Raw genomic sequence first — 55808 nt, forward strand, 5'->3', positions numbered from 1 at the left:
TCGGCACGGTCGGTACCGTTGGCACGGTAGGCTCCGGCTGAGCAGGCTGCTCTACGCCAGGTTTAACTTCTTCTACCGGGGCAGGCTGTTCACCGCGATTAATACACCCGGTCAGGATCAGCGCCACCGCAGTGACGGCCAGATAACGATGAAGTCCCCTAATCAAAATTCGCTCCTTACAGAGAGAGAAAGACGTACTTTTTTGGCTCCCGGCCAGGCTGCGGTTGATTCAATACGCTGCGAAGACTGCCCCGGGAGGGTAACGGTACGCACTTGTTCAAGCGGATGGATTTCCAGCCCTTTTTTGTCGTACCAGTAGAAACGGTAATACAGCGTGACCGGCTTATGCTGCTCATTATACAGCGATGATTCGGCCACTGTGGCACCGTTCTGCTGAGAGATATCCGGTTTTTCCGCGCTAATCCCGGCCGCCAGCACCGCAGATTCCATGACCAGGGTTTGGTCGTTGTTCACCGGAATGGCGGGGCTAGAGCTACAGCCCGCCACCAGCAGCAGCGCTAACAGACTCAGGGAAAAGCGCGACATAGGATCAGTCCTTATGCGCCAGCATTGGGCCAAGCGGACGGCCACCCAGCAGGTGCATGTGAATATGGTACACCTCTTGCCCACCGTGTCGGTTGCAGTTCATGATCAGGCGGTAGCCGTCAGCGGCAATCCCTTCCTGTTCTGCAATTTTAGCTGCAACGGTCATCATCCGCCCCAGCGCAAGCTCGTGTTCAGCTTTAACGTCATTGGCCGTTGGGATAAGCACGTTTGGAATGATGAGGATGTGGGTGGGTGCCTGAGGGGAAATATCACGAAACGCGGTGACCAGTTCGTCCTGGTAAACCACATCCGCCGGAATTTCACGACGAATAATTTTACTGAAAATAGTTTCTTCGGCCATGAGCTGTTCCTTGAATGAGAAAACGGTGTTGGGAGTATGAGCGAGGCGCTCACTTGACTCAACCTTCTGCGCGCTTTTCTTTCGTTAAGTGCTGGCCTTTAAAACAAATTCGTCTTTTTTCAGTAACAAAAAAGGAGGCTTTCGCCTCCCTTTAGACTTCTGATAAACCGCCGTCGAGAGAAGAAATACCAGACGACGCGTCGAAAAACCGGAAAATCAATGCGTTGATTTTCGGCTGATAACCACAAAGAGGGAAAAACCACGCTTTTTCCCCTCTTTGTCTGCAACAAAAAAGGGAGGCTTTCGCCTCCCTTATCGCTCCCCGAACAAACTTAGTTGTTACGGATCCACTCATCCATTTCGGTTTTCAGGTTATCGGACTTGGTGCCGAAAATAGCCTGAACGCCGGAACCTGCGACAACCACACCTGCTGCACCCAGTTTTTTCAGGCCAGCCTGGTCAACTTTAGCCACGTCGGCCACGCTAACGCGCAGACGGGTGATACAAGCGTCGAGGTTAGTGATGTTTTCTTTCCCGCCGAAAGCGCTAACCAGAGCAGGTGCCATTTCGCTGGTTACGCCAGCGGTGGTTTCTGCGGTGGCGTCTTCACGACCCGGGGTTTTCAGATCCAGTGCCTTAATCAGTACGCGGAAGATGGTGTAGTACACGATCGCGTAGCAGATACCGACAATTGGGAACAGCCACAGTTTGCTGCTGTTACCGCTCAGCACGATGAAGTCAATCAGACCGTGAGAGAAGGACGTCCCGTCACGCATACCCAGCAGGATACAGATAGGGAATGCCAGACCCGCCAGAATCGCGTGAATCACGTACAGAATCGGGGCCACGAACATGAAGGAGAATTCGATTGGCTCGGTGATCCCGGTCAGGAACGAAGTCAGCGCTGCGGAGATCATGATCCCGCCCACTTTTGCACGGTTCTCTGGTTTAGCAGAGTGCCAGATAGCAATGGCCGCAGCCGGCAGGCCGTACATTTTGAACAGGAAGCCACCGGACAGTTTGCCCGCAGTTGGGTCACCTGCCATGTAGCGAGGGATGTCGCCGTGGAACACCTGGCCCGCAGCGTTGGTGTATTCACCGATTTGCATCTGGAATGGAACGTTCCAGATATGGTGCAGACCAAACGGTACCAGGCAGCGCTCGATGAAGCCATAGATACCGAAGGCAACAACCGGGTTCTGGTATGCTGCCCACTGAGAGAAGGTCTGGATAGCCGTACCGATTGGTGGCCAGATGAAGGACAGCACTACGCCGGTGAAGATAGCCGCCAGACCGGAGATAATCGGTACAAAGCGTTTACCGGCGAAGAAGCCCAGATACTCAGGCAGCTTGATGCGGTAGAAACGGTTGAACATGTATGCCGCAATTGCACCGGAGATAATACCGCCAAGCACGCCGGTATCCGCCAGGTGTTTAGCTGCAATTTCTTCCGCAGGCAGGTGCAGGACCAGAGGCGCGACCACGGCCATGGTTTTCACCATGATGCCATAGGCAACAACCGACGCCAGGGCAGATACGCCATCGTTGTTAGTGAAGCCCAGTGCCACACCGATAGCGAAGATAAGCGGCATGTTGGCGAAGACTGAACCGCCCGCTTCCGCCATAACGTGAGAGACAACGACCGGCAGCCAGCTGAAGTTTGCAGACCCGACGCCCAGCAGGATACCTGCGATAGGCAGTACGGAGACTGGCAGCATCAGCGATTTACCCACCTTTTGCAGGTTAGCAAATGCATTCTTAAACATAATAGAGAGTGCTCCTGAGTATTTGTGCTTTTTTTGTACGCATTTACGCATCGAACCGGGGGGAGAACCGGTTCATAAACAGGACATCTAAGTGTCCTTTTATTTATTACGCAGAGTAAAATAAATAACGAAAACTTTGTTTGACGGCTATCACGTTTCTCAGCCGATCGCGCGAAAAACTTTCATTAATTTACATAACACGCTTACAAATGGTTCAAAACGAGCGTGCACCGCTCATTTTATGGCGGTGCACTTTACTCGCTTAGGCTATTAATTACGAGCTTTAAAATAACTATGAATTTCAGAGAGATTGCAGGCGGGATAAGGGGACGTGGAACAAATCAGCAAAGTTCTGCGTGGTGGCAACAGCCAGTTCTTCCAGCGAAACGCCCTTCAGTACGGCCATATATTCGGCAACATCACGCGTCATAGCAGGCTGGTTTTCTTTCCCGCGATGTGGCACTGGTGCAAGATACGGGGAGTCCGTTTCCACCAGCATTCTGTCCAGCGGGACATAACGCGCGGCGTCACGCAGCTGCTCGGCATTCCGGAAGGTCACTATCCCGGAAAAAGAGATATAAAATCCCATATCAAGCAGTTTACCCGCAGTTTCTCTGTCTTCCGTGAAACAGTGTAGTACCCCGCCGCACTCTGTCACTTTTTCTTCCTGCAGAATGCTCAGCGTATCGGCGCGGGCATCACGGGTGTGGACGATCACCGGCTTGTTCAGCTCTCGGCCAATACGGATATGATTCCGGAAAGATTCCTGCTGACGCGGTTTTGTTTCCGGCGTATAGAAGTAATCCAGCCCGGTTTCCCCCATTGCGATAACGCCAGGTTCGGCGGCCAGGCGGCGCAGCTCTTCAACGTCGTACTCTTCGTCCTGGTTCAGCGGATGTACGCCACATGAGAAGGCCACGTTGTTACGCTCCCCGACCAGCTCACGCATTCCCCGATAACCGTCAAGGGTAGTCGCCACAGCCAGGCAAAACTTCACGTCCCTGGCGGCCGCTTTTTCCAGAACGTCATCAACGTTTTTGTGCAGGGATTGATAATCCAGGCCATCGAGATGGCAGTGTGAGTCGACCAGAAACATAGTAATACTCTTAGAGATGATGTGAGTGAAGCAGTGCGCCGGGCTGAGCCAGACGCTCCCACGTAAGAAGACTTTCCGTGAGCAGGAGCTCACGGTTAACACCTACCACGTTAAGCAAGGCATCGCGGCAGGTAAACCAGTGGTGAAGCAGGCTTTGCAGCACGGCCGGGGAATAACGTCCGCCGAGGCTTGCCACCAGCGGCTGCATATCCGCGTTGGTGAGCCACGCCCCTGCCCCCTGCTGCCACTTGAGGGCATCAACCAGCAGCGCGCAAAGCCAGTGGACGCGGCGGGCAGCGTCCTCATGGTTTAATGCCGGCAAAAGCGCCAGCAAGTTGTTCGCTTCCCCAGCCTGAGTGAGCTTCTCGCAAAGCTGCTGTCGGGCCTTCCACTGTTCGGGCTGCAAAAGCGCCAGCGCGGCGGCAGGAGCCCCGGAGCTAAGCCGCAGCGAGGCCTGAAGCTCTTCCGCAGAGGCCGTTGTCTCGCGGCCCAGCCATGCCAGAGCAAAACGCTCATCCGGGGGCGCAAGGTGCCAATAAAGGCAACGGCTGCGCAGCGTTGCGGGCAGATGCGCGGGTTCGCGGCTGCTCAGAAAGAACCAGGTATTTCCTGGCGGCTCTTCCAGCGTTTTCAGCAACGCGTTCGCCGCGGCCTCGGTCAGCAGATCGGCATCTTTCAGCCAGACGACTTTCGCCCCGCCCTGCTGGGCATGGCCATAAAGCTTCTCGGTGATGTCACGCACGGCATCAATCCCGAGGCTGGATTTGCCTTTTTCTACTTCAAGGGAGTAACTGTCAGGGTGCGTACCCGCCTGCATCAGCTGGCAGCTATGGCAATGGCCGCAGCTTTTATTACCTTCCGGGCTTTGGCACATCAGCCAGCGGCACAGGGCGTAGATTAACGCGTCGTCCCCAAGGCCCGGCAGCGCGTGAACCAGCAGCGCATGATGCCCACGCCCGGCCTGATACTGGCCGATAAGCTGCTCAAACGCGCCGCGAAGCCACGGATACCATTTCACTATTGCTGCTCCCGGAACCAGGTCAGCACGGCTTCACGCACGGCCAGCGAGACGTCATCCAGCGGCTGCGTTGCGTCGATGGTTTTAATGCGGCTGTCGCGACCTGCCAGTTCCAGATAACGCGCACGTGTGCGGTTAAAGAAGTCGACAGATTCCTGCTCAATGCGGTCAAGTTCACCCCGGGCGCGGGCGCGGGTCAGCCCCACTTCAGGCGTCACGTCGAGATAAATCGTCAGGTCAGGATAAAAATCGCCCAGCACGGTGTTGCGCAGCGCCATCAATAACTGCTGGTCAATCTGACGCCCGCCGCCCTGATAGGCCTGGGTGGAGAGATCGTGGCGATCGCCGATGACCCAGCTACCACGCGCCAGGGCCGGTTTGATCACCGTTTCTACCAGTTGGATGCGCGCCGCGTAGAACATCAGCACTTCGGCTTTATCGGTCACCTTCTCATCACCGATCCCGGCATTGTTGAGCGTTAACTCACGCAGGCGCTCGGCAAGCGGCGTGCCACCGGGTTCACGCGTGAAGGTCAGCTCGCTGATACCCAGCTCTTTTAAGGTCGCCACGACCACGTTATGGGCGTTGGTTTTCCCGGCGCCTTCCAGGCCTTCAATGACGATAAATTTACTGTCCATTTTTATCCTTAAGAGCTTTGATATAGACCTGCACCGCCTTGTTATGGCTGGCGAGGTTGGTGCTAAAGGTATGGCCACCCTTACCGTCAGCAACAAAATAGAGATACGGCGTTTTTGCCGGGCGCGCCGCCGCTTGCAGAGACGCTTCGCTCGGCACCGCAATCGGGCCCGGCGGCAGGCCGCTAATCATATAGGTGTTATACGGCGTGGGAGTCTCGAGATCTTTGCGCGTTAGCTTACCATTATAGCTGTCGCCCATCCCGTAGATAACGGTGGGGTCGGTTTGCAGGCGCATGCCAATACGCAGGCGGTTAATAAACACCGAGGCCACCTGGTCACGCTCGGCCGCGACCGCGGTCTCTTTCTCGATGATCGAGGCCATGGTCACCAGGTCGTTTTCGGTTTTATAGGGCAAGCCATCAACTTTGCTTTCCCAGGCCTGCGCCACGGCTTTAACCATTTTTTGATGCACGCGCTTAAGCAAAGCAACATCCGTGGTGTGGGCGGTGTACATCCAGGTGTCCGGGTAGAACCAGCCCTCGACCCATTCAGGGTGCTCAAATTTCAGCGTCTCAGCCACGGTCGCATAGCTGTCGTCTTTTAGCGTGTGCTGGATGTATGGGGCATCTCGCAGCTGCTCGAGTAAATCGCTCAGGCGCATACCTTCCACAAAACGCAGCGGGAACTGCGCCTCTTTCCCACTGGCCAGCAGGCGGAGCATATCGGTGACCGTCATCCCTGGCGTGAGGCGGTATGTGCCAGCCTTAAATTTGGCCAGCTCCGGCTCGACGCGCAGCAGCCACTGGAAAACACGCGGGCGTGTAATCAGTTTCTCTTCATAAAGCTGAGTGCCCAGAGCTAAACGTCCGGTGCCCTGCTTCAGGGTGAAAATGGTTTCCTGTTTGATCGGCAACGGCGCTTTTGCCAGCTGGCGGACCTTCCACATGCCTGCACCGGCGGCGATGCCAAGCACAATCAGCAAAACCAGAAAGAAACGAAACATTTTTTTCATCGGTAATCGGTTACTCACAAAGTGGGGCTAAAAAACAGTAAAGTTCACGCGATGTGTAGTCCCAGTCCTGGGCCTGGTTCACCGGTACAACCGGCATTAGCGCATTGCAAACGATCGCTTCATCCGCATCGGCCAGGGTTTCCAGACCTTCGCTGACCTCATGCAGTCGCCAGGACGAATCCGTCAGGCACGCAATAATGTGCTGGCGCATCGTGCCATTCACGCCCGCACCGTTAATACACGGCGTATAAACGTCGTAGCCTTTGCGCCAGAATAAATTAGCCGCACAGCATTCCACCAGGCTCCCCTGACTGTCAAGAACCAGCGCCTCCTGGGCCGCCGTCTGTTCAAGATGCGTACGAATAAGAACCTGTTCAAGCCGGTTAAGATGTTTAATGCCTGCCAGCGCAGGATTGATGCCTAATTTTACCGGGCTGAGCGCGAGCCTAATCCCCTGCTCGCGCCAGGCGGGATAAAAGTCAGGGTAAGGCGACAGAGAGAGCATTCGCGTAGGCTGTGTGCAGTTCGATGCGCTGTAACCGCGCCCGCCCGCCCCGCGAGAAATAATCACCTTGAGCACGGCTTTGGTTTCTGAGGCCGCCAGCATGTCCATCTCATCACTGAGCATGGCCCAGTCAACCGGCCCTATCATCAGCGCTTCGCAGGCCTGCTGCAGGCGGCGAAGATGATCTGCCTGAAAGCGAACTCCACCATCAATAACACGGGCGGTAGTAAAGCAGCCGTCGCCAAACTGAATCGCCCGGTCGTTTGCCGGCAGCGTTTCCTGCCACTGACCATTAATAAGATACATAGGGATTCCTCAGGATACGGAGACACAAGGTTGCCAGAGGGATTTACGGGCGACAAGAGGGGAATTCTGAACAGCAAAAGGGCCCGCAAGCGGGCCCTTTCAGAAACGGTTAGATCTTCTTGAAGATCAACGAACCGTTGGTACCACCGAAACCGAAGGAGTTACACAGGGTGTACTCCAGGCCGCTTACCTGACGAGCTTCGTGTGGCACGAAGTCCAGGTCACAGCCAACATCCGGGTTATCAAGGTTGATGGTTGGTGGCACGGCCTGATCGCGCAGCGCAAGGATGGAATAGATAGACTCTACCGCACCCGCCGCACCTAACAGGTGGCCCGTCATCGATTTAGTTGAGCTCACCATCACACGGCTTGCATCGGCACCAAAGATAGACTTAACCGCCTGCGTTTCAGCTTTATCACCTGCCGGTGTAGAGGTACCGTGGGCGTTGACGTAGCCAACCTGCCCTGCAGAAATCCCTGCATCGCGCAGTGCGTTTTCCATCGCCAGCGCAGCACCTGCACCGTTTTCTGGTGGAGAAGTCATGTGGTACGCATCGCTGCTCATACCAAAGCCAACAACTTCTGCATAAATTTTCGCACCGCGTTTTTTAGCGTGTTCGTACTCTTCCAGTACGATGACGCCTGCGCCGTCACCCAGTACGAAGCCGTCACGATCTTTATCCCACGGGCGGCTTGCCGCCTGCGGGTTGTCGTTACGGGTAGACAGTGCACGCGCCGCGCCAAAGCCACCTACGCCCAGTGGGCTACTGGCTTTTTCGGCACCACCTGCCAGCATTGCGTCTGCATCACCATAGGCAATGATACGTGCCGCATGGCCGATGTTGTGTACGCCAGAGGTACAAGCCGTGGCGATGGAAATGCTCGGACCACGCAGACCCAACATGATGGTCAGGTGACCTGCCACCATGTTAACGATGGTCGAAGGCACGAAGAACGGGCTGATCTTACGAGGGCCACCGTTGACTAACGCAGAGTGGTTCTCTTCAATAAGCGTCAGGCCACCGATACCAGAGCCGATTGCAGCGCCAATGCGGGCCGCGTTTTCTTCCGTTACTTCGAGGCCAGAATCCTGCATGGCCTGAATGCCAGCAACAATTCCATATTGAATGAATTCATCCATCTTGCGCTGATCTTTGCGCGAGATGATGTCTTCACAGTTAAAATCCTTTACTAAGCCAGCAAATTTCGTTGCATAGGCGCTAGTATCGAAATGGTCGATCAGGCTGATGCCACTCTGACCGGCAAGGAGAGCTTTCCAGGTAGACTCTACGGTATTGCCGACAGGAGACAACATGCCCAGTCCGGTCACAACTACACGACGCTTAGACACGTTTGTCCTCCAGGGAGGGAAAAAATACTAGTGGGACAATTCAGATAAAACTCAGGCGGTCGAATGACCGCCTGGAGATGTTCACTTACGCCTGGTGGCCGTTGATGTAATCAATGGCAGCCTGAACGGTGGTGATTTTCTCAGCTTCTTCGTCCGGAATCTCAGTATCAAACTCTTCTTCCAGAGCCATTACCAGCTCAACGGTGTCAAGAGAATCAGCGCCCAGGTCCTCAACGAAGGAAGCGGTGTTCACTACTTCTTCTTGCTTAACGCCCAGTTGTTCGCCAATGATTTTCTTAACGCGTTCTTCGATAGTGCTCATACTCTTAAATTTCCTATCAAAACTCGCTTTCGCGATGGTTTTCGTAGTGTATAAAATGTTGAAAAAGATGCAACCAAATCCCGGCTGGTCAAACCACGATTTTACGCTATTTTGCGGGCATTCGCCCAAATAACGCAAATATTTTTCACCGTGATTAAACCATATACATTCCGCCGTTGACGTGCAGGGTCTCACCAGAGATGTACCCAGCTTCGTCAGAGGCTAAAAATGCTACTGCACTGGCGATTTCATTTGCGTCGCCTAAGCGACCCGCAGGAACCTGCGCCAGAATACCCGCACGCTGTTCATCAGAGAGCGCACGCGTCATGTCCGTTTCAATAAAGCCCGGAGCAACAACGTTCACAGTAATACCGCGAGACGCGACTTCGCGCGCCAGCGATTTACTGAAGCCAATCAAACCAGCCTTCGCCGCAGCGTAGTTAGCCTGACCAGCATTTCCCATGGTACCAACCACAGAACCGATAGTGATAATACGCCCATGACGCTTTTTCATCATAGCGCGCATTACCGCTTTTGACAGACGGAAAACAGATGACAGGTTAGTTTCGACAATGTCGTTCCACTCGTCTTCTTTCATGCGCATCAGCAGGTTATCGCGAGTGATACCGGCGTTGTTCACCAGAATGTCTACTTCACCAAACTCTTTGCGGATGCTGTCCAGCACGGCTTCAATGGAAGCCGGGTCGGTCACGTTCAGCATGAAGCCTTTGCCGTTTTCGCCCAGATAATCGCTGATGGCCTGCGCGCCGCTTTCGCTGGTCGCAGTCCCGATAACTTTTGCCCCGCGAGCCACTAAGGTCTCGGCGATAGCGCGGCCGATACCGCGGCTAGCGCCGGTAACCAGCGCAATTTTTCCTTCAAAACTCATGGTTTTCCTCGTTTTATTGTTCAAGCGCCGCTGACAGCGTTGCAGGCTCATTAATGGCCGTTGCCGTCATGGTGTCAACAATACGTTTGGTCAGCCCGGTCAATACTTTACCTGGGCCGACTTCCAGCAGTTGGGAAACGCCCTGCGCCGCCATAAATTCCACGGATTTAGTCCATTGAACCGGGCTATAGAGCTGACGTACCAGCGCGCTACGGATAGCTTCCGCCGCAGTTTCACACTTCACGTCAACGTTGTTCACAACCGGAATTACCGGTGCGTTAAAGGTGATGTTTTCCAGCGCTACCGCCAGCTTATCCGCCGCAGGCTTCATCAGTGCGCAGTGGGACGGCACGCTAACCGGCAATGGCAGAGCACGCTTTGCGCCCGCTGCTTTACAGGCAGCGCCTGCACGCTCAACGGCTTCTTTGTTACCGGCAATTACGACCTGACCCGGAGAGTTAAAGTTCACCGGAGAAACCACCTGCCCCTGTGCTGACTCTTCACAGGCTTTGGCAATAGAAGCATCGTCCAGACCGATAATGGCAGACATCGCGCCAGTCCCTTCCGGAACGGCATCCTGCATCAGCTTGCCGCGCAGCTCAACCAGGCGAACAGCATCGGCGAAATCAATTACGCCAGCACACACCAGCGCGGAATACTCGCCCAGGCTGTGGCCTGCTAACAGCGCAGGCGCTTTACCGCCCTGCTGCTGCCAAACGCGCCACAAAGCAACAGAAGCCGTCAACAGGGCCGGCTGAGTCTGCCAGGTTTTGTTCAGCTCTTCCGCTGGCCCTTGCTGGGTCAGCGCCCACAGGTCATAGCCCAGCGCGTCAGAGGCTTCGCGGAACGTGGCTTCAATCACCGGATAGCTTGCCGCGAGATCGGCCAGCATGCCAACGGACTGGGAACCCTGTCCCGGAAACACCATAGCAAATTGCGTCATGTCGAAAATTCCTTTAATCAAAAACGAACCAGTGCAGAGCCCCAGGTGAAACCGCCCCCGAACGCTTCCAGCAGCACCAGCTGACCGCGTTTAATACGGCCATCGCGTACCGCTTCATCCAGCGCAGCCGGGACGGATGCAGCAGAGGTATTGCCATGACGATCCAGGGTCACGACGACATTATCCATCGGCATACCGAGCTTCTTCGCGGTCGCGCTGATGATGCGCAGGTTAGCCTGATGCGGTACCAGCCAGTCGAGCGCGGTGCGATCGAGGTTATTCGCAGCCAGGGTTTCGTCGACGATATGAGCCAGTTCGGTCACCGCAACTTTAAACACTTCGTTCCCGGCCATCGTCAGGTGAACTGAATTCTCAGGATTCACGCGATCGACGTTCGGCAGCGTCAGCAGGTCACCGTAGCTACCGTCTGCGTGCAGATGGGTAGAAATGATACCAGGCTCTTCAGACGCCCCTAGCACAACGGCGCCCGCGCCGTCGCCAAAAATAATAATGGTACTGCGATCTTCAGGATCGCAGGTACGAGCCAGAACATCGGCCCCGATAACCAGCGCATTTTTCACTGCGCCAGATTTCACGTACTGATCGGCAATGCTTAACGCGTAGGTAAAGCCTGCGCATGCCGCCGCCACATCAAACGCCGGACAGCCTTTAATTCCCAGCATCGCCTGAATCTGACAGGCTGCGCTTGGGAAAGCGTGCGTGGAAGAGGTTGTCGCTACAACAATCAGGCCGATGTCATTTTTATCAATGCCGGCCATGTCCAGTGCATGAAGCGCGGCTTCATAACCCATGGTTGAAACGGTTTCATTCGGGCCCGCAATACGACGCTCGCGAATACCAGTCCGGGTGACAATCCACTCGTCGGTCGTATCAACCATTTTTTCCAGGTCAGCGTTAGTACGCACTTGCTCAGGCAGGAAGCTGCCGGTACCAATAATCTTCGTATGCATTTACGCTCAGTCACTCTTGGGTAATACAGATTCCAGGCGGGCAGCAATTCTGGTGGGAACTTGCCGCCGCACCGCCTGCACTGCCTGTTCAATCGCGACAGCAAACGCTCGCTGATTGGCCGCACCGTGGCTCTTAATCACCGTGCCGCGCAATCCTAACAGACAGGCGCCATTATACTGGTCGGGGTTGAGGTGACCGAATCGCCTTATCAGACGCTTTTGTAGCCACTTCTTCAATATTATCAGCCACCACGACCTTTTTTTTCCTTCCCCCTGCGATTTGAGCAGTGAAAGGAACATCCTGACAACACCTTCCATCGTCTTGAGTGTGACGTTGCCGACAAAACCGTCACAGACCAGAACGTCCGTCTTGCCGGTGAGCAATTCGTTGGCCTCAAGGTATCCAATATAGTGCAATGAAGGCATTGTTTTTAATAATGCAGAGGCGTCGCGGATACTGTCCAGCCCCTTCGTCTCTTCTTCGCCGATATTCAGCAGCGCAACGCGCGGGCGAGAAATACCCAATACTTCTTCGGCCATCACGGAACCCATAATGGCAAACTGCACCAGCATCGTGCTGTCGCAGTCAACGTTGGCGCCGAGATCAAGCACCACCGTTTTACCTTTTTGCTGATGAGGTAATACCGTCATCAGCGCCGGACGCTCTATTCCGTCTATCGGCTTGAGCAGTAACTTCGCAAGCCCCATCAGCGCACCGGTATTCCCGGCACTGACGCAAGCCTCTGCCCGCCCTTCTTTAACCAACTCCAGCGCAACGCGCATTGACGATCCTCGGCTGGCACGGATCGCCTGAGAAGGTCTGGCATCACTGGCAATAACCGATTCCGCAGGAATAATCTGCAGACGTGAGCGTTGCTCGAAATCAGCTTTGGCAAGTAATGGCGTGATTGCGTCGGGATTGCCGACTAAAAGAAGATTAAGCGAAGAGTTAGAGTCCAGTGCCTGCAAAGCTGCAGGCACTGTCACGGAAGGACCGAAGTCCCCACCCATGGCATCTAACGCTAGGGTTAGACGTCTCAAGGTTGCGCCAGATTACTTAGCGATAACCTTGCGGCCGCGGTAGAAACCGTCGGCAGTGATGTGGTGACGCAGATGAGTTTCGCCAGAAACTTTGTCCACGGACAGGGTGGCGGTGGTCAGCGCGTCATGGGAACGACGCATGCCACGTTTGGAACGGGTTGGTTTATTCTGTTGTACGGCCATGGACCTTACTCCTCAATTACTTACGCTTTAAACTGGCTAATACGGCAAATGGGTTTGGTTTTTCCGCCTCTGGAGGCAGTTCGCCAAAGACCATGTCCGCCTCGGACACTTCACAGTGTTCAGAATCATGCACCGGAACTACAGGCAGGGAGAGGATAACTTCATCTTCCACCAGCGCCCGCAGATCGATTTCACCGAATTCGTTAACCTCAATCGGCTCATACGCTTCCGGGAGTGCTTCAGCCTGTTCGTCAGAGCGGACCGGACTGAAACAATACGTTGTGTGAACATGATGCACAAACGGTTTCCCGCAACGCTGGCATTCGAGCGTTACCGTCACCTTTGCATCGCCGGTCAAGACCGAGAGGCGCTGGTTATCGATAGCGAATCTCATGGAGCATTCTACATCAGTATCCACACTGACTACAGACTCGGCGATACGCTCAACCTGATCGGAAGCATACACTCCTTCGTAATCAAGGCGTTTTTGAGCCGTACGAACCGGATCAAGAGTCAGGGGTAATTTTACCTTTTGCATAGGGCGCGCATATTAACTTTGTAACGTCATAGAGTCAAAGAAAAAGGCCTGGAAACAGCGCCTTTTGCCATTTCTACCCTAAATAGTTTAAGTTGCAGGCAGACGCCCAGCTCAGCTAAGTGAGTACAGGTAACGCCCCTGCGGCTTAAAATATGACGGGTATATTCGCACACATTGCGGTGGCACAGTTTAAAATGCCTTCATCCAATTCGCTATCTTTAATGAAAAAAATATGAAACCGATTGTTCTGGCTTCCACCTCCCCCTTTCGCCACAGCCTGCTTGAAAAGCTCGGCATGCCTTTCATCACTGCGTCACCAGAGGTCGATGAGACGCCATACCAGGGAGAAGATGCACGCCATTTAGTGACCCGTCTCGCCCAGGCCAAAGCGCAGGCATTAAAGGAACGCTTCCCGCACCACCTTATTATCGGTTCCGATCAGGTTTGTGTTCTGAATAACCACATAACGGGAAAACCACACACGGAAGAGAATGCCGTACAGCAGCTGTTGCTGGCCCGGGGCACTATCGTGACCTTTTATACCGGGCTGGCTCTGTATAATTCTGCCAACGGGCAGCTACAAACGCTGTGCGAGCCTTTTGATGTTCATTTTCGTCATTTGACGGAGGATGAAATTCGCCGCTACGTGCAAAAAGAGCAGCCACTCAACTGTGCCGGGAGTTTTAAAAGCGAAGGATTGGGCATCACGCTGTTCGAAAGGCTTGAGGGGAAAGATCCCAATACCTTAATCGGGCTGCCGCTCATCAGCCTGTGCGAAATGCTGCGCAACGAAGACTGTAACCCGCTGTTGGCGTAATAAAAAATGCTCCGTCAAAGCGGAGCATTTTTCTTTATTTAGCGTTGCGTAAAACCTGCAGGCAGCGCTTTAACTGATCGTCCAGCGGCGCTTCAATGCGAATCACCTCCCCGGTATTCGGGTGGGTAAACTTCAGCGCGGCAGCGTGGAGGAACAGACGGTTGAGCCCGGTGCCCGCAAGCTGCTTATCAAACTCGCGGTCACCGTAACGATCGTCAAAGGCGATCGGATGGCCCGCGTGGAGAGTATGCACACGAATTTGATGCGTGCGCCCGGTAACCGGACTGCAGCGAACCAGCGTCGCAAATTCGTAGCGCTCTTCCACCTTGAAGCGAGTCTCAGAAGGCTTGCCTTCACTATTCACTCTCACGATGCGCTCCCCGCTTTGCAGGATATTTTTCAACAGCGGCGCCTGTACGACTTTTACGTGCGACTGCCATTGCCCGCGCACCAGCGCAAGGTAATCCTTCTGCATGCCTTTATCGCGCAGTTGTTCATGAAGCGAGCGCAGCGCAGAGCGTTTTTTAGCGACCAGCAGAACGCCGGACGTATCGCGGTCAAGGCGATGCACAAGCTCAAGAAAGCGCGCTTCCGGGCGCAGGGCGCGCAGCCCTTCAATCACCCCGAAGCTCAGGCCGCTACCGCCGTGTACCGCAGTACCAGAAGGCTTGTTTAGCACCAGAATGTGGTCGTCTTCATAAAGAATGACATCGGTCAGCGCAGCGACTTTTTGCAAATGCGGAGAAACGGCTTCTTCCTCACGCTCGGCAACGCGCACCGGCGGAATGCGCACTTCATCGCCTGCTTCAAGTTTGTACTCTGGCTTGATGCGTTTTTTATTTACCCGCACTTCACCTTTGCGCACGATGCGATAAATCATGCTTTTTGGCACGCCTTTCAGGCGGGCGAGCAAAAAGTTGTCGATACGCTGCCCGGCCTCATCGGCGGAAATTGCAACGATTTTTACTGATGGAGTCTCTGTTTTCATGGTCGGCGATTCTAAATAGCCCTGGCGCATAGCGCCACTCATTTTTATGTGCTTAACTGACAATCTGTTCTGTTTTAAACCGTCCAGACCGCCTTTTTTCATCCCCTTTGTGGCGAGGTTAAAATAGCGGTTAAAAAACTGTAAGAAACAGGACGCTAATAGCAAAAGTCATCTTGCTATAACAAGGTTAGCAGTGGAATAATGTTGCGGTTTTCCGTGTTGAATCTTGTTAGAACAAGAAAGTTTGCGGAATACCCATTTTGCCTGAACGTCCATCCACGCAGCAATGGCGTAAGACGTATTGTACTTTCAGGCAGTTAGCGGGCTGCGGGTTGCAGCCTGACCGGTAATATGGAATCAACTCTTAAGAAATATTCTAAGGTTATTCCCACGATAATTGCGCTGTATTTCCGTATGAAATACAGGCAACCGACACTTTGCGCCTCTCAGCAAACGACAACCGTGAGGTTGGCGACACGCGTTTAGTCACGAGGCCATCGGTTCACTCCCGGTTAGCGTCACCATGCCCGCAGCTCTGTCGCCAATGTAAGAATAATGAGTAAGTTACGATGAAAAGAATGTTAATTAACGCAACTCAGCAAGAAGAGTTGCGTGTCGCCCTTGTAGATGGGCAACGTCTGTACGATCTGGATATTGAAAGCCCAGGGCACGAACAGAAAAAAGCAAACATCTATAAAGGCAAAATCACCCGTATTGAACCAAGTCTGGAAGCGGCGTTTGTTGATTATGGCGCAGAAAGACACGGTTTCCTCCCTCTGAAAGAGATCGCTCGCGAATACTTCCCTTCGAACTACGCTTCCCACGGTCGTCCGAACATTAAAGATGTTCTGCGCGAAGGCCAGGAAGTGATCGTCCAGATTGATAAAGAAGAACGCGGTAACAAAGGCGCAGCCTTAACCACCTTTATCAGCCTTGCAGGCAGCTATCTGGTTCTGATGCCAAATAACCCTCGCGCCGGCGGCATTTCTCGTCGTATCGAAGGTGATGACCGTACCGAATTAAAAGAAGCGCTTTCTTCCCTTGAACTGCCGGACGGTATGGGTCTTATCGTACGTACCGCGGGTGTGGGCAAATCTGCAGAAGCGCTGCAGTGGGATCTGAGCTTCCGCCTGAAGCACTGGGAAGCCATTCAGAAAGCCGCTGAAAACCGCCCTGCTCCTTTCCTGATTCACCAGGAGAGCAACGTTATTGTTCGCGCCTTCCGCGACTACCTGCGCCAGGACATCGGTGAAATCCTGATCGACAACCCGAAAGTGCTTGAGCTGGCTCGCCAGCACATCGCCGCCCTGGGCCGCCCGGATTTCAGCAGCAAAATTAAGCTCTACACCGGTGAAATTCCGCTGTTCAGCCACTACCAGATTGAGTCGCAGATTGAGTCCGCCTTCCAGCGTGAAGTCCGTCTGCCGTCCGGCGGTTCTATCGTTATTGATACTACCGAGGCCTTGACCGCCATCGACATCAACTCCGCGCGTGCAACCCGCGGCGGCGATATCGAAGAAACCGCTTTCAACACTAACCTTGAAGCGGCCGATGAAATTGCCCGTCAGCTGCGCCTGCGTGACCTCGGCGGCCTGATCGTTATCGACTTCATCGACATGACGCCGGTTCGCCACCAGCGCGCGGTTGAAAACCGCCTGCGTGAAGCCGTGCGTCAAGACAGAGCCCGCATCCAGATCAGCCATATCTCACGTTTCGGCCTGCTGGAAATGTCGCGTCAGCGTCTGAGCCCTTCTCTTGGCGAGTCCAGCCACCACGTCTGCCCTCGCTGTAGCGGTACCGGCACCATTCGCGATAACGAATCCCTGTCGCTCTCCATTCTGCGTCTGATTGAAGAAGAAGCGCTGAAGGAGAACACCAAAGAAGTTCACGCCATTGTTCCTGTGCCAATCGCCTCTTACCTGCTGAACGAAAAACGTGATGCGGTAAGCGCCATTGAAAAACGCCAGGGCGGCGTGCGCGCGATTATCGTGCCAAACGATCAGATGGAAACCCCGCACTACTCCGTACTGCGCGTGCGTAAAGGCGAAGAAACCCAGACGCTGAGCTACATGCTGCCTAAGCTGCATGAAGAAGAGATGGCGGTGCCGTCTGACGAAGAGTACACCGAGCGTAAGCGCCCTGAGCAGCCTGCACTGGCCACCTTTGTCATGCCAGAGGTGCCACCTGCGCCACAGGAAACCACGGCGGAGAAATCTGCTGTTGTCGCCGCAAAACCAGCCGCTCAGCCAAAAGCTGATGCCGCTGCACAGCCGGGCCTGGTTAGCCGCTTCTTCTCTGCACTGAAAAAACTCTTCGCCGGCGACACCTCTGCCGCTGAAGTGAAAGAAGTGAAGGAAGAGAAAGCGACCGACTCTGAAAATCCGCGTCAGGATCGTCGTAACAATAACCGCCGTCAGAACAACCGCCGCGATCGTGGCGATCGTAATGACCGTGGGGACCGTAACAACCGCGATCGCGACAACCGTGATAATCGCAACAACCGCGATGACCGCAACAATGAAGCCCGTGAAGCTCGCGAACCGCGTGAAGGTCGTGACGACAATCGTCGCAACCGTCGTAACGGTCAACAGCAAAATGCGGAAGTCCGTGAATCACGCCAGAACGTTGTTGCTGCCGTTGACGATGCTGAAAAACAGCAGAAGTCCCGTGACGAGCAACAGCCACGTCGCGAGCGTAACCGCCGTCGCTCTGATGAAAAACGTCAGGCGCAGCAGGAAGTCAAAGCCCTGCAGCAGGACAATGTTGTCGAGCAGGATGCCGAGCAGGAAGAACGCACTCAGGTTATGCAGCGCCGTAAACCGCGCCAGCTGAACCAGAAAGTTCGCTTTGAATCTGCCGATGCTCCTGCAGTAGAAGAAACTCAGGTTGTGCAGGCCAGCACCGAGCAGGCACCGATTGCACTGCCTGCGGTTGTAGAAGCTCCAGTAAATGCAGAACAGCAGGATGAAAACGGTGAAAACCGCGATACTGCCGGTATGCCGCGTCGTTCACGTCGCTCTCCTCGTCACCTGCGTGTCAGCGGCCAGCGCCGTCGTCGCTATCGTGATGAGCGTTACCCGGCGGTATCCCCGATGCCACTGGCAGCAGCATGCGCCTCTCCAGAGCTGGCATCCGGGAAAGTGTTCATCACCTACCCTGTTGCCCGTCCACACGATCAGCTTGCTCAGGAAGAGGCGTTCCAGGCTCACGAAGACGTTCAGCACGTTAACGTCGCTGAGGCTGCAGCAGTAGAAGCCCGTGTTGAAGACGTCATGGTCATCGAGCCGGTGAAAGCGGTGGAAACCGTTATTGAACCTGCCGTGGTGGAAACAGCTCATCCAGAAGTGATTGAAGCACCGGTGGCTGAACAGCTGCAGCCGGTTGCCGAAGTGGATGAAGCGCCTGTCGCAGAGATCGTGGCACAGGTTTCGCCTGCAGAGGAAGAAACTGCTCAGGCGATCGCAGAAGTCAGCGAACCAGCGCCGGTAGCTGCAGAAGCTCCAGCGATTGAAGAGGCTCCAGCGGTTGAAGAAGCGCCGGTTGCAGTAGTTGAAGAAGTAAAACCTGTTGTGGAAGCAGCGCCTGTGATTGAAGCAACGCCTGTGACGCCAGAGGTTAACACCGAATCTTCTGCTGCCGCTAAGCACGCTACAGCGCCAATGACCCGCGCTCCGGCTCCGGAATATACGCCTGAAGCACCGCGCTCTAGCGACTGGGTTCGCCCGGACTTCGGCTTCAGCGGGAAAGGCTCTGCCGGCGGGCACAGCGCCAGCCATCAGGCTACGGCGCCAGCCACTCGCCCACAAAGCGTGGAGTAATCTTCAGCGCTATGTCAAAAGCCGGTCACCTGACCGGCTTTTTTATTTCCTCAACCCGATCAATGAGCAAGAAAATTGCCAGCCAATAAGATGTATTTAAAATGCACTTTATGATAAACACTGTAGCTAATTGTATGATGTAATGCTTGCAGAACTTATTGAGGAGAAACGCACCATGCTCCCTGTACCGCAGAACTGCATTCACACCCGCTCTTCTCCCTTCTGGGATAAAAACTCCGCCCCCGCGGGCCTGTTTCAGCGACATCTCGATAAAGGCACGCGCCCCGGCGTGTACCCTCGCCTGAGCGTCATGCAAGGAAAGGTTCGCTACCTGGGCTATGCCGATGCCACTTCGCCAGAGCCAGAAACAGAACTGATTGTTGAGGCAGGTCACTTCGGCGTATTCCCGCCAGAGAAATGGCATCACCTCGAGCTGCTCACCGACGACGCCGTCTTTAACATCGACTTTTTTGTCGCCCCGGAAGTGCTCCGCTCCATGTCATGACAGAAGGAATCTAATTATGCTGACTATTCCCAAAAACTATCTACATACCCGCGCCACGCCGTTCTGGACTAAAGAGACCGCCCCTGCCGCTTTATTTACCCATCACAATACCAAAGCGGGCGTCTTTGGCCGCCTCTCAGTGATGCAGGGCGCAGTGAAATATTTTGGTTTTCCCGACGCCGATTCAACAACACCCGACGTGGAAATCGTTATTGAGGCAGGCACCTTTGCAATTTCTCCGCCGCAGAAGTGGCACCGCATTGAGCTTCTGACCGACGACACTTATTTCAATATCGACTTCTTCGCCTCTCCTGAAGCAAAACTGGAAGGCAACGGCCTGGGTAAAGTGGTTAACAGCCAGAGGTAATCATGATGGGCAAAGCAACTTATACCGTCAGCGTCACCAACAACAGCAACGGCGTCTCGGTCGATTACGAGACCGAAACGCCAATGACGCTGCTGATCCCGGACGTCGCCGCCGAAGTGGTCAAAGAGCTGGTCAACACCGTCCGCGCTTATGACACTGAAGATGAACACGAAGTTTGCGGCTGGTGAAATGCACAAAAAAAAGCCCGCTCCGGGGTGCGGAAGCGGGCATATAAAGCGCGTTCAGTTTCATAACGCGCCCAAAACGTTGAAGGCTATCGGCTGTTAAGCTGGAACAGTGACATGCCTTGCAAATCAGTGAAAACTTTATAAGAGGCCTGAAGCGCAGCCTGCTGCTGAACATAGTTAGAGACGGTTGCCGTCCAGTCGGCGCCGACCAGCTGACTCATTTGGTCAGTTTGCGCCAGCGCTCTTTCATTACCGAGGTCATCCAGTTTGCTCAGCTCATTAAGCTGGGTACCTAACTCAGCGCGCACGGTAGACACATTGCTCAGGGCATTGCTCAGCCCACGGTTTGTTTTCGCGACGGCCGCATCAAGGGCTTTCTTACCTGCATCGTCCAACCCGGCCGTTGGCGTTTTCAAGGCTGCGATAGCAGAGTCCAGCATATTAAAGATGTTGGTCTCGCTCGGCGAGCCATCGGGCTCCGGCGTGGCGTTACTGGAGATGCGATTGAAAACATCATTGCCGGTATGCCCAATTGTCATGGTTCGGGAGGTATCAACCTGTTGGGTAATTGGAAGCGTTCCTCCCTGATAGGTGATGCTACCTGCCCCGCCGGTAAACGGTGCTGCTTCAGTTTTATAACCAGCAAAAATAAAACGACCGTTCCCGTCGGTACTGTTCGCCAGGTTCAGTATTTGGTTGCGAATACCTTCGAGATCGGTTGCCAGCGAGGCACGGTCGTCATCACTCAACGTTCCGCTGCTGGCAGCATAAACAACTTTCTCCTGAGCACTTTGAATTGAAGAGACCGTTTGCTGCAAAACGCTCTCTTCCAGCGAAACCTTCTGCGTCGCAAAGGTACGCGCCAGTTTGTACTGGTCGTTCATCGACTGAGCCTGGGAAAGCACCACCGCCTGAGACGCTGCAACAGGATCATCTGATGGCCGGTTAACTCGGTTACCGGTGCTCATCTGCTCGCCATAACTCAGCCATAAACTCTGCGCGTCGCTAATGCCGCGCATGTTCTGGTCATATAACATTTGGGTACTAATACGCATGACGCTGGCTCCCGTTAGCGAATGTTCAGCAACGCATCAAACAGCGATGATGCAGTCTGAAGGACCTGGGCGTTAGCCATATAATACTGCTGGTAACGCTGCAGGTTGCCATACTCTTCATCGAGGCTAACCCCCGAGATAGATTGCTGCTGCTTGGTGAGCTGCGTCACCACATTCCCCTGAGTCGTACTAGTCACTTTCAGGCTTGCCGTTTTGTTACCCACGTCGCTGACCAGAGTGGCATACGCATCGTTGAACGACTTGTTGCCTTCGACCTGCTTAGAGTTCTGCAGATCCAACATGGCCTGAGCGTTACGGTTATCGCTCTTGCCGGCGGTAGGATCGCTTGCCAGCGCCAGTTTCGACTCATCTTTCACGGCCAGGCTCATGTTCACTACCGCGTCGGATACCGGTTTAACGGTGAAGCTCTCGTTGTTGGCAGGCGTGCCGCTCACGCCAACTTTCAGCCCGTCAAAGTTCAGGCTGACGTTGCCGCTTGCGTCCGTTGTCGCACCGGGATTAATGTTGGCGTTGTCCGACAGACGGGTCACTTTCCAGTTTCCGCCCACAAACTCAACCTTATAATCACTGGCCTGAATCTGCTTGCTGTCGGTGGTGGTCGCGGTCAGCTGCGTGCCGCTGGTATTGCGGCTGTTGCTCAGGACTGTTGGGCCACCGACGGTAAACAGGTTGGTACCTTTGTCGCCGTTGGCATCATAGCCCTGGGTGTGCTGGCTGTTCATGGCCGTCGCAAAGGCCTGAGCCATCTGGCCCAGACGGTTACGAGCGCTGTCCAAATCCTGAGTACGGAAGGTAAACAGCCCACCCAGAGAACCTGTATTCAGCTGGCTTTCTGGAATTTCCACTTTACCGGCAATCGGATCGACAAAAGCGACTGTCGTACGGGAAGGATCGGCGCTGGAGTTAACCGCCGCCAGTTGGTTAGCCGTGTCGCCCTGCACCAGGCTAATACCATTGCCGATAGATACGTTGTACGTACCACCATCCTGCACGCTGACGTCTACGCCAACAATTTGGTTGAGCTGGCTAACCAGCTGATCGCGCTGATCCAGCAGGTCATTTGGCGCTGAACCCGCGCCCACACCTTTCAGGCGTGAGATCTGGTCGTTCAGATTCGCAATTTGCTTAGCGTAGGTGTTGATTTGGTCCACGCTGCTGCTGATCGACAGGTTAACCTGCTTGTCCTGATCGCGCAGGTACTGGTCGGTGACCTTAAACTGGTTTACCAGACCATCCGCTTTGCCCAGCAGCGCCTGACGAGCCGCAGGATCCTGAGCATTACTGGTCAGCGTCTGCAGGCCGGAGAAGAAATCCTGCATGGTTTTTGACAGCGAGTTGGTCGTCCCGGACAGTATGTTGTCGATTTTTGACATCTGCTGATACTGGGTTGTCAGCCCGCTGCTTTGCGTCTGGGCCGCACGCAGCTGGTTAGTGATAAAGGAGTCGTACTCACGCTGCACGCCGTTAACATACACGCCATTGCCAATATAGCCGCCCCCGGTCAGGGTGCTTTTGGACTGGGACAGAATCGTCGTCTGGCGGGTATAACCGCTTACGTTATAGTTCGAAATGTTATTGCCGACGGTGCTTAATGCCGCCTGGGCAGCACTCAGGCCACTCATGGCGCTGTTAATCAGGCTATTGGACATGAAGGTTCCTTGATAGCGTGTGGTCAAAGGTTCTGCTACCTATTATCGGCAGCAGGCCACGGGACTTGAGTCTCTTCAGAACAAATTCGACAAATCAGTGCTGTAGGCTTTGGAAACCTTGTCGCTCATGGCTTTCAGCTGCTGGATCATGCCGGTCAACTTACGTGCGTAGTTTGGATCCGTGGCGTAACCGGCGTTTTGCAGCGCCTGAGCACCCTGCTCTGCTGAAGACGCATTTGTCACGGCAGCATAGCGCGGGTTTTTCGTCAGCAAGCCAACGTAGTCAGAAAGCGCTTCCAGGTAAGAGCTGTAAACGCGGAACTTCGCTTTCACCTTCTTCGCCTCACCGTTTTCAAATTCGGTGGTGGTGATTTCCGTGGTCGCTCCTTTCCAGCCCGGCGTTGCCTTAACCCCGAACAGGTTGAAGCTCGGTTCACCTTTTTCGGTGCGGATCTGACGCTGGCCCCAGCCGGACTCGAGCGCGGCCTGCGCCAGAATCAGGTGGTGCGGAATGCCGCTGGCCTCACTGGCCAGACGCGCCGGCAGCGAGAGCTGTGCCAGGAAGTCTTTGCTGTCTCCGCTCATCGGCTCTTCGTTAGAAGGCGCGCGAGGCACGGCCTGACGCACCATTTGCGTTAGCGTCTGGTTCTGGTAGCTGGTGACCGTTTGCGGGTCGAGTTTCATCGGTACCTGACCTGCCGTTTCCGATGGCTCGACCTGCTCGTTACTCATTTGCTTAACCATCGCATCCGCCAGCCCCAGCCCTTTCGCACTCAGCTGTTGGGCTATCTGCTGGTCATACATGCTGGTGTACATCCGCGTGGACTCGCTGCTGAACAGACCGTCTTTCGGCAGCGCCTCACGCATGCTTTTCAGCATCATCTGCACGAACATCCCTTCCACCTGATGAGCCACCTCTTTCAGGTTGCCCTTAGGATCTTGTCCGGCCTTCGCCTTTAAATCATTGAGCGAGTTGGCGTCAAACGCGGCATTGGCAAGTGAACGGGCGTCAGTCAGCATTAGATGATTTCCAGTTTTGCACGCAGGCAGCCTGCGCTTTGCATGGATTGCAGGATAGACATCAGATCGATAGGCGTGGCCCCCAGCGCATTTAACGCACGGACGACATTATTCAGGTTGGCGCTGGAATTAACGCGCTGTACCGAGCCACCGCTCTGACGCAGGTCGATCTGCGTTTGCGGCGTCACCACGGTCTGGCCGCCGCCAAATGGCGTATTAGGCTGGCTGACCTGATTCTGACGATTTACGGTCACCGACAGGTTCCCCTGCGCAACGGCGCAGTTATCCAGAGTCACTTCGCGGTTCATCACCACGGAACCCGTGCGAGAGTTGATCACCACGCGCGCATCCTGCACCGGCATACTCACTTCAAGGTTTTGGATATCTGCCAGCAGACGAACCTGAGAGCTACCGCCGCTTGGCACGCGGATCTGGATCGTACGGCCATCCAGCGCAGTTGCGCTGCCGAAGCCACGGGAGCGGTTAATGGTGTCGGTGATCCGCTGGGCCAGGCTGAAGTCATCATCGTTAAGCTGCAGGTTGAGGGTGTTGCCGTTGCCGAAAGTCCCGGCCAGTTCACGCTCTACAACCGCGCCGCCGGTGATACGCCCGCCGTTAAGCTGGTTCACCTGCACGCTGCTGCCACCGGCAGCAGCGCCCGCACCGCCCACCAGCACGTTACCCTGCGCCAGGGCATAAACCTGATTATCCACGCCTTTGAGCGGCGTCATTAAGAGAGTCCCGCCGCGCAGGCTCTTCGCATTACCCATGGACGAAACAACAACATCAATGTTTTGCCCTGCTCGCGCGAACGCCGGGTATTTTGCCGTCACCATCACCGCTGCCACGTTTTTCAGCTGCATATTGGTGCCGGTCGGCACGGTAATACCCAGCTGGGAAAGCATGTTGTTCAGGCTTTGGGTGGTAAACGGCGTTTGCGTCGTCTGGTCACCGGTGCCGTCCAGCCCAACCACCAGGCCATAGCCAATCAGGGAGTTTTCACGCACGCCCTGCACGGTGGTCAGATCGCGAATGCGGTCAGCTGATGCATAAGCCGCTGTCAGCAGCACAACCAACCCGAATAAATATTTCACCATGGTACCCTCGCTTACATCGGCGATACGTTAAGGAAGAAGCGCTGCAGCCAGCCCATATTCTGCGCTTCATTAATGTAGCCGTTACCGACATACTCAATTCGGGCATCCGCCACTTGGGTCGACGCAACGGTGTTGCTGCCGCTGATGGTGCGCGGGTTCACTACGCCAGAGAAGCGGATAAACTCCGTCCCCTGGTTGATGGCAATCTGTTTCTCACCTACGACGTGCAGGTTTCCGTTGGCCAGCACCTGATCGACCGTCACCGTCAGCGTGCCGCTGAAGGTGTTGCTGGCGTTGGCGCCGCCTTTACCGTTAAAGCCATTGCTGCCGGAAGCGCTCAGGTCAGCTTTCCCTCCTCCCAATAGCCCCGAAGCAAAAGTCGGGACCGTGTCGAAGCCGAGGGCCGATTTTCCATCGCGGCTGGCGTTCGCCGAGGAGCTCTTACTGGCGCTGACGTTTTCCTGAAGCTGGATGGTCAGAGTGTCGCCGATATTACGTGGACGACGGTCTTCAAACAGCGGCTGATAACCGTAGTTCATCGGCTGTGCGGTCTGGAATATTGATCCGTTAATCGTTGGCGAAGGACCAGGCACCGGCTGCGCGGTCGTGGCCCCTTCAACCAGTGGTTTACTAGGCACTAAGGCGCAGCCGCTTACGGCAAACACCAGACTCAGGAGAACAGGACGGAGCACCATTGGGTTTTGCATTGCTTTCATCTTCAGGTCACGGCAGCCGACGCGCTTTCACGCGTCGGCAAACGCCTTACATTTGCGTCAGTTTTTGCAGCATCTGGTCGGTGGTGCTGACCGCTTTGCTGTTGATTTCGTAAGCGCGCTGAACCTGGATCATGTTTACCAGCTCTTCAGCAACGTTTACGTTTGAGGTCTCAACATAGCCCTGATAGAGCAGACCTGCGCCGTTCAATCCCGGCGTGGAATCGTTTGGCGCACCGGATGCCTGCGTTTCGGTGTAAAGGTTTTCACCAATACTTTCCAGGCCGGTGTCGTTCATAAAGGTCGTCAGGTTCAGCTGCCCTACCTGCACCGGCGCGGTCTGCCCTTGCAGAGTCGCGCTCACCACACCGTCACGGCCGATAGTCAGGCTCAGCGCGTTTGCCGGCACGGTAATCGCAGGCTGCACCTGGAAACCGCCCGCCGTCACCAGCTGTCCATTTTGGTCAACCTGGAAAGAACCGTCGCGCGTATAGGCGGCGGTACCGTCCGGCAGCAGAACCTGGAAGAAACCTTCGCCTTTGATGGCCACATCTTTGCTGTTGTCCGTTTTAGACAGGTTGCCCTGGCTGTGCAGACGCTCGGTGGCCACCGGACGAACGCCGGTCCCGATCTGTAAACCAGACGGCAGCGTCGTCTGCTCAGAAGACTGAGCCCCCGGCTGGCGAATGGTTTGATAAAGCAAATCTTCAAACACGGCGCGTTGACGCTTGAAACCATTGGTGGAGACGTTTGCCAGGTTGTTGGCAATCACATCCATATTGGTTTGCTGTGCATCAAGGCCCGTTTTGGCGATCCATAAAGAATTGATCATGTTTGAATCCTGTAATAAGTAAGCCGGGCGTTAGGTCATTTGCAGCAGCGTGTTAGCGCGCTGTTCGTTTTCATCAACGTTGGCGATAACTTTCATCTGCATCTCAAAACGACGGGCGTTGGCGATCATATCCGCCATCGCCTCTGCCGGTTTGACGTTGCTGCCTTCCAGTACGCCGGACATCACCTTAATCGTTGGGTCGGCCTGCGCGATGGCACCGCGTGTCGCCTGGGCGGCGGGGTTCAAACGAAACAGCCCGTCATCACCGCGCACCACCTCCTGCTGTGTGGCTTTCACCAGCTTCAGTCGGCCAATCGGCGCCACGGTATTTGGCGGGTCGCCCGGGTTCAGCGCGGAGATAGTTCCGTCCGCGGCGATGGTAAGCTGCGAACCTTCCGGCACCGCAATCGGGCCACCTTCACCGATAACGGGCCGGCCACCAATGGTCAACTGACCGGCAGGGCTGACCTGAATGTTACCGTTGCGGGTATAGCCTTCTCCGCCGTCCTGCGTCTGCACCGCCAGCCAGCCATCCTGCTGCAAAGCAACGTCCATCGGGCGCGAGGTGTAGTCCAGCTGACCAGGCGTCATATCAGCCCCTGGCGTTGAGGCAATCACCAGGGTACGAGTTGGCAGAGAAAGCCCTTCCACCGGGACAGCACGCAAAGCATTAAGCTGCGCGCGGAAGCCCGGTGTGGAAGCGTTCGCCATGTTGCTCGCCGTGACTGACTGTTGATTCAGCGTCTGGCTGGCAGCGCCCATGGCGGTGTAGATTGCATGATCCATTAAGCCGTCCCTTCAGGCGCTTAGCGCAGGTTAACCAGGGTGTTGAGGATCTGGTCCTGGGTTTTGATGGTCTGCGCGTTCGACTGATAGTTACGCTGCGCGACGATCATGTTGACCAGTTCTTTACTCAGATCCACGTTCGAAGACTCCAGCGCGCCGCTGGTCAGGGTTCCGAAGTTACCGGTGCCCGCCAGGCCCAGCAACGCAACACCGGAAGAGTTGCTTGCGGTCCAGACGTTATCGCCCTGGGACTGCAAACCTTCAGGGTTCGCAAAGTTGGACAGCACGATTTGCCCCAGAAGCTGGGTCTGCTCGTTGGAGTAGTTCCCGACCACGGTGCCATCGTCGTTAATCTGATAAGACGTCAGGTCACCCGGCTTGTAGCCGTTCTGGTTGGTCGCCACGATGTTGTTAGACCCGGTGTTCTGCTGCATGGAGTTCTGGAAGCTCAGCGCGAAGGTCGCAGGTGTCGCGCCGTTGGTGACGCCGGTGGTCACGTTGATGCTGGTTGGCAGCGTGTTCGGGTTTGGAATCGGATCGGCAGCATTGGCAGTAATCCCCTGCAGGTTGCCGTTATTGTCGAAACGCATAAACCCGGCGGACGTTGCCGTAGAACCCGCTACGGAAGAGTCTTTGGTGTAAACCTGCCAGGCGTTATCCGCGCTCTTAACGTAGTAAACATCCATACCATGGGCGTTACCCTGGCTGTCATAAACGGTGACCGTGCCCTTCTTGTTGTAGCTGTTCGCATTGGTAGGGTCGAACGGCGTTACGGTCGGGGTCTTATCGGTAGAGTTCAGGTTGATCTGCTGGGACGCAGTGGTGGTGGTCTTCGCCGGCATCAGCGTGTTCGGGATCGACAAGCCTACCGGGTTGGCGCCCTGTTGGATGGTTGGTGGCGTGCCGGTTGCCGGGTAACCTGTCAGCTGCAGGCCCTGCATGTTCACCAGGTTACGGTTTTCATCCAGCTTGAACTGGCCGTTACGGCTATAGAACACCGAGCCTGAGCTGTCTACCAGGCGGAAGAAGCCGTTCTGGCTGATAGCGACGTCCAGGCCACGACCGGTCCCGGTGGTAGTCCCGTCGCCAAAGTTCTGGGTCACGCCCGCGACTTTAACGCCCAGACCCACTTTAGAGCCTGCGAACATATCGGCAAAAGAGACCGAACCTGATTTAAAACCGTAGGTGGCGGAGTTGGCAATGTTGTTACCAATCACGTCCAGGTTGGTGGCCGCAGCATTTAAGCCGCTGACCGCTTGAGAAAACGCCATGTCTTACTCCTGCTTAGGTTATAGGCTTAAATAATTTGCCTGATTGCATCGAGGGTCGTAGAACCGTAGGTCCCGAGATCCAGTTTGAGGCCATCTTTGCCGTTGATAACACCGCTCACCATAGCGAAGCCCAGCGGCTGAGCCACCAGCTGTGTCCCGCCATTCGTGGCATTGATCGCCACGGTATAAGAGCCGTCCGGCACGTTGGTGCCGTCGTTGGCGCTGCCGTCCCAGGTAAAGGTATGCACTCCGGCACTCAGTCCACCAATCTCGATAGTACGCACCACTTTGCCGTCTTTATCGGAGATGGTGGCCGTGACTTTGTCCGCCGCCTGCTGCAGCTCGACGCCAAACGGCGTGGTGCTGATGGTGTTGGTTTTTGAATCGGTCCCCGCCAGGATTTTGTTGCCCGGGATCATGACGCCATGGCCAATCAGGGCGCTGGCCTGCAGAGACTGGTTCTGGTTGATCTGGCCGGAAACGGAACCCAGCGTGGTGTTAAGTTTTTCGATGCCGCTAACGGTACTGATCTGCGCCAGCTGCGTGGTCAGTTCGTTGTTCTGCATCGGGTTGGTCGGATCCTGGTTTTTTAACTGCGCCACCAGCAGGGTCAGAAAACTCCCCTGCAGGTCTGCGGCGCTGTTGCCGGTCAGGCTGTTTTTCGATGCACCAGCCGTAGGATCAACATTGTTAGTCGGATCGTTCACTTTGACTGCAATGGACATATAGGCTCCTGTTACTGACCGAGAGTGAGCGTTTTCATCATCATGCCCTTCACGGTGTTGAGCACTTCGACGTTGGCCTGATAGCTACGGGAGGCGGACATGCTGTTGACCATCTCCCCGACCACATCAACGTTTGGCATACGCACGTAGCCGCGCGCGTCCGCAAGCGGGTTGCCCGGCTGGAAAACCAGCTTGTCCGGCGCATCGCTCTCAATCACTTTGGTCACTTTAACGCCACCGGTGGCCGCGCCAGGGGCTGCATCCACCTGGAAAACGACCTGTTTTGCGCGGTAAGGCTGACCGTCTGGTCCGGTGACGCTGTCGGCGTTGGCGAGGTTACTTGCCGCCACGTTCATGCGTTTGGACTGGGCCGTCATAGCCGAACCGGCGATATCGAAAATATTGAGTAAGGCCATCGATTATCCCTGTAGCACCGACATCATGCTTTTGATTTGCCCGCCAAGCACCGTGAGGTTTGTTTGGTAATTCAGGCTGTTATCGGCAAACTGCGTACGTTCACGGTCCATATCGACGGTGTTACCGTCCATGGCGGGCTGGTCAGGTACGCGGTAAAGGAGATCGAGCGACGGAGTGGAGTGGGTTTCTGCCGGGATATGGCGTGCCGAAGTGAGCGCCAGAGACATGCCGCCTCCTTCAACGCGTCCGCGCTCCATCACTTTTTTCATTTCACTGGCAAAGTCGATATCGCGCGCCTGAAAGCCCGGCGTGTCGGCATTGGCGATATTCGCGGCCAGAATCTCTTGGCGCTGAGCACGCAAATTAAGCGCTTCTTGCTGAAATCGCAGTGCGGCGTCCAGTTTATCGAGCATGCTTCCTCCATGGTCCATAGAATTAGGAATCGTCCGAAAGCTTAAATCCCCTTACGCGTACGCGATGGGTGGAATAAACGCAAAATACGTCGCTATTTATCGCCTTGATCAAAACGGCTCGCGGTTAAAATCACCGCAATCTGAATACGGAGAAGCGCGATGAGAAGTCTGAAAATCTTGAGCGGTATAGCCAGTTTGCTGTTCGGTCAGTTGGCTATGGCGAGCGCACTCGATCAGCCGCTGACTGAGTATTTTCAACAGCGACTGGCGGGGATCAGCGATGACGTCAGCGTCAAGGTGAAAACGCCAGAGGCTCAGCTTCCAGCCTGCCCTCAGCCAGAATTCTCAACGCCCGGCAATGCCAAACTGTGGGGCAACGTTAGCGTCATGGCCCGCTGCGGCAGCGACAAACGGTTTATTCAGGTTCAGGTGATTGCCACGGGCCAGTATGTGGTTGCCAGCCGCCCCATCGCCCGTGGTGCAAGGATCGATGCCAGTAGCGTGCAGTTAACCCAGGGGCGCCTTGACCAACTGCCGCCACGGACTATGCTGGATCTCGGCCAGGCGACGGACGCCGTTTCGCTTCGGGATATAGCCCCCGGGCAGCCGGTGATTCAGACGATGGTACGCCAGGCCTGGCGAGTAAAAGCCGGTCAGCAGGTTCAGGTGATTGCCTCCGGCGAAGGCTTTAGCGTCAACGGAGAAGGCAAAGCGCTTAATAACGCCGCCGTCGCGCAAAATGCCCGCGTTCGCATGTCCTCAGGGCAGGTAGTGAGCGGGACGGTGGATGCTGATGGGAATATTCTGATTAATCTATAATCTTTTTAAAGATTCCGCGGCGACTGCCGATAGTACTATCAACAAATGATACTGACTGGCTCTTACGCCGCGAGCCCCTCGATGAGGAGAGAACAATGAGCATTGATCGCACGTCGCCACTGAAACCGGTAAGCACTGTTCAAGCACGTGAAACCAGCGATCCACAGACGCTGAAAAGCCGTCTTGAAAAATCCACTACCGCCAACAGCACCAGCGTAAAGCTGAGTGATGCGCAGGCCAAACTGATGCAGCCCGGCACCGGCGATATCAACATGGAACGCGTTGAAGCGCTGAAGACGGCTATTCGTAACGGCGACCTGAAGATGGATACCGGCAAGATCGCCGACGCGCTGATCCAGGAAGCCCAAAGCTATTTGTCGAGTAAATAACGGTGAGTCGTCTGTTAGAAGTGCTGGACCAAATGACCGCGGTGCTGAATTCACTGAAAGAGGTGATGGACGCTGAACAGCTGCAGCTTTCCGCAGGCCAGATAAACAGCAATGCGCTGCAACGTATAACTGAAGATAAAAGCTCGCTGCTGGCTACGCTAGATTACCTGGAGCAACAGCGTCGCGCGGAACAAAACGCCGGGGCGGTCACCAGCCTGGATGTTAGCCAGCGCTGGCAGACGATCACGCAAAAAACCCTGCACCTGCGGGACATTAATCAGCATAACGGTTGGTTGCTGGAAGACCAGATGGCCCGCAATGAGCAGGCTATTGCCGTGTTAAAACCGCATCAGGCACCGGACTTCTATGGCGCCGATGGGCAGGCAACGGCGCAGGGCAGCCGCGGCGGCAAAAAAATCACTATCTGATTCTCCTCGCCAATGAAAACAGCTGGTCAACGCTCTCCTTGACCAGCTGCTTGCTTATTTCAGCGATTTCAAGACTTTTACCGTCGCCTCAATATCAATCTCATCCTCTGAGAACAGGTGTGTTTCGCCCTGGAAGGTGGTCACGGCCAGTTTTTTCACGGTGCGCATTTCCCCTTCTTTTTTCTCTGCCTTCGGACGAATGCTGTTCATCAGCAACCCAACCGACAGCACCGCATTTTCTTTATCAATCTTCCCGTCCGCGGGCTCTTCTTCGCTGTACACCACGAAAGATTTGATCGAGGTGATTTTAAGCCGCTCGCCCGCAATAAACAGATGCTTACTCTCCGGCTCCACTTTCACGGCAAACGCCGACAGCCCTTTATTATTGGTCCCCGGCTCGAAGGTCACCGACGCGTCTTTTTTGATAAGCTCGGGGTTGGCGACTTTAATCACGTGGAAATAACGGTTTTCACCGTTTTCATCTTTGATAAATCCGAAGCCCTTCTCTTCGAACCAGGTTGTGATTATTCCTCTCATCGCTCTGTCACCTAATTAACCTTTCAACATATAAAGAATAGGGCGGCGTGACGAAACCGTCATCCACCCAGAAAAAATCAAATTGTGCGGCGGGCGAAATCTTTCAACCTGAAGCCCAACAGCAACAATGTCGCAAAATAAGCAACGATGCCGGCCACCACCACCGCCATCAGCCGCAGCAGGCGATAAGGCATGTTGCCCAGATCCCACGCAGGCATAACGTACATTATCCCAATCAGTACCGCAGACATCACCAACACGGCGGCGACCAGGCGCAGCAGAAATGCCGTCCAGCCGGGCTGTGGCTGGAAGATATCCTGCTTACGCAGCTGCCAGTAAAGCAGCGAGGCGTTAATACAGGCCCCCAAACCAATCGACAGAGAAAGTCCGGCATGTTTCAGCGGGCCGATAAACGCGAGGTTCATTAGCTGCGTCAAAATCAGCGTCACGATAGCGATTTTAACCGGGGTTTTAATGTCCTGCCGGGAATAGAAGCCTGGCGCCAGAACCTTAACCACGATAAGCCCCATCAGGCCGACCGAATATGCCACCAGCGCCCGCTGGGTCATCAGGGCATCGAAAGCTGAGAACTTACCGTACTGGAACAAAGAGACGGTCAGCGGTTTTGCCAGAATTCCCAGCGCCACCGCGCTTGGGAGCGCCAGCAGGAAGCAAAGGCGCAGCCCCCAGTCCATCAGGCGGGAATATTCATCGTGGTTGCCGGTGGCAAAACTCTTCGCCAGCGACGGCAGCAGAATAGTGCCTAACGCCACGCCTAAAACCCCAGACGGAAACTCCATCAGGCGGTCGGCATAATACATCCAGGAAACCGAACCGGACACCAGGAACGAAGCAAAGATGGTGTTGATGATCAGTGAAATCTGGCTGACGGAAACGCCGAGAATAGCCGGCCCCATCTGTTTGATAACCCGCATTGCGCCAGCATCCTTAAAGCTGATACGCGGCAGCACCAGCATGCCAATTTTCTTCAGGTGCGGCAGCTGATAGGCCAGCTGTAATACGCCCCCTACCGTTACCGCCCAGGCCAGTGCCAGAATCGGTGGATTAAAGTGCGGGGCGGCAAACAGCGCGAAGCCAATCATGCTGAGATTAAGGAACGTCGGGGCAAACGCTGGCACAGAGAAACGGTTCCAGGTATTGAGAATTGCCCCCACCAGCGACGCCAGCGAAATCAGTAAAATGTACGGGAAGGTAATGCGCAGCAGGCTCGACGTTAGCGCAAATTTATCCGCCGTGTCGGCAAAACCCGGCGCAGTGACAAGAATAACCCAGGGCGCCGCAAGCATCCCGAGGACGGTGACCAGCGCCAGCGCCAGCGTCAGCAGCCCGGAAACGTATGAGACAAAGACGCGCGTGGCATCTTCGCCCTGCTTACTTTTGTATTCGGCCAGAATGGGCACAAACGCCTGGGAGAAAGCGCCTTCGGCAAAGATTCGGCGCAGCAGGTTCGGCAGCTTAAAGGCAACAAAGAAGGCATCCGTCGCCATCCCTGCCCCAAATACCCTTGCCACAATGGCGTCGCGCGCGAAACCAAGCACGCGTGAAAACATGGTCATCGAGCTGACGGCTGCCAGCGATTTTAATAGGTTCATTTATTCTGTTATTCCACAAACATGAACGCCTGCAATGCAGGCGTACATGGATGATGACAAGTCGGCATAGTCTACCGATACGGCGCTGAATTGCTACCGCGATATGTTACAGCTTATTCGCTAATTGCCTCGCGCCAGAGCTTCTCGACAACACGCTGCGCCAGCAGCGCCTGCTCGCCGGAGGTTTCCGGGACAGTTTGGTTCGCCACGCAGTCGATAAAGTGACGCGCACAGCCCGCAAAGCCGCGCTGTTCCAGCGTGGTTTGCCAGCCGGGAATAGGCTGTTCCACCACACCGGCGCCGCATTCTTCGCGCCACTGACGCATGTCGGTTACCTCATACAGCCCGCCGTCAGTCACCGCCTGCACCCACTCTCGCTGGCTTCCGGCGCGGCGATGCATACTGGTGGTCACGCTCAGGTTGCCCTGGCTGAAATGGTGTTCGGCGTACAGCATTTGCCCTGATTCATTGGTTTGCAACGTCCCGCTTTGCAGCTGGGCACTGCCGCCGCCAAGCCAGAGCGCGGTATCCACGACGTGAAGATAGTCATCAAGCAGCGTGAAGCGCAGATCCCCCGGGCCGACGCTGTCGCTGCGGTGTTTGTCCATCCGCAAGGATGCCCCGGCAGACAGCTTTGCCTTTAACTGCTGGTAACGCGGGGCAAAACGGCGGTTAAAGCCCACCATCAGGGTCCGTTTTTTGCGCTCTGCAAGCTCCACCAGCTTTTCGGCGTCAGCCAGATTTTCCGCCAGCGGCTTATCCACGCAGACGCTGACGCCCGCATTGAGCAGATCATTCACCACCGCGTAGTGGGAGCTGGTGGCGCTATGCACAAAAACAGCATCGCACTGCGCCGCCAGATTGCTGAGCGAATCAATATACGGAATACGCCAGGTTTCACACACCGGCAGCGCTTTCGCTTTGGACGGTGAAAATGCGCCCACCAGCGACCAGTCATCGGATGCCCCCAGAACCGGAAGCCATGCTTTCTGCGCGATCCCGCCCAGCCCCACGACGCCAATACGTAATTTCGTCATCCTTAATCTCCCAAATGCGCCAATAAGGAATCCAGACGCTGTTTAAGTTCGGCGACTTCAGTTTCCAGCGCGTCCACTCGCGCGCTGAGATCGTCTGCAACCGGGCTGATACTTTGTTCCGGGGACACTGACGCCTCAACCTCACCGCTGAAAAGATGCATATAGCGGCTTTCTCGTTTACCCGGATCACGTGGCAGACGCACGACAAACGGCCCATCTTCACGGCCAGCCAGCCCTTCCAGCGTCGCTTCTACCTGCGCCATATCGGTGAACTCAAACATTCTCCCGGCGCGGCTGCGCAGCTCACCCGGCGTTTGCGCGCCGCGCAGCAGCAAAGTCGTAACCACAGCCACTTCCGCTGGCGCTAGCTTTAAATGACCAAACTCGGAGTTGCAAAAACGCTGCTCGTATTTCGTCACGCGGTTGCCAAACCCGCTGACGGTTCGCAAATAATGGCCTTTGACCAGCCCGTCCAGCGAGTCCTGGACTTCATGCTCTTTCAGCTCCATCACCGGTTCACGGTTTGTTTTCTGATTACAGGCGGTCACCACGCCGTTGACGGACATCGGATATTGCTCTGGCGTAGTGAGCTGTTTTTCCAGCAGGCTGCCGATAACGCGGGCTTCAATCGCCGTTAACTGATATTTCATCTTTTAAACTCCACGACCTGGGGTCCAGTCTTGATTAACCAGCGCGGTGAGAACGTGATCCCGCCATACGCCGTCAATCAGCAAATAATCCTTTGCATAGCCTTCTTTTTCAAAGCCCAGGCGCGCCAGAAGGTCGCCGCTGCGCTGATTATGCGGCATATAGTTGGCCATAATGCGATGCACATTTTGGCTACGTTGCATATAGCGAATGGCGCTGGCCAGGGCCTCGTACATTAGTCCCTGCCCCTGCCACTTTTCACCGATGGAGTACCCGAGAAAGCAGGCATGGAAGGAGCCACGCACCACGTTGGAGAAGTTGGCGACGCCGATAACCTCTTTTTCTTCCGGGTCGAGCAGCGCGAAGTAGTACGCGCTACCCTGCTTGTGCATTTCACTTATCATGCCCAGCCTTGCCTGCCAGCCCGAAGGATAGCAGTAGCTCTCATCCCGAACGGGTTCCCAGGGCTTCAGAAACAGGCGATTTTCCGTGTAGTAATCCGCCAGGCGCCAGGCATCTCGCTCATGAACCAGACGCACCACCAGACGGTCAGTCACCAGGCGAATTTTTGGTGCGTTACTGCGGTAGCCAAACATGTTTATCCCACTCCTTCATCCCGGTTAACGGGGCTCATCTTGTTACTATACCTGCGCCTGACCGCCGTGTGAAAACAACAACATGAAGCGACATCACTTTTTTCGATTAAAGCCTTGAATCAAAGTCGTTGCACGATAAAAAAATATTGTCCTGCATCAGGTATTAAAAGCCCGAATGCCAAGCGAGAATAAAGACTTGTCGCGTTTAATTAAGTTCCCTGGAGGGGAGATGTCGCGGGTGGCGCAGGCAAGGAGCCTGGGTAAATATTTCCTGCTGCTTGATAACATGTTAGTGGTATTAGGTTTTTTCGTTGTCTTCCCTTTGATTTCCATTCGCTTCGTTGACCAGCTGGGCTGGGCCGCTTTAATGGTCGGAATTGCCCTGGGTCTGCGTCAGTTTATCCAGCAGGGGCTCGGCGTCTTCGGCGGCGCGATTGCCGACAGGCTGGGCGCTAAACCGATGATTGTCACCGGCATGCTGCTGCGGGCCGCAGGCTTTGCCACCATGGGCATCGCCACGGAACCCTGGATGCTATGGCTTTCCTGCCTGCTCTCCGCTATTGGCGGAACGCTGTTTGATCCGCCCCGCTCGGCGCTGGTCGTCAAACTGGTTCGCCCTCAGCACCGCGGCCGCTTCTTCTCCATCCTGATGATGCAGGACAGCGCGGGAGCGGTGATCGGTGCTTTGCTGGGCAGCTGGCTGTTGCAGTACGACTTCCGTCTGGTATGCGCCGTCGGTGCCGTAATGTTTGTCCTGTGCGCCGCGCTTAATGCCTGGCTGCTGCCCGCCTATAAGCTTTCAACGATCCGCACCCCAATGCGCGAAGGCATGGGGCGCGTGTTTCGAGATAAACGCTTTATCACCTATGTTCTGACGCTCACCGGCTATTACATGCTGGCGGTGCAGGTCATGCTGATGCTGCCGCTGATGGTCAACGACATTGCCGGTACCGCGTCGGCGGTAAAATGGATGTACGCCATCGAAGCCGCGCTTTCGCTGACGCTGCTCTACCCTATTGCCCGCTGGAGTGAAAGGCGCTTCCGCCTGGAGCAACGCTTAATGGCAGGCCTGGTGCTGATGACGGTGAGCCTGATGCCTATTGGTCTGGCCTCCAACCTGCAGCAGCTTTTCGCCCTGATCTGTACCTTCTACATCGGCTCAATCATCGCCGAGCCTGCTCGGGAAACACTCAGTGCCTCGCTGGCGGATGCCCGCGCTCGCGGCAGCTATATGGGGTTCAGCCGTTTGGGCCTGTCGCTGGGCGGCGCACTAGGTTACACCGGCGGTGGCTGGCTGTTTGACGCCGGGAAAGCGCTGCAGCAGCCGGAATTACCCTGGGCCATGCTCGGCATTATCGGCTGTATCACCCTTGCAGCTCTGTGGTGGCAATTTAGCCTTAGACCCGTTGAGCCAACGATGCTGGAGCCTGGCGGGCAGGGATAATTTTCTCGTATCATCTTTTTCCGGTAGCCGCTCCCGCCGTGCCGCATTATGCTGATAAAGCAAGGCACGGCATTGGAGCCGCTATTTTGAGGAAGCCTATGAAGAAGATTGTTTTTGCCGCAGCATTGATGCTTAGCGGCCTGCTCTCAGGATGCAACCAGTTAACGCAGTACAGCGTGAGCGAACAGGAAATCAACCAGTCGCTGGAAAAACACAATAACTTCTCGAAGGATATTGGCCTGCCCGGCGTGGCTGAAGCCCATGTGGTGCTAACCCATTTAGTCAGTCAGATAGGACGGGAAGAGCCGAATAAAATTACCCTGACCGGCGATGCCAATCTCGACATGACATCCCTGTTTGGTAACCCAAAAGCCATCCTGAAGCTCAAGCTGAAAGCACTGCCGGTGTTCAATAAAGAGCAAGGCGCCATCTACCTGCAGGAAATGGAGGTGGTTGACGCTCAGGTCGAGCCGCAAAAAATGCAGACCGTACTGCAGACCATGATCCCTTACCTTAACCAGTCCCTGCGCAGCTACTTCAATCAGCAGCCTGCTTATATCCTGAGCGAAGACCGCAGCACCGGCGAGTCGCTAGCGAAGAAATATGCCAAAGGCATTGAAGTAAAACCCGGTGAGATAATCATTCCGTTAACGGAATAGCCCCTGCCCCTCAGAGCCGTTCATGCGCTCTGAGGGTTTTGTACAACATGAGCAACATAAGGGGTGCAAACGATAACGTTTCCCCTTATCCTTAGTGCCCGGCATAAAAGCAGCCCTTGATGACTGATTTCCCTCTCACGCCGGAGCACATTGATGACCGCATTACCTCAGGTATTAAAAATCCGCCGCCCAGATGACTGGCATATTCACCTTCGTGACGGTGAGATGCTGAAAACCGTGGTGCCTTACACCAGCCAGACCTATGGCCGCGCGATTGTCATGCCCAATCTTGTGCCCCCAGTGACCAGCGTAGAGGCCGCTATCGCTTATCGCCAGCGCATTCTTGATGCGGTTCCGGCCGGGCAAAAGTTTGAGCCGCTGATGACCTGCTACCTGACCGACACGCTGGATCCCAACGAAATCGAACGCGGGTTCAATGCAGGCGTGTTTACCGCCGCCAAGCTTTACCCGGCGAACGCCACAACCAACTCCGCTCACGGCGTAACCAGCACCGCAGCCATTCTGCCGGTGCTTGAGCGTATGCAGAAAATTGGCATGCCGCTGCTGGTGCACGGCGAAGTCACCCATGCTGATATCGATATTTTCGATCGCGAAGCGCGCTTTATTGAAACCGTCATGGAGCCGCTGCGTCGCCAGCTACCTGAGCTGAAAGTGGTGTTTGAACATATCACCACCAAAGATGCCGCCCAGTATGTGAAAGAAGGCAACTCGTTGATTGGCGCGACTATCACGCCTCAGCATCTGATGTTTAACCGTAACCACATGCTGGTGGGCGGAATTCGTCCGCACCTTTATTGCCTGCCGATTCTGAAACGCAGCATCCACCAGGAAGCTCTGCGCGAGCTGGTCGCCAGCGGCTGCGATCGCGTGTTCCTCGGCACCGACTCTGCGCCACATGCCCGTCATCGTAAAGAAGCCAGCTGCGGCTGTGCCGGCTGCTTCAACGCACCTTCCGCGCTCGGTGCCTATGCGACGGTATTTGAAGAAATGAACGCGCTGCAGCATTTTGAAGCTTTCGCTTCGCTGAACGGCCCGCGCTTCTACGGCCTGCCGGTCAATGAAGAGCACATCGAGCTGGTTCGCGTCGCTGAGAAAATGCCAGAACTGATTGAAGCCGGCGACGACAGCATCGTGCCGTTCCTGGCGGGTGAAGAGGTCGTCTGGTCCGTTAAAGGCTAAATTTTTCAACGCCCCCTGTTGCTTACTGGAAATTAACCCTGTATAAATATCCAGTATATTGTACAGGGGGTCGTTATGCGTATTGAAGTCACTATAGCCAAAACAACACCATTGCCAGCCGGGGCTATCGATGCCCTTGCCAGTGAGCTTTCCCGCCGTATCAATCAACATTTCCCCGACACCAGCAGCGAAGTGCAGGTACGTTATGCCTCCGGCAATAACCTCTCCGTGCTGGGCGGTGCCAAAGAAGACAAAACGCGAATCAGCGAGATCCTCCAGGAAACCTGGGAAAGCGCTGACGATTGGTTCTCTGCCGACTAATACCCTCAAGTATGTTGGTACTTTTTGCCGGGTGTCGCCATCCGGTTTTTTTTATTTCCCTCACTGATTTGATTATTTTTTAAACGCCGCTAAAGTCTTTCCTGCCTTTCTTTCCGATTACATCGGAATAGCCTGTCGATTTATTGTTCGCTTTTCTCGGATAATGTGGAAAAAGTGTTACCAGGTAATTATTTCATCCCCATGACCGCAAGAGTGTTGATATACTTAAGTCGCTTCACGATAAATCACGCATGAACCTCACTAGTCGTTGTCTTTAAACACGTATAAAAGGGGTTATGATGGAAAAAAATAGTGATGTTATTCAGACTCATCCCCTCGTCGGATGGGATATCAGCACCGTCGACAGCTACGACGCCATGATGCTGCGCCTGCATTACCTGACATCCAATAATCAGAAGCACGATGAAACCGAAATCGGTCAGACCCTCTGGCTGACCACCGATGTCGCCCGGCAATTTATTTCCATCCTTGAGGCCGGGATAGCCAAAATTGAATCCAGTGATTACCAGGAAAGCGATTATCGCAAGCATTGACGACACATGCTTAACAATGGCCACAGGCACCCAACGGGGTGCCTTTTTTATTTTAAGCGTCACCGTCAATTGCATCGTTCCGGTGAATTAATTACCCTGCTACAGATAATTTTCCACAGAGAAAAGCTTATGAACTACGACCTCATCATTGTCGGCAGCGGCTCCGTCGGTGCCGCCGCAGGCTGCTATGCCACACACTCGGGCCTGAAGGTACTGATGATCGACAGCGGCCACCCGCCGCATGACCAGGGCAGCCACCACGGCGACACTCGCCTGATGCGCCATGCTTATGGCGAAGGTGAAAAATATGTCCCGTTGGTCCTGCGAGCACAAAAACTGTGGGATGCCCTGGCTGAAGCCAGCGGTGAGAAGCTCTTCCACCGCACCGGGGTCATTAACCTGGGGCCATCTGATTCGCCCTTTATTCGCAATGTCGCCTCCAGCGCAGAGAAATTTTCCCTGCCGGTTGAAACACTGGACGCCGCCGCGATTGCCGCCCGCTGGCCGGAGATTGCTGTGCCTGAAAACTACGTCGGCCTGTTTGAGACGGACTCAGGCGTACTGAAAAGTGAGCTTGCCATCGAAACCTACATCAACCTTGCTAAGCAAGGCGGCAGCGCTCAGCTTTTTAACTGCAGGGTGACGGCGATCCGCCACGGCGACGAAGGTGTCACCGTCGTGACTGAAGAAGGTGAATATCACGGGAACAAGCTGCTGGTCAGCGCGGGGACCTGGGTCACCAAACTGCTGCCGGACCTGCCGATCGCGTCGGTTCGCAAAATCTTTGCCTGGCACCAGGCCGATGGGCGCTACAGCGAGAACAACAAATTCCCGGCGTTTACCGCAGAAACACCCAACGGCGATCAGTATTACGGCTTCCCGGCGGAAGACAACGAACTGAAGCTGGGCAAGCACAACGGCGGGCAGCTGATTGACTCCCCCGAGCAGCGTAAACCCTTTGGCGCCGTCGCCAGCGATGGGTCTGAAGTCTTTCCGTTCTTGCGCGAATTTTTACCCGGCATCGGCTGCTGCCTGCACGGTAAAGCCTGCACCTATGACAATTCGCCGGATGAAGATTTCATCATTGATACTCTCCCCGGCCATGACAACACCCTGATCATTACCGGGCTGAGCGGACATGGGTTCAAATTCGCCTCCGTTTTAGGCGAAATTGCCTGCCAGTTTGCTTTGGGTCAAAAACCTGCCTTTGATTTATCCCCGTTTGTACTTTCTCGCTTCAAAACGGCGTAGAATTCTCAAGTGGCGGGCACTTCCGCCACTTTACCCGGGGCCATCATGATTCGCTTTATTCAATTTTTAACCAACAATATTCGCGAGCACTTTATTCTGTATCTTTTTCTCTGGGCAATACTTGCACTTCTCGATCTGGCTTATATCTATTTCTTTTAATTATTCAGATTCATGTTGCATTGACAATTGTTGACGTAAAATTAATTAAATATAGTTTTAGCGCAAATAATTAACCGCCAATAAATACTCTTCCCAATCAAAAACGATCATATTCATTCGACTCTACTGAACGCCTGCCGCGAGTGTTATTCAAAAAAACAGACATACAATAAATATATATCGAAATACGGATATTTATGTTGATCTGCTGTTAAAAGAACGCCTATGTTTTAGCTTCTTTAGAAAATACATGGACGCATAAATATGCAATGGCGAAACTCACCCGAACGCTATGGACATTTTTCGGTTCTGCTTCACTGGCTGGTTGCCGCCGCGGTTTACGGCATGTTTGCACTCGGACTGTGGATGGTCACGCTGGGCTATTACGACGTCTGGTACCATAAAGCACCAGAAATACATAAGAGCATCGGCATCTTGTTAATGTCTGCTCTGGCTATTCGTATTCTCTGGCGCTTTATATCGCCTCCGCCGCCACCGTTAAAAAGTTATTCACGCCTGACGCGCATCGGCGCGCTTACCGCACATATTTTGCTTTATGCATTATTGTTCGCCATTTTGCTGAGCGGGTATCTGATTTCAACGGCTGACGGTAAACCCATTAGCGTGTTTGGCTGGTTTGATGTGCCCGCCACGCTAACCGACTTCGGGGCGCAGGCCGATCTTGCCGGGACAGTTCATCTCTGGCTGGCGTGGACCGTGGTGATTGTTTCCGTACTACACGCTCTTGCGGCCTTAAAGCACCATTTTCTAGATAAAGATGCCACCCTCAAGCGCATGCTGGGGAAAGCATCCCGTTAACTATGGAGAGTAAGACAATGAAGAAAATCCTGCTGGGAGCCACCTTAGGCGCTCTGTTATTCACCACCGGCTCCGCCGTGGCCGCTGACTATAAAATTGATAAACAGGGTCAGCATGCGTTTGTGAATTTCCGTATTCAACATCTCGGCTATAGCTGGCTGTACGGTACCTTCCGTGATTTTGACGGAACCTTTACCTTCGACGAGAAAACCCCTTCGGCAGATAAAGTCAACGTCACCATCAACACCACCAGCGTGGATACCAACCATGCCGAACGTGACAAACACCTGCGTAGCGCAGAGTTCCTCAACGTGACTAAGTTTCCGCAGGCTACCTTCGCCTCAACGGAAGTGAAAAAAGACGGTGAAGCTTTAGATATTATCGGCAACCTGACGCTAAACGGCGTGACAAAGCCGGTCACGCTGAAGGCTAAGCTGATTGGTCAGGGTAACGATCCGTGGGGCGGCGTGCGCGCGGGTTTTGAGGCCGAAGGTAAAATTAAGCTGAAGGACTTCAATATTACTCAGGATCTGGGGCCAGCTTCTCAGGACGTTGATCTGATTATTTCTGTCGAAGGCGTGCGTCAGTAAAAAGACTCCCCCGGTGAACCGGGGGAATGTTATTACTTCTCGGGGTCAGGAATACCCAGCGTGGTATTCAGCATCCCACGAGATTTATTAAAGATCTTATTCCCGTTTTCGCGGCCTGCCCGGCGGCGGCGCTGTTCTTCTGGAGATAGCGCCAGCTCATCACGGCAAACTTCACTGCAGCAGCCAGAGAATTTCTCAGCACAGGCCGGACACTGAATAAACAGCAGATGGCAGCCGTCATTTTTGCAGTTGGTGTGGCTGTCGCACGGCGTTCCGCACTGATGGCAATGGGCGATCACATCGTCAGATATACGCTCTCCCATACGCTCATCGAAAACAAAGTTTTTACCGACAAAGCGCACCGGCAAACCTTGCTCACGCGCGCGGCGCGCATATTCAATGATCCCGCCTTCAATGTGATACACATTTTTGAAGCCGTTATGGCGCATCCAGGCGCTGGCTTTTTCACAGCGAATGCCGCCGGTGCAATACATGACAATTTTCTTCTCTTTGTCATCCTGCATCATATCCACGGCTTTCGGCAACTGCTCACGGAAGGTGTCGGCCGGAATTTCGACGGCGTCCTCGAAATGCCCCACTTCGTATTCGTAGTGGTTACGCATATCGATAAATACCGCGCTCGGATCGTCGAGCATGGCGTTCACTTCCGCAGCCTTCAGATATTCCCCCACGTCACTTGCGTCAAACGTAGGGTCATCAATACCGTCAGCGACAATACGGTCGCGTACCTTCATGCGCAGCACCCAGAAGGATTTACCGTCATCTTCCAGCGCAATATTCAGGCGCAAATTATTTAAGGCCGGATGGAAGGCATAAATCGCTTCGCGAAGGGCATCAACGCGGCTTTCCGGGACGCTTATCTGAGCGTTGATCCCTTCATGCGCCAGATAGACGCGGCCAAACACGTTCAGGCTCAGGAACAGCTGATACAGTGCATCACGGGTCGCCTGCGGCGTTTCGATAGTGAAATATTTGTAGAATGAGATGGTCGTGCGCGGCTCGGTTTCGGCAAGCATGCGCTCGCGCAGCTCCTCATTCGATACGCGGTTGTGTAACACTGGCATGGTGTTCGCTCGCAATCGTTGAAAAAAGTGGGCTGCATCATAAAGCAAATAACGCTTATTTACATCCCCGCGTTTTACGCTACATTTTGCTCACTCAAAGGCATCAGCGGCAACAATCGATGAAATATCAGGCACTCCGACGCCGCGTATTTTGGCTCTGCGCTAAAAAATGCCACAATGGAATGATTAGAAGATCCGGCAATTGCCGTCACAAAGGTTTTACATGACGAACTTACCGCAATTCTCCCGTGCATTACTGCACCCGCGCTATTGGCTCACCTGGCTTGGCATCGGCTTTTTATACCTGCTGGTGCAGCTCCCCTACCCGGTGCTCTATCGCATCGGCTGCGGGCTGGGCCGGCTGGCAAAACGCCTGATGAAACGTCGCGCGAAAATAGCCTACCGCAATCTTGAACTCTGCTTCCCGGACATGAGCGAGGAAAAACGCGAGCAGATGGTGATCGCCAACTTCGAGTCAGTCGGCATGGGGCTGATTGAGACCGGCATGGCCTGGTTCTGGTCTACGGAGCGCATCAATAAATGGTGCCACTACGAAGGCGTGGATATTGTTAAAGGCATCGAGAAAACGGGCCAGGGCATTTTGCTGATTGGCATTCACTTCCTGACGCTGGAGCTGGGCGCCCGTATTTTCGGCATTAAAACGCCGGGCATTGGCGTTTACCGCCCAAACGACAACCCACTGCTGGACTGGCTGCAGACCTGGGGGCGCATGCGTTCCAATAAGAGCATGATTGACCGCAAAGATCTGAAAGGCATGATCCGCGCGCTGAAAAATGGCGACATCATCTGGTATGCCCCGGACCACGATTACGGCCCGAGAGGCAGCGAGTTTGTTCCGTTCTTTGCCGTTGAACAAGCTGCGACCACCACGGGAACCTACACGCTCGCCAAACTCTCCGGTGCCTGCGCCGTGCCGTTTGTTCCGCGTCGCCTGCCGGGTGGCAAAGGCTACGAACTGACGATTATTCAGCCAGAGCTGAACCCACCGCTTGACAGCCCGGAAGCAACGGCACACTGGATGAACAAAATCGTCGAGAAGTGCATCCTGATGGCACCGGAGCAGTATATGTGGCTGCATCGCCGCTTTAAGACGCGCCCGGAAGGCATGCCCGACCGTTACCAATAACGCTTAACAGCCGCCTTTTAAGGCGGTTTTTTTTTGCCTTAGTTTGATCGAAAAAGCCCTTTGATTTGCCAGCCCAATGCCAACAGGCGCATAATTAGCAGAGTAATAATTCCCTCTCTTCTCTTTGGCACTGGCAACTTCGGAGCGATATGACTCCCCCTGACAGCACTATCAACTGGAAGCGTAATCTGGCCGTCGTCTGGGTTGGCTGCTTCCTGACCGGCGCGGCCTTCAGCCTGGTCATGCCCTTCCTCCCGCTTTATGTTGAGCAACTCGGGGTCACCGGCCACAGCCAGTTGAATATGTGGTCCGGACTGGTCTTCAGCATTACCTTCCTGTTTTCAGCCGTGGCATCCCCTTTCTGGGGCGGGCTTGCCGACCGCAAAGGCCGAAAACTGATGCTGCTGCGTTCCGCGCTTGGCATGTCTGTCGTCATGCTGCTAATGGGCCTCGCGCAAAATATTTGGCAATTTCTGGCGCTTAGAGCTCTGCTCGGCCTGCTCGGTGGGTTTGTGCCGAATGCCAACGCGCTGATCGCCACCCAGATACCGCGCCATAAAAGCGGCTGGGCACTTGGCACGCTGTCTACAGGAGCGGTCAGCGGCGCGCTGCTAGGCCCGCTGATGGGTGGCCTGATGGCGGACAGCTACGGGCTGCGCTCGGTGTTCTTCATCACCTCGCTGGTGCTGTTTATCTGCTTTGTCATGACGCTGTTTTTTATTCGCGAGTCGTTCACGCCCGTTTCCAAAAAAGACATGCTCCACGCCCGCCAGGTGCTGACCTCATTGAAAAATCCTCGCCTGGTGCTGAGTCTGTTTGTCACCACGATGATAATTCAGGTCGCCACCGGTTCTATCGCACCAATCCTGACGCTCTACGTGCGCGATCTCGCCGGTAACGTCAGCAACCTGGCGTTTATTAGCGGGATGATTGCTTCCGTGCCTGGCGTAGCAGCGCTGATCAGCGCCCCGAGGCTCGGCAAGCTGGGCGATCGCATCGGGCCAGAGAAGATCCTGATTGGCGCGCTGGTAATTTCCGTTTTGCTGCTCATCCCGATGTCGTTGGTACAAAACCCGTGGCAGCTCGGGATCTTACGCTTCTTGCTCGGTGCCGCCGACGGGGCGCTGCTCCCCGCCGTGCAAACGCTGCTGGTCTATAACTCTTCCAGCCAAATCTCGGGCCGTATTTTCAGCTACAACCAGTCCTTTCGCGATATTGGCAACGTCACCGGCCCGCTGCTCGGCGCCGCCGTTTCCGCCAGCTACGGCTTCCGCACCGTGTTCCTGGTCACCGCCAGCGTGGTGTTGTTTAACGCCCTTTACTCATGGATGACGCTGCGCCAGCCCGCCGAACGACTCCGTATTCCGGGGGAATAAATCTCCGACTTGCAGATTTGCCAACAGCGTCAACAATTAACTGGAAATCGTAACGGAGCAGTCGCTCCCCGACCTTTGCCACAAGGAGATGCCCATGAGCATGTATGCAACCCTGGAAGAAGCCATTGATGCCGCGCGGGAGCAGTATCTTGCCGATAACCCGAGCGTGGATGAAGAGAGCGCCAGCGTCGAGCAATTCAATTTCCAGAAGTACGTTTTGCAGGATGGTGACATCATGTGGCAGGCCGAGTTCTTTACCGACGACAGCGAGGAAGGCGAATGCCTGCCGATGCTAAGTGGGGAAGCGGCGCAAAGCGTGTTTGACGGTGATTTCGATGAGATTGAACTGCGCCAGGAATGGCTGGAAGAGAATACCCTGCACGAATGGGACGAAGGTGAATTTCAGCTCGAGCCGCCTCTGGACACCGAAGAAGGTCGCACGGCGGCAGACGAGTGGGATGAGCGCTAGCCGTTATTCATATGGCCCGTGGCTGGCGTCAATCGGCAACAGCAAAGTGTCAAAGATCAGCGAAAACGGCAGGTCGAGCACGGTAATGTAGCGCCATGCGCCCTCGCGTACATCCCAGCGTACACCGGGGTAATATTGGTTTCCGTGCCCCTGCCCCGGCACCGTTCGGCTAATAATGCTGCCGCAGCCGCTCAGCAGACAGGCCATCATCAGTACCGCAATTATTTTACCCACGCATGCACTCCTGTTCAGAACGCGCTGAGTATAACCATCGCTGAATAAAAGGCAAAAAAATGCCGACCCTGAGGTCGGCATTGTCACTTAGTTACGGCTTACTTTGCCGTCAGCGCCAGCGGGTTAAGCTGCAGCTTTTTGTAGCTCTCCACCCAGGAGGAGTAACGCTCCGGGTTCGCCCAGACGCGGTAATGCAAGTGCGACATGGTCATCGGGTCGCTCAGCAGAACCAGGCGGCGGTCGCGGTTGAGTTTGTCCGGCGTTTCGTTCAGCGCCTGCTCAACGTGGCGGTCGCGGGCAATCTCCAGCACCAGACTCTTACGGTGACGAGCCGTGGCCATCGCCGTGCTCAGGGCGTTAAACGACGGGTTAAATACCGCGTGCATAAAGCCATCGTCCAGCGTACGGCTGCGGTTCAGCTCCAGATAGTTCTCGGTGTCCACCAGCACCTGCGGCGGGGAATACTCTTCCGGGATCAGGAATAGCTTCCAGCGCTTGGTGCGCAGGCCGAGGCTCGCCCGGCTTGAAAGCACGGAGACGAACGGCGACAGGATCAGCGAGAAGACAATCGGTGCCAGCCAGAACAGGAAGCGCAGATCCAGCCAGGCCATGCCCACTGCCCAGACCAGGCCCAGCAGCAGCTGAGAACCATGGCGCATAAAGGCTTCACCCCACGGCGTGGAGTCATCATCACGCTGCGGCGAGTTCCAGACCACTTCCCAGCCCAGGAACGCGCTGACCACAAACACGGTGTGGAACAGCATACGCACCGGTGCCAGCAGCACGGAGAACAGCACTTCAAGCAGCAGTGAACAGGTCACTCGCAGGAAGCCGCCGTACTCTTTAGAACCTTTGCACCAGATAAGAATGATGCTCAGTAGCTTAGGCAGGAACAGCAGAACCATGGTCGAGGCAAACAGCGCAATCGCCAGCTCAGGACGCCACTGCGGCCAGACCGGGAACAGCTGCCGCGGCTGGAGGAAGTACTGCGGCTCGGTCAGAGCGTGGACAACCTGCAGCGCGGTCGACAGCGCCAGGAACATAAACCACAGCGGGGCAGACAGGTAGGACATGACGCCGGTCAGGAACACCGCCCGGTGAACCGGGTGCATACCTTTCACCAGGAACAGACGGAAATTCATCAGGTTGCCCTGACACCAGCGACGATCGCGTTTCAGCTCGTCCAGCAGGTTCGGCGGCAGTTCTTCGTATGAGCCAGGCAGATCGTAAGCAATCCACACGCCCCAGCCGGCACGGCGCATCAGCGCAGCTTCGACGAAGTCATGGGAAAGAATCGACCCGGCAAAGTTTCCTTCACCCGGCAGAGGCGCCAGCGCACAGTGTTCAATGAACGGCTTCACGCGAATAATGGCGTTGTGGCCCCAGTAGTGGGATTCCCCCAACTGCCAGAAGTGCAGGCCTGCAGTAAAGAGCGGCCCGTAGACGCGGGTAGCGAACTGCTGGCAGCGCGCATACAGCGTGTCCATGCCGGAGGCTTTGGGCGAAGACTGAATAATACCGGCCTTCGGGTTCGCTTCCATCAGGCGCACGAGGTTGGTCAGGCAATCACCGCTCATGACGGAGTCGGCGTCCAGCACCACCATGTAGCTGTACTGGTTACCCCAGCGACGGCAGAAGTCATCGATGTTGCCGCTTTTACGCTTCACGCGACGGCGACGGCGGCGATAGAAGATCTGCCCTTCGCCCTGCACTTCCGCAATCAGCTCCATCCAGGCTTTTTGCTCCGCAACGCAGATATCCGGGTTGTAGCTGTCGCTCAGGATATACACATCGAAGTGCGCCTGCTGCCCGGTGGCTTTGACGGATTCCCACGTCGCACGCAGGCCGGCAAACACGCGATCGACGTCTTCATTACAAATCGGCATGATAAGCGCGGTACGGTGCTCAGGGTTGATGGGCTCATCCCCCACCGTTGACGCAGAAATGCTGTATTTGTCTTTGCCCATCAGCAACTGCAGGAAGCCCATCAGCGCGGTCCAGAAACCGGCAGAGACCCAGCAGAACAGCACGGCAAACAGGATCAGGATGCCGCTTTGCAGAATGTACGGCAGCAGTTGCATGAAGGAAACCCACAGATCCTGGCCCCCCATGTCCGCCGGGTTAATCAGCGCCCAGCCCTGGTACGGAAGGATCGTCTTCATGTACCAGGTTGCAACCACGGTTTGTGCCAGTGTGAGGAGCAGCAGAATGTAGCGGCGAATCGTGCCGACGGTACGCCACTTCTGCTCAGAGGCCTCTTCTTCTTTAGACGCGAACTTAGACTTCGTTTCACGCCCAAGCAGGCGATCCCAGAAGCGGCCAATCGGGTTGGTACGCCACGGGTCCGGGAACATAGAAGCACGCGTCGCTTTCGGCATAGCCTGAAGCTGGGTGCGCCCTTCGTCATCGGTGATCAGCTGTTCGCCGCCGAGAGAACCCGGCCAGCTCGCCTCGAGACGAGCTTTTACCGAAGCCAGAGGAGAATCATCCGCTCGTTCAAAGTGGTGATGCTGCGCATCAAGCGCCTCATGCACCGCCTGAAGATCGGACGCAGGCAAAGCCGCCTTCTGCTCAGCAGAAAGCGGGAGTGCTTCGATGTAGTCAGGCGAGAATTCAGTAGACTTATTCATTGGCAGGCAGCTGGTAGCTCCAGGTTTCACTCAATGTCTGCTCGCCGTTAACCAGCGCAGCACGCATATCCGTCGTCTTCTTCTCGTCTTTCAGCTTCACGCGCAGCGTTAAACGCCAGCCTTTGTTGACCGGGTTATAGCGCACCTGGCTGTCAACGATCTCACCGTTATCGCCAATGCTGGTCTGTGCGGTGACCGGCGTGTCGGCTGGCAGTTTTTTCATCTCTGCCCCGGTAAAGTCCACCACAAACGCAATGGTGCCGTCCGGCTGGCGGATCAGGTTGGACTGCTTCACATCCCCGGTAGAACGGCGAGTTTGCAACACATACGCGTTATCCGGCGCATGCATTTTGTCTTCGTCGCGGCTAAAGGTGATGGTGTACTTAAAGTTCATCTCTTTGCCTGGATCCGGCAGCTGATCCGGCGTCCAGTAAGCAACGATGTTGTCATTCGTTTCGTCGTTAGTTGGGATTTCAACCAGCTCTACGCGGCCTTTACCCCAATCCCCGACCGGTGCAACCCACGCGCTAGGGCGCTGGTCGTAACGATCGTCTAAATCTTCAAAGCGGGAGAACTGACGGCCACGCTGCAGCAGGCCAAAGCCGACCGGGTTTTCCGTAGCGTAAGAGCTAACGGCCAGGTGTTTCGGGTTGTTCAGCGGACGCCAGATCCATTCCCCGTTTCCGGCGTGAATAGACAGGCCGTTGGAGTCATGCAGTTCCGGGCGGAAATTGGTGGTTGGTGAAGGCTGATTTGGCCCGAACAGGAACATACTGGTCAGCGGCGCAACGCCCAGCTTGCCTACTTTGTCACGCAGGTAAACTTTCGACTGCACGTTCACCACGGTATCGCGCCCAGGGGTGATAACGAAACGATAAGCCCCGGTCGCTCGTGGGGAATCAAGCAGTGCATACAGGGTTAACGTTTTATCCGTTGGCTTCGGACGTTCAATCCAGTATTCGCGGAAGCGAGGGAACTCTTCACCAGACGGTAAAGCAGTATCAATCGCCAGTCCTCGGGCAGACAGGCCATACACCTGGCCGGCGCCAATTACGCGGAAGTAACTCGCTCCGAGCATGCTGACAATTTCGTCGTTCTTATCTTTGCTGTTGATCGGATAGAGCACTTTGAACCCGGCAAAACCGAGATCTTTTACGGTATCTTTATCGTGCTTTACATCACCGAAGTTAAAATAGTCCGGATTGTATTTGATCTGGTGCACCGCGGTGGCGGTCACTTCGTTGATGGTTACCGGCGTGTCGAAGTACATACCCTGATGGTAGAACTCGAGCTTGAATGGGGTCTTGATGTTGCTCCAGTAAGCTTTGTCGTGATTAAACTGGATCTGCTGGTAGTCCGCGTATTTCATCTCGCGGAATTGCGAAGGCAGGTTGCTTTTCGGTGCTTCGTAGCTCTTGCCCGCTAAGGTTTTCGCCTGTTTTGCGACATCGTCGATAGTGAACGCCCAAACCGAGGTGGTATAAAGGGACAACATTACCGCAGCGCCAAGCCAGGACACTTTCATCATATTTGCTTTATGTTTCATATTAACCAGCACATCCCCCTTTGTGTGCTTAAATCAATCTATCCATTTTAATGGAAAGTTTTGCTTTCCGACAACCAAATCACCGCTTTGTTCAGCGTACTGGCTCAGGGTTTAAGCAAAATAAAGACAACTGCTTACGCTTTAAGAGTTCATCCTGGCGACAGGATGACATGCTTAGTGTAGGGTTGCCACGAATATGTAGACTGAACTGGACTTTTAGCCTGATAGGATAGGGTCTTAAGGATAAGACGAATAGTCTGAAAATGTCTGGAGTATTATGAGTAAAGCACCGCAACAACGTGAGTTTTTCCTGGATTCTATTCGTGCATGGTTGATGCTGTTGGGCATTCCATTCCACATTTCGCTCATCTATTCGAGCCATCACTGGCACGTCAATAGCGCAGAACCCTCCGCGAGCCTGACGCTGTTTAATGATTTTATTCACGCGTTTCGTATGCAGGTGTTCTTCGTTATTTCTGGCTATTTTTCCTACATGTTATTTCTGCGCTACCCGCTGAAACGCTGGTGGACAGTGCGCGTAGAGCGCGTCGGCATCCCGATGCTCACCGCAATACCGCTGCTGACGCTGCCTCAGTTCATGATGCTGCAGTACATCAACGACAAAACTGGCCTGTGGCATACGCTCACCGGCTATCAAAAATACAATACGCTGGTGTGGGAGCTTGTGTCTCACCTGTGGTTTTTACTGGTCCTGGTGATATTAACGACCCTGGGCATGGTTTTGTTTCAAAAAATTAATAATTTTATAATTAGAAACGAACAGAATAATAATTCACCAATTACCCTGGGAAAACTCTCACTTTTATTTCTCGGCTTCGGCATTTTATACGCCGCTATTCGCCGGACTATTTTTATTATCCACGCGCCGTTATTAAGCGACGGGCTGTTTAATTTCGTGGTGATGCAAACGCTGTTTTATCTGCCGTTCTTTATGCTTGGCGCGCTGACATTCAAACGTGAGTCGCTGAAAATCCTGTTCACCACGCCTTCACGCTGGAGTCAGGTGGGCGCGGTCTTTGCGTTTGCCGCCTATTTATTAAACCAGCGCTACGGCAGCGGCGATGCCTGGATGTACGAAACGGAAAGCGTGATCACCATGCTGATGGGGCTATGGATGGTCAACGTCGTGTTTTCGCTGGGCTATAAAATGCTGAATTTTAAGTCCGCGCGAGTGACCTATTTCGTTAATGCATCGCTGTTTATCTATCTGGTACACCATCCGCTCACGCTGTTCTTCGGCGCGTTTATCACGCCGCACATCACGTCCAATATTTTAGGTTTCTTCAGCGGGCTGGTCTTTGTAGTCGGCATCGCGCTGCTGCTTTACGAGCTGCACCTGCGCATTCCCCTGCTTCGTTTCCTGTTCTCAGGCAAGCCGAAGGAGAAGGCGGCGACGCCACAATCATTTGCGGGATAACACACTAAAGGCCGGGTATGAACACCGGCCATTAGTTTACTTACAAAGAGGGAAAAAGCGTGGTTTTTCCCTCTTTGTGGTTATCAGCCGAAAATCAAAAAATTGATTTTCCTGTTTTTTTAACGAGCCTTTTGGTATTTCTTCTTTCGCCAGGGATTTGTCTGCTGTCTAAAGGCCGGGCATGAACACCGGCCTTTTTAATCTCTGCGCCAGAAATCTTAGCGGCCACAGATTGAAGTTTTATGAAGCTGTCGTGATTTATTTATGACACTCAGCCGCAATCTGCTGATAAATCTGCGTGTTCTCATCATCAAAGCAAACAAATACCACGCGCTCCGGCAGCGGGCGAAGACCAATGTATTTGTAAGCAACATCCCACGCTATGCGTGCGGCCTGCGCTTTTGGGAAGCCATACACGCCGGTGCTGATTGCCGGAAAAGCAATCGAGCGGTAGCCGTTAGCGGCGGCTAAGTCCAGGCTGTTACGGTAGGCCAGTTCCAAAAGCTCGGCTTCGTTCTGCTCGCCGCCGTGCCAGACTGGCCCCACGGCGTGAATCACCGCTTTTACCGGAATGTTCCCGGCCTCGGTAATCACCGCCTGGCCCGGGGGGCATTCGCCCTGCAGCTGGCGTACCGCTTTACAGGCTTCCAGCAGCGCAGGTCCGGCGGCGCGATGGATCGCCCCATCCACTCCCCCACCGCCCATCAGCGAAGGGTTTGCCGCGTTGACAATCACATCGACCTCAATCTGCGTGATGTCTCCCTGGACGACCTGTATGCGTTCACTCATTAACCATTCTCCAACTGTACTTTGCCGTAGTCTATTCTCGTCAGACGGGGCGCGTACATGACTATTATCGTTTCCGGACATTTCAACTTTTGAAAATCTCCGGATATTAGCCACAAAAAACCCCGCCTTCACGGGGCCTTTGTTATTGGATTAGAAATCAACAGTCATGGAAAGTTTCAGGGTACGTGGGTCACTTTGCGTAATATACGCCCCGCTGTCGTCGACAGAAGCCCAGTATTTTTCGTTAGTCACGTTTTCGACGTTGGCGCGCCAGGTCAGCGTCTGTTCGTTAACCTTCGTGCTGTAGCGCACGCCGAGATCGAGGCGAGTCCAGCCGTTCAGCTTAATGCTGTTGTCGGCGTTGGCGTATTGTGACCCGGTGCGGATCAGCGTCCCCGTCGCAGTCAGGTTCTGCACCCAAGGCAGATCCCACTCGCCGCCCACGGACCAGGAGTAACGCGGGACGCCGATCGCATCCTTACCGTCGTTTGTCCCGCCGTTAGTCTTCACCATTTCTGGCTGAAGCCACAGGGCACTTCCCAACAGGCGTATCCCGAACATTGGCTCACCAAAGACGTTCAGTTCCATGCCGCGGCTACGCTGTTCGCCATACAGGCCGTACAGATTGTTGCTGTCGAGCATCCCCACCGGCTTTTCGATCTCAAACAGCGCCAGGCTGCCGCCCACGCGGCCGAAGTCCATCTTCATGCCCACTTCGTTCTGCTTCGACTGCACAACCCCGACCACGTTTCCAGCATTGGTTGCTTTAGAGGTTGCTGTCGGCCCAGGCTGCAGCGCTTCAATGTGGTTCGCATAGAAAGAGACCGGCTCCCACGGCTTCACCACGAGGCCATAAACCGGCGTAACCTTGAAAGCGTCAAAGCGTGTTTTAGGGTCTTCCACACCGGTATAGCTGTAGTTACGAACCCGCACGTCCTGGCGACGAGCGCCCACGGTCAACAACACCTTATCGTCCAGCGCGGAGAGCGTATCGGACAGCGAAATCCCGCTTGTTATCGTGCGGCTCCGCTGGGTCGGATCGTCCATATTGCTCCCGGAAGCGACCGTCGGGAAACGGCTCAGGTCGAGATAAGACGGATCGTAGATATTATTGCCAACGGCGGTTTTGCTGGATGACATGGTGTAGGCCGCGCGGGTTTTACGGTAAACGCCGGAATAGCCGAGGTTCACGCTGTGGCCGATAAAACCGGTATCAAATTTCCCCCGCACGCCGCCCATGCCGGAGAAAGCGTCGGCGATGTATCGCGTAGACAAACGAGTCTGGCTGGTGTTGCCCTTGTTATCAACAAACTTAGGCACGCTGTAATTGCCTCTTTCGTCGGTTTCGCTGGTGCCCAGCGCGCCATAAAGCGTCCAGCTGTTCGCCACATCATACTCGCTGTGCAGCGCGGCAAAGCGAGAGCTCATGTCTGAATAAACCCACGGCTGCCCGTAGTTTGTGCGGTTATCCGGCACCTCAGGCATCTGCGTAATAGCGCCAACCCCCACCCCGATACGGCCATTGTGTACCGTCATCTTCTGGTAGCCGCCGTCGAACGACGTCCGCAGCCTGTCGCCTTTGTAATCCAGCCCAACGCTTGCCAACGATGTTCTGTTCTTCTGCTCGCGAACGTCACTCTCGCCTTCACGGTGCAGCAGGTTAATGCGAGCGCCAAACTGATCGTTATCCCCAAACCTACGGCCAGTATCCAAAGAGCCTCCAACCTGCGAACGCCCGGTGTAATCCACGCCAAGTTGGGTATGCGGTTCACTACCTGCACGCTTGGGCTCAATATTAATGGCCCCGCCCACGCCAGACCCGCCCGGAGGAACACCGTTCAGGAAGGCCGTGGAGCCCTTAA

Annotated in this window: 61 protein-coding genes (2 of these 61 running past the window's edge); 21 read left to right on the top strand and 40 right to left on the bottom strand. The window is 54.8% G+C overall.

The window, feature by feature from the left end:
• The 17 genes from lpoB to yceD form a co-directional block, all read right to left on the bottom strand.
• Positions 1 to 166, bottom strand: the start of a protein-coding gene (lpoB, locus tag F3J28_RS08985) for a penicillin-binding protein activator LpoB (protein ID WP_166875143.1). Its footprint begins 476 nt before the window's first position; the window shows 166 of its 642 coding nt (coding positions 1-166); the start codon lies at positions 164 to 166; the stop codon falls past the left edge of the window.
• On the bottom strand, positions 163 to 546 hold the full coding sequence (locus tag F3J28_RS08990; protein ID WP_008453455.1) for a YcfL family putative periplasmic lipoprotein: 384 nt from the start codon (positions 544 to 546) through the stop codon (positions 163 to 165). Before F3J28_RS08990 ends, lpoB begins: the two co-directional genes overlap by 4 nt.
• A gap of 4 nt (positions 547 to 550) precedes the next feature.
• Positions 551 to 907 carry a purine nucleoside phosphoramidase gene (hinT, locus tag F3J28_RS08995; protein ID WP_008453457.1) on the bottom strand — a complete coding sequence of 119 codons (357 nt, stop codon included), beginning with the start codon at positions 905 to 907 and terminating at the stop codon, positions 551 to 553.
• Positions 908 to 1239: 332 nt separating this feature from the next.
• Positions 1240 to 2673 (bottom strand): PTS glucose transporter subunit IIBC, encoded by a 1434-nt coding sequence (gene ptsG, locus F3J28_RS09000; RefSeq protein WP_166875145.1) that lies wholly within the window; start codon positions 2671 to 2673, stop codon positions 1240 to 1242.
• A 301-nt stretch (positions 2674 to 2974) separates the two neighbouring features.
• Positions 2975 to 3769, bottom strand: coding sequence for a metal-dependent hydrolase (locus F3J28_RS09005; RefSeq protein ID WP_166875147.1), 795 nt, complete (start codon positions 3767 to 3769; stop codon positions 2975 to 2977).
• A 10-nt stretch (positions 3770 to 3779) separates the two neighbouring features.
• Positions 3780 to 4787, bottom strand: a complete 1008-nt coding sequence (holB, locus tag F3J28_RS09010) for a DNA polymerase III subunit delta' (protein WP_166875150.1) — start codon at positions 4785 to 4787, stop codon at positions 3780 to 3782.
• On the bottom strand, positions 4787 to 5425 hold the full coding sequence (tmk, locus tag F3J28_RS09015; RefSeq protein ID WP_166875153.1) for a dTMP kinase: 639 nt from the start codon (positions 5423 to 5425) through the stop codon (positions 4787 to 4789). The genes holB and tmk overlap by 1 nt, the downstream gene beginning before the upstream one ends.
• On the bottom strand, positions 5415 to 6437 hold the full coding sequence (gene yceG / locus F3J28_RS09020) for a cell division protein YceG (protein ID WP_166875155.1): 1023 nt from the start codon (positions 6435 to 6437) through the stop codon (positions 5415 to 5417). Before yceG ends, tmk begins: the two co-directional genes overlap by 11 nt.
• 10 nt (positions 6438 to 6447) lie before the next feature.
• Positions 6448 to 7248, bottom strand: coding sequence for an aminodeoxychorismate lyase (gene pabC / locus F3J28_RS09025; protein WP_166875157.1), 801 nt, complete (start codon positions 7246 to 7248; stop codon positions 6448 to 6450).
• A 109-nt stretch (positions 7249 to 7357) separates the two neighbouring features.
• The gene (gene fabF, locus F3J28_RS09030) at positions 7358 to 8599 is read right to left on the bottom strand and encodes a beta-ketoacyl-ACP synthase II (protein ID WP_166875159.1); all 1242 of its coding nucleotides are present in this window, start codon (positions 8597 to 8599) and stop codon (positions 7358 to 7360) included.
• Positions 8600 to 8684: 85 nt separating this feature from the next.
• The gene (gene acpP / locus F3J28_RS09035) at positions 8685 to 8921 is read right to left on the bottom strand and encodes an acyl carrier protein (protein WP_004157115.1); all 237 of its coding nucleotides are present in this window, start codon (positions 8919 to 8921) and stop codon (positions 8685 to 8687) included.
• 154 nt (positions 8922 to 9075) lie between these two features.
• Positions 9076 to 9810 (bottom strand): 3-oxoacyl-ACP reductase FabG, encoded by a 735-nt coding sequence (gene fabG / locus F3J28_RS09040; protein WP_008453466.1) that lies wholly within the window; start codon positions 9808 to 9810, stop codon positions 9076 to 9078.
• Positions 9811 to 9823: 13 nt separating this feature from the next.
• Positions 9824 to 10753, bottom strand: coding sequence for an ACP S-malonyltransferase (fabD, locus tag F3J28_RS09045; RefSeq protein WP_166875160.1), 930 nt, complete (start codon positions 10751 to 10753; stop codon positions 9824 to 9826).
• Positions 10754 to 10770: 17 nt separating this feature from the next.
• Complete coding sequence (locus tag F3J28_RS09050; protein WP_039291889.1) at positions 10771 to 11724, bottom strand: beta-ketoacyl-ACP synthase III; 954 nt, start codon at positions 11722 to 11724, stop codon at positions 10771 to 10773.
• Positions 11725 to 11730: 6 nt separating this feature from the next.
• Positions 11731 to 12765 (bottom strand): phosphate acyltransferase PlsX, encoded by a 1035-nt coding sequence (gene plsX / locus F3J28_RS09055; RefSeq protein WP_166875161.1) that lies wholly within the window; start codon positions 12763 to 12765, stop codon positions 11731 to 11733.
• 12 nt (positions 12766 to 12777) lie between these two features.
• Complete coding sequence (gene rpmF, locus F3J28_RS09060; protein ID WP_008453470.1) at positions 12778 to 12948, bottom strand: 50S ribosomal protein L32; 171 nt, start codon at positions 12946 to 12948, stop codon at positions 12778 to 12780.
• 16 nt (positions 12949 to 12964) lie between these two features.
• Positions 12965 to 13486: a 23S rRNA accumulation protein YceD gene (gene yceD / locus F3J28_RS09065; RefSeq protein ID WP_166875162.1), complete on the bottom strand. Its 522-nt coding sequence runs from the start codon at positions 13484 to 13486 to the stop codon at positions 12965 to 12967.
• A gap of 232 nt (positions 13487 to 13718) precedes the next feature.
• Between yceD and F3J28_RS09070 the strand changes: the two genes are divergently transcribed.
• Complete coding sequence (locus F3J28_RS09070) at positions 13719 to 14303, top strand: Maf family protein (protein ID WP_166875165.1); 585 nt, start codon at positions 13719 to 13721, stop codon at positions 14301 to 14303.
• 34 nt (positions 14304 to 14337) lie between these two features.
• On the opposite strand, the gene rluC is transcribed toward F3J28_RS09070, so the two are convergent.
• Complete coding sequence (rluC, locus tag F3J28_RS09075; RefSeq protein ID WP_166876534.1) at positions 14338 to 15291, bottom strand: 23S rRNA pseudouridine(955/2504/2580) synthase RluC; 954 nt, start codon at positions 15289 to 15291, stop codon at positions 14338 to 14340.
• Between the two features lie 569 nt (positions 15292 to 15860).
• Between rluC and rne the strand changes: the two genes are divergently transcribed.
• The 4 genes from rne (at position 15861) to F3J28_RS09095 (ending at position 20169) form a co-directional block, all read left to right on the top strand.
• Positions 15861 to 19109 (top strand): ribonuclease E, encoded by a 3249-nt coding sequence (gene rne, locus F3J28_RS09080; protein WP_166875168.1) that lies wholly within the window; start codon positions 15861 to 15863, stop codon positions 19107 to 19109.
• 175 nt (positions 19110 to 19284) lie between these two features.
• Positions 19285 to 19614 carry a TehB family protein gene (locus F3J28_RS09085; protein WP_008453477.1) on the top strand — a complete coding sequence of 110 codons (330 nt, stop codon included), beginning with the start codon at positions 19285 to 19287 and terminating at the stop codon, positions 19612 to 19614.
• A 16-nt stretch (positions 19615 to 19630) separates the two neighbouring features.
• On the top strand, positions 19631 to 19981 hold the full coding sequence (locus tag F3J28_RS09090) for a TehB family protein (protein ID WP_166875171.1): 351 nt from the start codon (positions 19631 to 19633) through the stop codon (positions 19979 to 19981).
• Between the two features lie 5 nt (positions 19982 to 19986).
• Positions 19987 to 20169: a DUF1869 domain-containing protein gene (locus F3J28_RS09095; protein ID WP_008453480.1), complete on the top strand. Its 183-nt coding sequence runs from the start codon at positions 19987 to 19989 to the stop codon at positions 20167 to 20169.
• A gap of 86 nt (positions 20170 to 20255) precedes the next feature.
• On the opposite strand, the gene flgL is transcribed toward F3J28_RS09095, so the two are convergent.
• The 11 genes from flgL to flgB all read right to left on the bottom strand — a co-directional run bounded on the left by flgL (position 20256) and on the right by flgB (position 30168).
• On the bottom strand, positions 20256 to 21224 hold the full coding sequence (gene flgL / locus F3J28_RS09100; protein WP_008453482.1) for a flagellar hook-associated protein FlgL: 969 nt from the start codon (positions 21222 to 21224) through the stop codon (positions 20256 to 20258).
• Positions 21225 to 21238: 14 nt separating this feature from the next.
• Entirely contained in the window at positions 21239 to 22894 is a 1656-nt protein-coding gene (flgK, locus tag F3J28_RS09105; protein ID WP_008453485.1) for a flagellar hook-associated protein FlgK, read from the bottom strand.
• 75 nt (positions 22895 to 22969) lie between these two features.
• The gene (flgJ, locus tag F3J28_RS09110; RefSeq protein ID WP_008453487.1) at positions 22970 to 23914 is read right to left on the bottom strand and encodes a flagellar assembly peptidoglycan hydrolase FlgJ; all 945 of its coding nucleotides are present in this window, start codon (positions 23912 to 23914) and stop codon (positions 22970 to 22972) included.
• Positions 23914 to 25011, bottom strand: a complete 1098-nt coding sequence (locus tag F3J28_RS09115) for a flagellar basal body P-ring protein FlgI (RefSeq protein ID WP_008453489.1) — start codon at positions 25009 to 25011, stop codon at positions 23914 to 23916. The genes flgJ and F3J28_RS09115 overlap by 1 nt, the downstream gene beginning before the upstream one ends.
• A gap of 11 nt (positions 25012 to 25022) precedes the next feature.
• Positions 25023 to 25718: a flagellar basal body L-ring protein FlgH gene (locus F3J28_RS09120; RefSeq protein WP_085938871.1), complete on the bottom strand. Its 696-nt coding sequence runs from the start codon at positions 25716 to 25718 to the stop codon at positions 25023 to 25025.
• Between the two features lie 55 nt (positions 25719 to 25773).
• Complete coding sequence (gene flgG / locus F3J28_RS09125) at positions 25774 to 26556, bottom strand: flagellar basal-body rod protein FlgG (protein WP_039291854.1); 783 nt, start codon at positions 26554 to 26556, stop codon at positions 25774 to 25776.
• Positions 26557 to 26586: 30 nt separating this feature from the next.
• The gene (locus F3J28_RS09130; RefSeq protein WP_008453495.1) at positions 26587 to 27342 is read right to left on the bottom strand and encodes a flagellar basal body rod protein FlgF; all 756 of its coding nucleotides are present in this window, start codon (positions 27340 to 27342) and stop codon (positions 26587 to 26589) included.
• A 20-nt stretch (positions 27343 to 27362) separates the two neighbouring features.
• Positions 27363 to 28613 carry a flagellar hook protein FlgE gene (gene flgE, locus F3J28_RS09135; RefSeq protein WP_166875174.1) on the bottom strand — a complete coding sequence of 417 codons (1251 nt, stop codon included), beginning with the start codon at positions 28611 to 28613 and terminating at the stop codon, positions 27363 to 27365.
• Between the two features lie 26 nt (positions 28614 to 28639).
• Entirely contained in the window at positions 28640 to 29338 is a 699-nt protein-coding gene (gene flgD, locus F3J28_RS09140) for a flagellar hook assembly protein FlgD (protein ID WP_008453498.1), read from the bottom strand.
• A gap of 11 nt (positions 29339 to 29349) precedes the next feature.
• Complete coding sequence (gene flgC, locus F3J28_RS09145; RefSeq protein WP_008453499.1) at positions 29350 to 29754, bottom strand: flagellar basal body rod protein FlgC; 405 nt, start codon at positions 29752 to 29754, stop codon at positions 29350 to 29352.
• Between the two features lie 3 nt (positions 29755 to 29757).
• Entirely contained in the window at positions 29758 to 30168 is a 411-nt protein-coding gene (flgB, locus tag F3J28_RS09150) for a flagellar basal body rod protein FlgB (RefSeq protein ID WP_008453500.1), read from the bottom strand.
• Positions 30169 to 30327: 159 nt separating this feature from the next.
• On the opposite strand from flgB, the gene flgA reads away from it, so the two are divergent.
• The 3 genes from flgA (at position 30328) to flgN (ending at position 31804) form a co-directional block, all read left to right on the top strand.
• Complete coding sequence (gene flgA, locus F3J28_RS09155) at positions 30328 to 30987, top strand: flagellar basal body P-ring formation chaperone FlgA (RefSeq protein ID WP_166875177.1); 660 nt, start codon at positions 30328 to 30330, stop codon at positions 30985 to 30987.
• 95 nt (positions 30988 to 31082) lie between these two features.
• Positions 31083 to 31376 carry a flagellar biosynthesis anti-sigma factor FlgM gene (flgM, locus tag F3J28_RS09160; RefSeq protein WP_166875180.1) on the top strand — a complete coding sequence of 98 codons (294 nt, stop codon included), beginning with the start codon at positions 31083 to 31085 and terminating at the stop codon, positions 31374 to 31376.
• Positions 31377 to 31378: 2 nt separating this feature from the next.
• Positions 31379 to 31804, top strand: coding sequence for a flagella biosynthesis chaperone FlgN (gene flgN / locus F3J28_RS09165; protein WP_008453503.1), 426 nt, complete (start codon positions 31379 to 31381; stop codon positions 31802 to 31804).
• 54 nt (positions 31805 to 31858) lie between these two features.
• Here the strand turns inward: flgN and F3J28_RS09170 are convergent, their stop codons facing one another.
• The 5 genes from F3J28_RS09170 to rimJ form a co-directional block, all read right to left on the bottom strand.
• Positions 31859 to 32341, bottom strand: a complete 483-nt coding sequence (locus tag F3J28_RS09170; RefSeq protein ID WP_008453505.1) for a cold shock domain-containing protein — start codon at positions 32339 to 32341, stop codon at positions 31859 to 31861.
• A 77-nt stretch (positions 32342 to 32418) separates the two neighbouring features.
• A complete protein-coding gene (gene murJ, locus F3J28_RS09175) occupies positions 32419 to 33954 on the bottom strand; it encodes a murein biosynthesis integral membrane protein MurJ (RefSeq protein WP_166875183.1) in 1536 nt (511 codons plus the stop codon).
• A gap of 113 nt (positions 33955 to 34067) precedes the next feature.
• Positions 34068 to 34991: a Gfo/Idh/MocA family protein gene (locus F3J28_RS09180; protein ID WP_166875185.1), complete on the bottom strand. Its 924-nt coding sequence runs from the start codon at positions 34989 to 34991 to the stop codon at positions 34068 to 34070.
• A gap of 2 nt (positions 34992 to 34993) precedes the next feature.
• Positions 34994 to 35641, bottom strand: a complete 648-nt coding sequence (locus F3J28_RS09185) for a YceH family protein (protein ID WP_166875188.1) — start codon at positions 35639 to 35641, stop codon at positions 34994 to 34996.
• A gap of 3 nt (positions 35642 to 35644) precedes the next feature.
• Complete coding sequence (rimJ, locus tag F3J28_RS09190; RefSeq protein WP_008453513.1) at positions 35645 to 36235, bottom strand: ribosomal protein S5-alanine N-acetyltransferase; 591 nt, start codon at positions 36233 to 36235, stop codon at positions 35645 to 35647.
• Positions 36236 to 36464: 229 nt separating this feature from the next.
• On the opposite strand from rimJ, the gene mdtH reads away from it, so the two are divergent.
• The 9 genes from mdtH (at position 36465) to F3J28_RS09235 (ending at position 43232) form a co-directional block, all read left to right on the top strand.
• Positions 36465 to 37679: a multidrug efflux MFS transporter MdtH gene (gene mdtH / locus F3J28_RS09195; protein ID WP_166865567.1), complete on the top strand. Its 1215-nt coding sequence runs from the start codon at positions 36465 to 36467 to the stop codon at positions 37677 to 37679.
• Between the two features lie 98 nt (positions 37680 to 37777).
• Positions 37778 to 38338 (top strand): lipoprotein, encoded by a 561-nt coding sequence (locus tag F3J28_RS09200; protein ID WP_166875191.1) that lies wholly within the window; start codon positions 37778 to 37780, stop codon positions 38336 to 38338.
• 153 nt (positions 38339 to 38491) lie between these two features.
• Positions 38492 to 39538, top strand: coding sequence for a dihydroorotase (pyrC, locus tag F3J28_RS09205; RefSeq protein ID WP_166875194.1), 1047 nt, complete (start codon positions 38492 to 38494; stop codon positions 39536 to 39538).
• A gap of 75 nt (positions 39539 to 39613) precedes the next feature.
• Positions 39614 to 39859: a DNA damage-inducible protein I gene (dinI, locus tag F3J28_RS09210; RefSeq protein WP_008453524.1), complete on the top strand. Its 246-nt coding sequence runs from the start codon at positions 39614 to 39616 to the stop codon at positions 39857 to 39859.
• A 299-nt stretch (positions 39860 to 40158) separates the two neighbouring features.
• Positions 40159 to 40413: a biofilm formation regulator BssS gene (bssS, locus tag F3J28_RS09215; RefSeq protein ID WP_008453527.1), complete on the top strand. Its 255-nt coding sequence runs from the start codon at positions 40159 to 40161 to the stop codon at positions 40411 to 40413.
• A 129-nt stretch (positions 40414 to 40542) separates the two neighbouring features.
• A complete protein-coding gene (solA, locus tag F3J28_RS09220; protein WP_166875197.1) occupies positions 40543 to 41664 on the top strand; it encodes an N-methyl-L-tryptophan oxidase in 1122 nt (373 codons plus the stop codon).
• A gap of 45 nt (positions 41665 to 41709) precedes the next feature.
• A complete protein-coding gene (locus F3J28_RS09225) occupies positions 41710 to 41823 on the top strand; it encodes a DUF2770 family protein (protein WP_166875200.1) in 114 nt (37 codons plus the stop codon).
• 264 nt (positions 41824 to 42087) lie between these two features.
• Entirely contained in the window at positions 42088 to 42642 is a 555-nt protein-coding gene (locus tag F3J28_RS09230; RefSeq protein WP_166875203.1) for a cytochrome b, read from the top strand.
• Positions 42643 to 42659: 17 nt separating this feature from the next.
• Positions 42660 to 43232: a YceI family protein gene (locus F3J28_RS09235; protein WP_166875206.1), complete on the top strand. Its 573-nt coding sequence runs from the start codon at positions 42660 to 42662 to the stop codon at positions 43230 to 43232.
• A 32-nt stretch (positions 43233 to 43264) separates the two neighbouring features.
• On the opposite strand, the gene trhO is transcribed toward F3J28_RS09235, so the two are convergent.
• On the bottom strand, positions 43265 to 44317 hold the full coding sequence (gene trhO, locus F3J28_RS09240) for an oxygen-dependent tRNA uridine(34) hydroxylase TrhO (protein WP_008453532.1): 1053 nt from the start codon (positions 44315 to 44317) through the stop codon (positions 43265 to 43267).
• A 223-nt stretch (positions 44318 to 44540) separates the two neighbouring features.
• Between trhO and F3J28_RS09245 the strand changes: the two genes are divergently transcribed.
• From F3J28_RS09245 to F3J28_RS09255, 3 genes are all read left to right on the top strand, one after another.
• Entirely contained in the window at positions 44541 to 45464 is a 924-nt protein-coding gene (locus F3J28_RS09245; protein ID WP_166875208.1) for a Kdo(2)-lipid IV(A) acyltransferase, read from the top strand.
• A 149-nt stretch (positions 45465 to 45613) separates the two neighbouring features.
• Positions 45614 to 46840 carry a multidrug efflux MFS transporter MdtG gene (gene mdtG, locus F3J28_RS09250; protein WP_166875212.1) on the top strand — a complete coding sequence of 409 codons (1227 nt, stop codon included), beginning with the start codon at positions 45614 to 45616 and terminating at the stop codon, positions 46838 to 46840.
• 94 nt (positions 46841 to 46934) lie between these two features.
• Complete coding sequence (locus F3J28_RS09255; RefSeq protein WP_008453535.1) at positions 46935 to 47309, top strand: MysB family protein; 375 nt, start codon at positions 46935 to 46937, stop codon at positions 47307 to 47309.
• Positions 47310 to 47312: 3 nt separating this feature from the next.
• Here the strand turns inward: F3J28_RS09255 and F3J28_RS09260 are convergent, their stop codons facing one another.
• From F3J28_RS09260 to mdoG, 3 genes are all read right to left on the bottom strand, one after another.
• Complete coding sequence (locus F3J28_RS09260) at positions 47313 to 47534, bottom strand: YceK/YidQ family lipoprotein (RefSeq protein ID WP_434082332.1); 222 nt, start codon at positions 47532 to 47534, stop codon at positions 47313 to 47315.
• Between the two features lie 107 nt (positions 47535 to 47641).
• Positions 47642 to 50173 (bottom strand): glucans biosynthesis glucosyltransferase MdoH, encoded by a 2532-nt coding sequence (mdoH, locus tag F3J28_RS09265; protein WP_166875218.1) that lies wholly within the window; start codon positions 50171 to 50173, stop codon positions 47642 to 47644.
• The gene (mdoG, locus tag F3J28_RS09270) at positions 50166 to 51701 is read right to left on the bottom strand and encodes a glucans biosynthesis protein MdoG (protein ID WP_166876537.1); all 1536 of its coding nucleotides are present in this window, start codon (positions 51699 to 51701) and stop codon (positions 50166 to 50168) included. Before mdoG ends, mdoH begins: the two co-directional genes overlap by 8 nt.
• Positions 51702 to 51996: 295 nt before the next feature.
• Between mdoG and mdoC the strand changes: the two genes are divergently transcribed.
• Complete coding sequence (gene mdoC, locus F3J28_RS09275) at positions 51997 to 53157, top strand: glucans biosynthesis protein MdoC (RefSeq protein WP_166875221.1); 1161 nt, start codon at positions 51997 to 51999, stop codon at positions 53155 to 53157.
• 258 nt (positions 53158 to 53415) lie between these two features.
• Here mdoC and ymdB read toward each other — a convergent pair whose 3' ends face one another.
• Together ymdB and F3J28_RS09285 are read right to left on the bottom strand one after the other, a co-directional pair.
• The gene (gene ymdB / locus F3J28_RS09280; RefSeq protein ID WP_008453543.1) at positions 53416 to 53946 is read right to left on the bottom strand and encodes an O-acetyl-ADP-ribose deacetylase; all 531 of its coding nucleotides are present in this window, start codon (positions 53944 to 53946) and stop codon (positions 53416 to 53418) included.
• 150 nt (positions 53947 to 54096) lie between these two features.
• Positions 54097 to 55808, bottom strand: the 3' portion of a protein-coding gene (locus F3J28_RS09285) for a TonB-dependent receptor (protein ID WP_166875224.1). It continues 505 nt past the right edge of the window; only the last 1712 of its 2217 coding nucleotides appear in the window; its start codon lies off the right edge, out of view; its stop codon occupies positions 54097 to 54099.

This window comes from Enterobacter sp. Ap-1006 (assembly GCF_011752835.1).
Lineage (GTDB): Bacteria > Pseudomonadota > Gammaproteobacteria > Enterobacterales > Enterobacteriaceae > Cedecea.

Excerpts from the sequence above, each read along its gene's own strand:
- F3J28_RS08990 (WP_008453455.1), bottom strand. The coding sequence starts at position 546 with ATGTCGCGCTTTTCCCTGAGTCTGTTAGCGCTGCTGCTGGTGGCGGGC.
- hinT (WP_008453457.1), bottom strand. The coding sequence starts at position 907 with ATGGCCGAAGAAACTATTTTCAGTAAAATTATTCGTCGTGAAATTCCG.
- ptsG (WP_166875145.1), bottom strand. The coding sequence starts at position 2,673 with ATGTTTAAGAATGCATTTGCTAACCTGCAAAAGGTGGGTAAATCGCTG.
- F3J28_RS09005 (WP_166875147.1), bottom strand. The coding sequence starts at position 3,769 with ATGTTTCTGGTCGACTCACACTGCCATCTCGATGGCCTGGATTATCAA.
- tmk (WP_166875153.1), bottom strand. The coding sequence starts at position 5,425 with ATGGACAGTAAATTTATCGTCATTGAAGGCCTGGAAGGCGCCGGGAAA.
- yceG (WP_166875155.1), bottom strand. The coding sequence starts at position 6,437 with ATGAAAAAAATGTTTCGTTTCTTTCTGGTTTTGCTGATTGTGCTTGGC.
- pabC (WP_166875157.1), bottom strand. The coding sequence starts at position 7,248 with ATGTATCTTATTAATGGTCAGTGGCAGGAAACGCTGCCGGCAAACGAC.
- acpP (WP_004157115.1), bottom strand. The coding sequence starts at position 8,921 with ATGAGCACTATCGAAGAACGCGTTAAGAAAATCATTGGCGAACAACTG.
- fabG (WP_008453466.1), bottom strand. The coding sequence starts at position 9,810 with ATGAGTTTTGAAGGAAAAATTGCGCTGGTTACCGGCGCTAGCCGCGGT.
- fabD (WP_166875160.1), bottom strand. The coding sequence starts at position 10,753 with ATGACGCAATTTGCTATGGTGTTTCCGGGACAGGGTTCCCAGTCCGTT.
- F3J28_RS09050 (WP_039291889.1), bottom strand. The coding sequence starts at position 11,724 with ATGCATACGAAGATTATTGGTACCGGCAGCTTCCTGCCTGAGCAAGTG.
- rpmF (WP_008453470.1), bottom strand. The coding sequence starts at position 12,948 with ATGGCCGTACAACAGAATAAACCAACCCGTTCCAAACGTGGCATGCGT.
- yceD (WP_166875162.1), bottom strand. The coding sequence starts at position 13,486 with ATGCAAAAGGTAAAATTACCCCTGACTCTTGATCCGGTTCGTACGGCT.
- F3J28_RS09070 (WP_166875165.1), top strand. The coding sequence starts at position 13,719 with ATGAAACCGATTGTTCTGGCTTCCACCTCCCCCTTTCGCCACAGCCTG.
- rluC (WP_166876534.1), bottom strand. The coding sequence starts at position 15,291 with ATGAAAACAGAGACTCCATCAGTAAAAATCGTTGCAATTTCCGCCGAT.
- rne (WP_166875168.1), top strand. The coding sequence starts at position 15,861 with ATGAAAAGAATGTTAATTAACGCAACTCAGCAAGAAGAGTTGCGTGTC.
- F3J28_RS09085 (WP_008453477.1), top strand. The coding sequence starts at position 19,285 with ATGCTCCCTGTACCGCAGAACTGCATTCACACCCGCTCTTCTCCCTTC.
- F3J28_RS09090 (WP_166875171.1), top strand. The coding sequence starts at position 19,631 with ATGCTGACTATTCCCAAAAACTATCTACATACCCGCGCCACGCCGTTC.
- F3J28_RS09095 (WP_008453480.1), top strand. The coding sequence starts at position 19,987 with ATGGGCAAAGCAACTTATACCGTCAGCGTCACCAACAACAGCAACGGC.
- flgL (WP_008453482.1), bottom strand. The coding sequence starts at position 21,224 with ATGCGTATTAGTACCCAAATGTTATATGACCAGAACATGCGCGGCATT.
- flgK (WP_008453485.1), bottom strand. The coding sequence starts at position 22,894 with ATGTCCAATAGCCTGATTAACAGCGCCATGAGTGGCCTGAGTGCTGCC.
- flgJ (WP_008453487.1), bottom strand. The coding sequence starts at position 23,914 with ATGCTGACTGACGCCCGTTCACTTGCCAATGCCGCGTTTGACGCCAAC.
- F3J28_RS09115 (WP_008453489.1), bottom strand. The coding sequence starts at position 25,011 with ATGGTGAAATATTTATTCGGGTTGGTTGTGCTGCTGACAGCGGCTTAT.
- F3J28_RS09120 (WP_085938871.1), bottom strand. The coding sequence starts at position 25,718 with ATGCAAAACCCAATGGTGCTCCGTCCTGTTCTCCTGAGTCTGGTGTTT.
- flgG (WP_039291854.1), bottom strand. The coding sequence starts at position 26,556 with ATGATCAATTCTTTATGGATCGCCAAAACGGGCCTTGATGCACAGCAA.
- F3J28_RS09130 (WP_008453495.1), bottom strand. The coding sequence starts at position 27,342 with ATGGATCATGCAATCTACACCGCCATGGGCGCTGCCAGCCAGACGCTG.
- flgE (WP_166875174.1), bottom strand. The coding sequence starts at position 28,613 with ATGGCGTTTTCTCAAGCGGTCAGCGGCTTAAATGCTGCGGCCACCAAC.
- flgD (WP_008453498.1), bottom strand. The coding sequence starts at position 29,338 with ATGTCCATTGCAGTCAAAGTGAACGATCCGACTAACAATGTTGATCCT.
- flgC (WP_008453499.1), bottom strand. The coding sequence starts at position 29,754 with ATGGCCTTACTCAATATTTTCGATATCGCCGGTTCGGCTATGACGGCC.
- flgB (WP_008453500.1), bottom strand. The coding sequence starts at position 30,168 with ATGCTCGATAAACTGGACGCCGCACTGCGATTTCAGCAAGAAGCGCTT.
- flgA (WP_166875177.1), top strand. The coding sequence starts at position 30,328 with ATGAGAAGTCTGAAAATCTTGAGCGGTATAGCCAGTTTGCTGTTCGGT.
- flgM (WP_166875180.1), top strand. The coding sequence starts at position 31,083 with ATGAGCATTGATCGCACGTCGCCACTGAAACCGGTAAGCACTGTTCAA.
- F3J28_RS09170 (WP_008453505.1), bottom strand. The coding sequence starts at position 32,341 with ATGAGAGGAATAATCACAACCTGGTTCGAAGAGAAGGGCTTCGGATTT.
- murJ (WP_166875183.1), bottom strand. The coding sequence starts at position 33,954 with ATGAACCTATTAAAATCGCTGGCAGCCGTCAGCTCGATGACCATGTTT.
- F3J28_RS09180 (WP_166875185.1), bottom strand. The coding sequence starts at position 34,991 with ATGACGAAATTACGTATTGGCGTCGTGGGGCTGGGCGGGATCGCGCAG.
- F3J28_RS09185 (WP_166875188.1), bottom strand. The coding sequence starts at position 35,641 with ATGAAATATCAGTTAACGGCGATTGAAGCCCGCGTTATCGGCAGCCTG.
- rimJ (WP_008453513.1), bottom strand. The coding sequence starts at position 36,235 with ATGTTTGGCTACCGCAGTAACGCACCAAAAATTCGCCTGGTGACTGAC.
- mdtH (WP_166865567.1), top strand. The coding sequence starts at position 36,465 with ATGTCGCGGGTGGCGCAGGCAAGGAGCCTGGGTAAATATTTCCTGCTG.
- F3J28_RS09200 (WP_166875191.1), top strand. The coding sequence starts at position 37,778 with ATGAAGAAGATTGTTTTTGCCGCAGCATTGATGCTTAGCGGCCTGCTC.
- pyrC (WP_166875194.1), top strand. The coding sequence starts at position 38,492 with ATGACCGCATTACCTCAGGTATTAAAAATCCGCCGCCCAGATGACTGG.
- dinI (WP_008453524.1), top strand. The coding sequence starts at position 39,614 with ATGCGTATTGAAGTCACTATAGCCAAAACAACACCATTGCCAGCCGGG.
- bssS (WP_008453527.1), top strand. The coding sequence starts at position 40,159 with ATGGAAAAAAATAGTGATGTTATTCAGACTCATCCCCTCGTCGGATGG.
- solA (WP_166875197.1), top strand. The coding sequence starts at position 40,543 with ATGAACTACGACCTCATCATTGTCGGCAGCGGCTCCGTCGGTGCCGCC.
- F3J28_RS09225 (WP_166875200.1), top strand. The coding sequence starts at position 41,710 with ATGATTCGCTTTATTCAATTTTTAACCAACAATATTCGCGAGCACTTT.
- F3J28_RS09230 (WP_166875203.1), top strand. The coding sequence starts at position 42,088 with ATGCAATGGCGAAACTCACCCGAACGCTATGGACATTTTTCGGTTCTG.
- F3J28_RS09235 (WP_166875206.1), top strand. The coding sequence starts at position 42,660 with ATGAAGAAAATCCTGCTGGGAGCCACCTTAGGCGCTCTGTTATTCACC.
- trhO (WP_008453532.1), bottom strand. The coding sequence starts at position 44,317 with ATGCCAGTGTTACACAACCGCGTATCGAATGAGGAGCTGCGCGAGCGC.
- F3J28_RS09245 (WP_166875208.1), top strand. The coding sequence starts at position 44,541 with ATGACGAACTTACCGCAATTCTCCCGTGCATTACTGCACCCGCGCTAT.
- mdtG (WP_166875212.1), top strand. The coding sequence starts at position 45,614 with ATGACTCCCCCTGACAGCACTATCAACTGGAAGCGTAATCTGGCCGTC.
- F3J28_RS09255 (WP_008453535.1), top strand. The coding sequence starts at position 46,935 with ATGAGCATGTATGCAACCCTGGAAGAAGCCATTGATGCCGCGCGGGAG.
- mdoH (WP_166875218.1), bottom strand. The coding sequence starts at position 50,173 with ATGAATAAGTCTACTGAATTCTCGCCTGACTACATCGAAGCACTCCCG.
- mdoG (WP_166876537.1), bottom strand. The coding sequence starts at position 51,701 with ATGATGAAAGTGTCCTGGCTTGGCGCTGCGGTAATGTTGTCCCTTTAT.
- mdoC (WP_166875221.1), top strand. The coding sequence starts at position 51,997 with ATGAGTAAAGCACCGCAACAACGTGAGTTTTTCCTGGATTCTATTCGT.
- ymdB (WP_008453543.1), bottom strand. The coding sequence starts at position 53,946 with ATGAGTGAACGCATACAGGTCGTCCAGGGAGACATCACGCAGATTGAG.